Origin of the sequence: Pseudomonas sp. LLC-1, from assembly GCF_002992185.1 — a bacterium.
GTDB lineage: Bacteria > Pseudomonadota > Gammaproteobacteria > Pseudomonadales > Pseudomonadaceae > Aquipseudomonas > Aquipseudomonas monteilii.
Map to the genome: position 1 here is coordinate 57672 of NZ_LUVY01000012.1, position 55887 is coordinate 113558.

Annotated in this window: 51 protein-coding genes (2 of these 51 running past the window's edge); 30 read left to right on the plus strand and 21 right to left on the minus strand. The window is 63.4% G+C overall.

The window, feature by feature from the left end:
• Positions 1 to 271 carry the 3' portion of a DUF599 domain-containing protein gene (locus tag A0O30_RS11125; protein WP_016711644.1) on the plus strand. The gene continues 479 nt to the left of window position 1, outside the view, so only the last 271 of its 750 coding nucleotides appear in the window; its start codon lies off the left edge, out of view; its stop codon occupies positions 269 to 271.
• A 67-nt stretch (positions 272 to 338) separates the two neighbouring features.
• Here the strand turns inward: A0O30_RS11125 and A0O30_RS11130 are convergent, their stop codons facing one another.
• Positions 339 to 650 (minus strand): hypothetical protein, encoded by a 312-nt coding sequence (locus A0O30_RS11130; RefSeq protein WP_016711643.1) that lies wholly within the window; start codon positions 648 to 650, stop codon positions 339 to 341.
• A 154-nt stretch (positions 651 to 804) separates the two neighbouring features.
• Here A0O30_RS11130 and A0O30_RS11135 point away from each other — a divergent pair, with 154 nt between their 5' ends.
• The 4 genes from A0O30_RS11135 to A0O30_RS11150 all read left to right on the plus strand — a co-directional run bounded on the left by A0O30_RS11135 (position 805) and on the right by A0O30_RS11150 (position 4539).
• Positions 805 to 1281, plus strand: coding sequence for a PaaI family thioesterase (locus tag A0O30_RS11135; protein WP_105946500.1), 477 nt, complete (start codon positions 805 to 807; stop codon positions 1279 to 1281).
• On the plus strand, positions 1278 to 1760 hold the full coding sequence (locus A0O30_RS11140) for a PaaI family thioesterase (protein WP_016711641.1): 483 nt from the start codon (positions 1278 to 1280) through the stop codon (positions 1758 to 1760). Before A0O30_RS11135 ends, A0O30_RS11140 begins: the two co-directional genes overlap by 4 nt.
• A 70-nt stretch (positions 1761 to 1830) precedes the next feature.
• Positions 1831 to 3735: a molecular chaperone HtpG gene (gene htpG / locus A0O30_RS11145; RefSeq protein ID WP_105946501.1), complete on the plus strand. Its 1905-nt coding sequence runs from the start codon at positions 1831 to 1833 to the stop codon at positions 3733 to 3735.
• Positions 3736 to 3813: 78 nt separating this feature from the next.
• Complete coding sequence (locus A0O30_RS11150) at positions 3814 to 4539, plus strand: dienelactone hydrolase family protein (protein ID WP_105946502.1); 726 nt, start codon at positions 3814 to 3816, stop codon at positions 4537 to 4539.
• A gap of 30 nt (positions 4540 to 4569) precedes the next feature.
• Here the strand turns inward: A0O30_RS11150 and A0O30_RS11155 are convergent, their stop codons facing one another.
• Positions 4570 to 5433, minus strand: coding sequence for a pirin family protein (locus tag A0O30_RS11155; protein ID WP_105946503.1), 864 nt, complete (start codon positions 5431 to 5433; stop codon positions 4570 to 4572).
• Between the two features lie 117 nt (positions 5434 to 5550).
• Here A0O30_RS11155 and A0O30_RS11160 point away from each other — a divergent pair, with 117 nt between their 5' ends.
• A complete protein-coding gene (locus A0O30_RS11160) occupies positions 5551 to 6558 on the plus strand; it encodes an amidohydrolase family protein (protein WP_105946504.1) in 1008 nt (335 codons plus the stop codon).
• A 47-nt stretch (positions 6559 to 6605) separates the two neighbouring features.
• Here A0O30_RS11160 and fabB read toward each other — a convergent pair whose 3' ends face one another.
• The 5 genes from fabB to A0O30_RS11185 all read right to left on the minus strand — a co-directional run bounded on the left by fabB (position 6606) and on the right by A0O30_RS11185 (position 13526).
• Positions 6606 to 7826 (minus strand): beta-ketoacyl-ACP synthase I, encoded by a 1221-nt coding sequence (gene fabB, locus A0O30_RS11165; RefSeq protein WP_019099700.1) that lies wholly within the window; start codon positions 7824 to 7826, stop codon positions 6606 to 6608.
• Positions 7827 to 7837: 11 nt separating this feature from the next.
• Positions 7838 to 8353, minus strand: a complete 516-nt coding sequence (gene fabA / locus A0O30_RS11170; RefSeq protein WP_003251509.1) for a 3-hydroxyacyl-[acyl-carrier-protein] dehydratase FabA — start codon at positions 8351 to 8353, stop codon at positions 7838 to 7840.
• Between the two features lie 207 nt (positions 8354 to 8560).
• A complete protein-coding gene (locus A0O30_RS11175; protein WP_105946505.1) occupies positions 8561 to 10492 on the minus strand; it encodes an ATP-binding protein in 1932 nt (643 codons plus the stop codon).
• Complete coding sequence (locus tag A0O30_RS11180) at positions 10489 to 11379, minus strand: ABC transporter substrate-binding protein (RefSeq protein ID WP_105946506.1); 891 nt, start codon at positions 11377 to 11379, stop codon at positions 10489 to 10491. The genes A0O30_RS11175 and A0O30_RS11180 overlap by 4 nt, the downstream gene beginning before the upstream one ends.
• Positions 11379 to 13526 (minus strand): TonB-dependent siderophore receptor, encoded by a 2148-nt coding sequence (locus tag A0O30_RS11185; protein ID WP_177410271.1) that lies wholly within the window; start codon positions 13524 to 13526, stop codon positions 11379 to 11381. Before A0O30_RS11185 ends, A0O30_RS11180 begins: the two co-directional genes overlap by 1 nt.
• Positions 13527 to 13767: 241 nt before the next feature.
• Here A0O30_RS11185 and A0O30_RS11190 point away from each other — a divergent pair, with 241 nt between their 5' ends.
• From A0O30_RS11190 to A0O30_RS11255, 14 genes are all read left to right on the plus strand, one after another.
• Positions 13768 to 14793, plus strand: coding sequence for an NAD(P)H-dependent glycerol-3-phosphate dehydrogenase (locus A0O30_RS11190; protein ID WP_105946508.1), 1026 nt, complete (start codon positions 13768 to 13770; stop codon positions 14791 to 14793).
• A gap of 36 nt (positions 14794 to 14829) precedes the next feature.
• Entirely contained in the window at positions 14830 to 15177 is a 348-nt protein-coding gene (locus tag A0O30_RS11195; RefSeq protein WP_016711631.1) for a DUF4389 domain-containing protein, read from the plus strand.
• Positions 15174 to 15632 carry a phosphohistidine phosphatase SixA gene (sixA, locus tag A0O30_RS11200; protein WP_105946509.1) on the plus strand — a complete coding sequence of 153 codons (459 nt, stop codon included), beginning with the start codon at positions 15174 to 15176 and terminating at the stop codon, positions 15630 to 15632. The genes A0O30_RS11195 and sixA overlap by 4 nt, the downstream gene beginning before the upstream one ends.
• Before the next feature lie 99 nt (positions 15633 to 15731).
• Positions 15732 to 16118, plus strand: coding sequence for a hypothetical protein (locus A0O30_RS11205; RefSeq protein WP_105946510.1), 387 nt, complete (start codon positions 15732 to 15734; stop codon positions 16116 to 16118).
• A 93-nt stretch (positions 16119 to 16211) separates the two neighbouring features.
• Positions 16212 to 17000, plus strand: a complete 789-nt coding sequence (locus tag A0O30_RS11210) for an alpha/beta fold hydrolase (protein ID WP_105946511.1) — start codon at positions 16212 to 16214, stop codon at positions 16998 to 17000.
• Complete coding sequence (locus A0O30_RS11215) at positions 16997 to 17851, plus strand: alpha/beta hydrolase (protein ID WP_105946512.1); 855 nt, start codon at positions 16997 to 16999, stop codon at positions 17849 to 17851. Before A0O30_RS11210 ends, A0O30_RS11215 begins: the two co-directional genes overlap by 4 nt.
• Positions 17852 to 17960: 109 nt before the next feature.
• The gene (locus A0O30_RS11220; RefSeq protein WP_105946513.1) at positions 17961 to 18755 is read left to right on the plus strand and encodes a DUF4892 domain-containing protein; all 795 of its coding nucleotides are present in this window, start codon (positions 17961 to 17963) and stop codon (positions 18753 to 18755) included.
• 12 nt (positions 18756 to 18767) lie between these two features.
• Entirely contained in the window at positions 18768 to 19820 is a 1053-nt protein-coding gene (locus A0O30_RS11225; RefSeq protein WP_105946514.1) for an AI-2E family transporter, read from the plus strand.
• A 238-nt stretch (positions 19821 to 20058) separates the two neighbouring features.
• Positions 20059 to 20148, plus strand: a complete 90-nt coding sequence (gene kdpF, locus A0O30_RS11230) for a K(+)-transporting ATPase subunit F (RefSeq protein WP_003251485.1) — start codon at positions 20059 to 20061, stop codon at positions 20146 to 20148.
• A gap of 9 nt (positions 20149 to 20157) precedes the next feature.
• Positions 20158 to 21852 carry a potassium-transporting ATPase subunit KdpA gene (kdpA, locus tag A0O30_RS11235; RefSeq protein WP_105946515.1) on the plus strand — a complete coding sequence of 565 codons (1695 nt, stop codon included), beginning with the start codon at positions 20158 to 20160 and terminating at the stop codon, positions 21850 to 21852.
• 9 nt (positions 21853 to 21861) lie between these two features.
• Positions 21862 to 23916, plus strand: coding sequence for a potassium-transporting ATPase subunit KdpB (kdpB, locus tag A0O30_RS11240; protein ID WP_105946516.1), 2055 nt, complete (start codon positions 21862 to 21864; stop codon positions 23914 to 23916).
• Between the two features lie 10 nt (positions 23917 to 23926).
• Complete coding sequence (gene kdpC, locus A0O30_RS11245; protein ID WP_105946517.1) at positions 23927 to 24478, plus strand: potassium-transporting ATPase subunit KdpC; 552 nt, start codon at positions 23927 to 23929, stop codon at positions 24476 to 24478.
• A gap of 157 nt (positions 24479 to 24635) precedes the next feature.
• On the plus strand, positions 24636 to 27290 hold the full coding sequence (locus A0O30_RS11250; protein ID WP_105946518.1) for a sensor histidine kinase KdpD: 2655 nt from the start codon (positions 24636 to 24638) through the stop codon (positions 27288 to 27290).
• Complete coding sequence (locus A0O30_RS11255; protein ID WP_105946519.1) at positions 27287 to 27994, plus strand: response regulator; 708 nt, start codon at positions 27287 to 27289, stop codon at positions 27992 to 27994. The genes A0O30_RS11250 and A0O30_RS11255 overlap by 4 nt, the downstream gene beginning before the upstream one ends.
• Before the next feature lie 183 nt (positions 27995 to 28177).
• On the opposite strand, the gene A0O30_RS11260 is transcribed toward A0O30_RS11255, so the two are convergent.
• Both A0O30_RS11260 and A0O30_RS11265 read right to left on the minus strand, forming a co-directional pair.
• Complete coding sequence (locus A0O30_RS11260) at positions 28178 to 30040, minus strand: FAD/NAD(P)-binding protein (protein ID WP_105946520.1); 1863 nt, start codon at positions 30038 to 30040, stop codon at positions 28178 to 28180.
• Between the two features lie 55 nt (positions 30041 to 30095).
• Positions 30096 to 31001 (minus strand): LysR family transcriptional regulator, encoded by a 906-nt coding sequence (locus A0O30_RS11265; protein ID WP_105946521.1) that lies wholly within the window; start codon positions 30999 to 31001, stop codon positions 30096 to 30098.
• A 78-nt stretch (positions 31002 to 31079) separates the two neighbouring features.
• Between A0O30_RS11265 and A0O30_RS11270 the strand changes: the two genes are divergently transcribed.
• Positions 31080 to 32315 (plus strand): NAD(P)/FAD-dependent oxidoreductase, encoded by a 1236-nt coding sequence (locus A0O30_RS11270; RefSeq protein ID WP_105946522.1) that lies wholly within the window; start codon positions 31080 to 31082, stop codon positions 32313 to 32315.
• Between the two features lie 3 nt (positions 32316 to 32318).
• Here the strand turns inward: A0O30_RS11270 and A0O30_RS11275 are convergent, their stop codons facing one another.
• The 3 genes from A0O30_RS11275 to A0O30_RS11285 form a co-directional block, all read right to left on the minus strand.
• Complete coding sequence (locus A0O30_RS11275; RefSeq protein WP_105946523.1) at positions 32319 to 35249, minus strand: aminotransferase; 2931 nt, start codon at positions 35247 to 35249, stop codon at positions 32319 to 32321.
• Between the two features lie 330 nt (positions 35250 to 35579).
• Entirely contained in the window at positions 35580 to 36146 is a 567-nt protein-coding gene (locus A0O30_RS11280) for an HD domain-containing protein (protein ID WP_256589653.1), read from the minus strand.
• A 64-nt stretch (positions 36147 to 36210) separates the two neighbouring features.
• On the minus strand, positions 36211 to 36738 hold the full coding sequence (locus A0O30_RS11285; protein ID WP_105946525.1) for a helix-turn-helix transcriptional regulator: 528 nt from the start codon (positions 36736 to 36738) through the stop codon (positions 36211 to 36213).
• A gap of 129 nt (positions 36739 to 36867) precedes the next feature.
• Between A0O30_RS11285 and A0O30_RS11290 the strand changes: the two genes are divergently transcribed.
• A complete protein-coding gene (locus tag A0O30_RS11290) occupies positions 36868 to 37221 on the plus strand; it encodes a VOC family protein (protein ID WP_105946526.1) in 354 nt (117 codons plus the stop codon).
• A 142-nt stretch (positions 37222 to 37363) separates the two neighbouring features.
• Here the strand turns inward: A0O30_RS11290 and A0O30_RS11295 are convergent, their stop codons facing one another.
• The 7 genes from A0O30_RS11295 to gloB all read right to left on the minus strand — a co-directional run bounded on the left by A0O30_RS11295 (position 37364) and on the right by gloB (position 47263).
• Positions 37364 to 38974 carry an ABC transporter ATP-binding protein gene (locus A0O30_RS11295; RefSeq protein WP_105946527.1) on the minus strand — a complete coding sequence of 537 codons (1611 nt, stop codon included), beginning with the start codon at positions 38972 to 38974 and terminating at the stop codon, positions 37364 to 37366.
• A 1-nt stretch (position 38975) separates the two neighbouring features.
• Positions 38976 to 39995 carry an ABC transporter permease gene (locus A0O30_RS11300; protein ID WP_016711616.1) on the minus strand — a complete coding sequence of 340 codons (1020 nt, stop codon included), beginning with the start codon at positions 39993 to 39995 and terminating at the stop codon, positions 38976 to 38978.
• Position 39996: 1 nt separating this feature from the next.
• Positions 39997 to 41070 (minus strand): microcin C ABC transporter permease YejB, encoded by a 1074-nt coding sequence (locus A0O30_RS11305; RefSeq protein ID WP_105946528.1) that lies wholly within the window; start codon positions 41068 to 41070, stop codon positions 39997 to 39999.
• A 1-nt stretch (position 41071) separates the two neighbouring features.
• Positions 41072 to 42907, minus strand: a complete 1836-nt coding sequence (locus A0O30_RS11310; protein ID WP_105946529.1) for an extracellular solute-binding protein — start codon at positions 42905 to 42907, stop codon at positions 41072 to 41074.
• Positions 42904 to 44733, minus strand: a complete 1830-nt coding sequence (locus A0O30_RS11315; protein ID WP_218274917.1) for an extracellular solute-binding protein — start codon at positions 44731 to 44733, stop codon at positions 42904 to 42906. Before A0O30_RS11315 ends, A0O30_RS11310 begins: the two co-directional genes overlap by 4 nt.
• A 219-nt stretch (positions 44734 to 44952) precedes the next feature.
• Positions 44953 to 46383: a lytic transglycosylase domain-containing protein gene (locus A0O30_RS11320; RefSeq protein ID WP_105946531.1), complete on the minus strand. Its 1431-nt coding sequence runs from the start codon at positions 46381 to 46383 to the stop codon at positions 44953 to 44955.
• Positions 46384 to 46483: 100 nt separating this feature from the next.
• The gene (gloB, locus tag A0O30_RS11325) at positions 46484 to 47263 is read right to left on the minus strand and encodes a hydroxyacylglutathione hydrolase (protein WP_105946532.1); all 780 of its coding nucleotides are present in this window, start codon (positions 47261 to 47263) and stop codon (positions 46484 to 46486) included.
• An 85-nt stretch (positions 47264 to 47348) separates the two neighbouring features.
• Here gloB and A0O30_RS11330 point away from each other — a divergent pair, with 85 nt between their 5' ends.
• The 4 genes from A0O30_RS11330 to A0O30_RS11345 all read left to right on the plus strand — a co-directional run bounded on the left by A0O30_RS11330 (position 47349) and on the right by A0O30_RS11345 (position 51815).
• Complete coding sequence (locus A0O30_RS11330; RefSeq protein WP_105946533.1) at positions 47349 to 48122, plus strand: class I SAM-dependent methyltransferase; 774 nt, start codon at positions 47349 to 47351, stop codon at positions 48120 to 48122.
• A 13-nt stretch (positions 48123 to 48135) separates the two neighbouring features.
• Positions 48136 to 48582 (plus strand): ribonuclease HI, encoded by a 447-nt coding sequence (gene rnhA / locus A0O30_RS11335; protein WP_105946534.1) that lies wholly within the window; start codon positions 48136 to 48138, stop codon positions 48580 to 48582.
• A gap of 51 nt (positions 48583 to 48633) precedes the next feature.
• Positions 48634 to 49392, plus strand: a complete 759-nt coding sequence (gene dnaQ / locus A0O30_RS11340; protein ID WP_105946535.1) for a DNA polymerase III subunit epsilon — start codon at positions 48634 to 48636, stop codon at positions 49390 to 49392.
• A 173-nt stretch (positions 49393 to 49565) separates the two neighbouring features.
• Entirely contained in the window at positions 49566 to 51815 is a 2250-nt protein-coding gene (locus tag A0O30_RS11345; RefSeq protein WP_105946536.1) for an Orn/Lys/Arg decarboxylase N-terminal domain-containing protein, read from the plus strand.
• Here A0O30_RS11345 and A0O30_RS11350 read toward each other — a convergent pair.
• Positions 51799 to 52017 carry a hypothetical protein gene (locus tag A0O30_RS11350; protein WP_016488235.1) on the minus strand — a complete coding sequence of 73 codons (219 nt, stop codon included), beginning with the start codon at positions 52015 to 52017 and terminating at the stop codon, positions 51799 to 51801. The two genes, A0O30_RS11345 and A0O30_RS11350, sit on opposite strands and share 17 nt — an antisense overlap.
• 157 nt (positions 52018 to 52174) lie before the next feature.
• Here A0O30_RS11350 and chrR point away from each other — a divergent pair, with 157 nt between their 5' ends.
• The gene (gene chrR / locus A0O30_RS11355; protein WP_104834297.1) at positions 52175 to 52735 is read left to right on the plus strand and encodes a class I chromate reductase ChrR; all 561 of its coding nucleotides are present in this window, start codon (positions 52175 to 52177) and stop codon (positions 52733 to 52735) included.
• A gap of 152 nt (positions 52736 to 52887) precedes the next feature.
• On the opposite strand, the gene A0O30_RS11360 is transcribed toward chrR, so the two are convergent.
• The gene (locus A0O30_RS11360) at positions 52888 to 54960 is read right to left on the minus strand and encodes a TonB-dependent receptor domain-containing protein (RefSeq protein ID WP_105946537.1); all 2073 of its coding nucleotides are present in this window, start codon (positions 54958 to 54960) and stop codon (positions 52888 to 52890) included.
• Positions 54961 to 55180: 220 nt separating this feature from the next.
• Between A0O30_RS11360 and A0O30_RS11365 the strand changes: the two genes are divergently transcribed.
• The 3 genes in view from A0O30_RS11365 to A0O30_RS11375 are tightly spaced (at most 10 nt apart) and all read left to right on the plus strand, a layout consistent with a single transcriptional unit that may run on beyond the window.
• Positions 55181 to 55429: a helix-turn-helix domain-containing protein gene (locus tag A0O30_RS11365; protein ID WP_105946538.1), complete on the plus strand. Its 249-nt coding sequence runs from the start codon at positions 55181 to 55183 to the stop codon at positions 55427 to 55429.
• Between the two features lie 10 nt (positions 55430 to 55439).
• Positions 55440 to 55787, plus strand: a complete 348-nt coding sequence (locus A0O30_RS11370) for a head completion/stabilization protein (protein ID WP_105946539.1) — start codon at positions 55440 to 55442, stop codon at positions 55785 to 55787.
• On the plus strand, positions 55780 to 55887 hold the start of the coding sequence (locus A0O30_RS11375) for a hypothetical protein (protein WP_105946540.1). The gene runs 255 nt beyond the window's last position; 108 of the gene's 363 nt are visible here — the first part of the coding sequence; the start codon lies at positions 55780 to 55782; its stop codon lies off the right edge, out of view. The genes A0O30_RS11370 and A0O30_RS11375 overlap by 8 nt, the downstream gene beginning before the upstream one ends.

A 55887-nucleotide genomic window follows, 5' to 3' on the forward strand; every position in this document is an offset into this window, starting at 1 on the left:
ACTGGAGCGCAAGGCCTTCGCCTCGCGGGCGGCGCGTGTGCTGTCGCTGGCGGCCAACCAGTTCAACCTGGGGTTGCGCTCGTACTACTTCGGCATGGCCATGTTGAGCTGGTTCATCAGCCCGTGGTTGTTCATGGTCATGAGTGTCGGCGTAGTCTTTATTTTGTATCGCCGCGAGTTCCATTCGGATGTGCTGGATGTGATGGTGTTCACACCCACGGAAAGTGTGCCTAATGAACCGGGCAGGGAAAGTACCGTGGCGGGCAACTGAAACGTTTAATCTTTAAGTTGCAGGCACAAAAAAACCCGACAGCGTCGGGTTTTTTTGTTTTAGCCAATTACTGCTTGGCTGGTTCTGCCGGAGCAGCAGGGGCAGCTTCAGTCGCCGGAGCGGCTGGGGCGGCTTCTGGAGCCGGAGTAGCCGGAGCGGCTTCTTCAGCAGCCTTCTGCTCGGCTTCAGCCTGATCTTTGGCGGCTTCGGCGTTTTCCTTGGCGGCCTCGTTCATTTTATCCTGAGCTTCACCCATTTTTTCCTGGGCTTGCTCGGCGTGTTGCTGTGCGTCCTGGGCTTTGTCTTCGCTCGCTTTATCGCAAGCGGCCAGGCCCATGGCAGCGGCCAGCATCAGAGCAAAAGCAAAAGGTTTACGCATGGGGGTGTTTCTCCTTGGTGGAATAAGTGACTTGTTCCTTCGAGTGCAACTACGCGGAATAAGTTCCGCGAAGGTTACAGATATATAACGCCCCGTTCTATATAGACTTTTTAACGATTTTATGCCGCTGAGGCAGTACGGGTGGAAACAGCGAATGAGCGATTCAACCTTGATGGCCATGGCCGAGCGTTTTCTCTCGGCGCTTAAACATTGTCAGTTACTGCAGATGCGTGTGGCGAAAGCCGATGCCGATGGCATGACCTTGGTCATGCCCTGGTCGGCAGCTATTGTCGGCAACCCGCAGACCGGGGCTGTGCATGGCGGTGCCCTGACCACGCTGATGGACACCACCTGCGGCATGGCCACGCTGTGCGTGCTGCCGCGCTTCGAGGTGTGCCCGACACTGGACCTGCGCATCGACTACATGCACCCGGCCGAAGCCGGCAAGGACATCTACGGCCATGCCCAGTGCTACCGGGTGACCCGCGACGTGATCTTCACCCGGGGTACCGCCTACCAGGACGATCCCGAACAGCCGATTTGCCAGGTGGTGGGCACGTTCATGCGCCTGGGGCAGGAGATCAAGGGCGGTATCCGTTTCGGCAATAGCCTGAAGGAGGGCGGGGCATGATTCCACATGCGGTTCGTCAACAGCTCAACGCCGCCCACGCGGTGGGCGACTACGGCCCATTGCTGGCGCTGATCCCTTACGCCGGGCTGATTGGTATCGAATGCGAGCGTCAGGGCGACGACCTGCTGTTCCGCCTGCCGGCCAGCCCGGACAACATCGGCAACCCGTTGCTGCCCGCCATCCACGGTGGTGTGATTGCGGGGTTCATGGAGCTGTCTGCGGCCTTGTACCTGTTGATCTACAGCGAAAGTGCGAGCATCCCGAAAATCATCGATTTCTCCATCGACTACCTGCGAGCCGGGCATTTTCGCGATACCTACGCCCAGTGCCAGCTATGGCGCCAAGGGCGACGGGTGACGAATGTCGCCATTACCGCCTGGCAGGGCGACAGGCAATCGCCCATTGCCACGGCCCGCGCGCATTTCAAGATCGAACCGGAAAAGCCCTTGAAATCATCCGGGCAGCCCCCATCTGAATGACATCCGCCGCTAACGCAGGCCGAACCGGCCGCCAGGCGCCCACTGCCATCAGATCGGAGTTTCGAAGACCATGACTGTGGAAACACAAAAGGAAACGTTGGGCTTCCAGACCGAGGTAAAGCAACTGCTGCACCTCATGATTCACTCGCTGTACTCGAACAAGGAAATCTTCCTGCGGGAGCTGATTTCCAACGCCTCCGACGCGGCCGACAAGCTGCGCTTCGAAGCCCTGGCCAAGCCAGAACTGCTTGAGGGCGACGCCGACCTGAAGATTCGCCTGAGCTTCGACAAGGACGCCGGTACCGTCACCCTCGAAGACAACGGCATCGGCATGAGCCGTGAAGACGTCATCGCCCACCTGGGTACCATTGCCAAGTCCGGCACTGCCGACTTCATGAAGAACCTCACCGGTGACCAGAAGAAGGACTCGCACCTGATCGGTCAGTTCGGCGTGGGCTTCTACTCCGCGTTCATCGTGGCCGACAAGGTCGACGTGTACAGCCGCCGTGCCGGTCAGCCGGCCGCCGAAGGCGTGCACTGGTCGTCGAAAGGCGAGGGCGAGTTTGAAGTCGCCACCATCGACAAGCCACAGCGCGGCACCCGCATCGTCCTGCACCTGAAGCAGGAAGAAAAAGAGTTTGCCGATGGCTGGCGCCTGCGCAACGTGGTCAAGAAGTACTCCGACCACATCGCCCTGCCTATCCAGCTGCCGAAAGAACAAGCAGCCGCCGAAGGCGAAGAACAGCCGGCCGAAGAGTGGGAAACCGTCAACCGTGCCAGCGCCCTGTGGACCCGTTCGCGCACCGAGGTGAAGGACGAGGAGTACCAGGAGTTCTACAAGCACATCGGTCATGACTTCGAAAACCCGCTGGCCTGGAGCCACAACAAGGTCGAAGGCAAGCTCGAATACAATTCGCTGCTGTATGTGCCGGCCCGCGCGCCGTTCGACCTGTACCAGCGCGAAGCACCGCGCGGCCTGAAGCTGTACGTGCAGCGTGTGTTCATCATGGACCAGGCCGAGTCGTTCCTGCCGCTGTACCTGCGCTTCATCAAGGGCGTGGTCGACTCCAACGACCTGTCGCTGAACGTGTCGCGTGAAATCCTGCAGAAAGACCCGATCATCGACTCGATGAAGACCGCGCTGACCAAGCGCGTGCTCGACATGCTGGAAAAACTGGCGAAGAACGAGCCCGAGCAGTACAAAGGCTTCTGGAAAAACTTCGGCCAGGTGCTGAAGGAAGGCCCGGCCGAAGACTTCGCCAACAAGGAGAAAATCGCCAGCCTGCTGCGCTTTGCCTCCACCCAGGACGACAGTGGCGAGCAGAGCGTCGCCCTGGCCGATTACCTGGCCCGTGCCAAAGAAGGCCAGGACAAGATCTACTACCTCACCGGCGAGTCGTATGCGCAGGTCAAGAACAGCCCGCACCTGGAAGTCTTCCGCAAGAAAGGCATCGAAGTGCTGCTGCTGACCGACCGCATTGACGAGTGGCTGATGAGCTACCTCAACGAGTTCGACGGCAAGGCCTTTGTCGACGTCGCCCGTGGCGACCTGGACCTGGGCAAGCTGGATTCGGAAGAAGACAAGAAAGCCCAGGAAGAAGTGGCCAAGGACAAGGAAGGCCTGGTCGAGCGCCTGAAAGGCGCGCTGGGTGACAGCGTGGCTGAAGTGCGCGTGTCGCACCGCCTGACCGATTCTCCAGCGATTCTGGCCATTGGCGAGCAGGACCTGGGCCTGCAGATGCGTCAGATTCTGGAGGCCAGCGGGCAGAAGGTGCCGGAATCCAAGCCGATCTTCGAGTTCAACCCGACCCACCCGCTGATCGAAAAGCTGGACAACGAGCAGAGCGAAGACCGCTTCGCCGAGCTGTCGCACATCCTGTTCGATCAGGCTGCCCTGGCGGCCGGCGATAGCCTGAAGGACCCGGCGGCCTACGTTCGTCGCCTGAACAAGCTGCTGGTCGAGCTGTCTGCTTGAGTTGATGCTTGGGAAAGCCCGCTTCGGCGGGCTTTTTTCATGGCGGGCTTTTTAGAATAAGTGCCTAAGGAGTGCTTGATGAGCAAGGTAATCGTCGAATCGCTGGTTTATCACCTGTCCGGCAAAACCTACGAAAGCCGCCTGGTCTATGAGCCAGGGGCGCTGGGCCGTCCAGGTCTGGTGATGGCGCCGAACTGGATGGGCATTGGCGAAGGGGCTGAGCGCATTGCCAAGGAAGTGGCCGAGAAGGGCTATGTGGTGCTGATTGCCGACCTGTACGGGCAGTCGGTGCGCCCGTCTAACGCCGACGAGGCTGGCGCGGCGATGATGCCGCTGAAGAACGACCGGGGCGAACTGCGCAAGCGCATGCAGGAAGCCCTGGCGCAGCTGTTGGGGCAGTCCAAGGCGCTGCTGGAGCCAGGCAAGGTCGGCACGTTTGGCTTCTGCTTTGGTGGCTGCTGTGCTCTGGAGCTGGCCCGTACCGGTGCCGATCTGCGTGCCGCGGTGTCGTTCCATGGCACGCTGGATACGCCAAACCCGGAGGATGCCAAGCGCATCAAGGGCTCGGTGCTGGTGTTGCATGGGGCTTCCGACCCGCTGGTGCCGAAGGAGCAGTTGCCGGCGTTTGAAGACGAGATGAACGCGGCCAAGGTGGATTGGCAGTTGCTGAGCTATGGCGGGGCGGTGCACTCGTTTACCGACCCGAGTGCCAATGTGCCGGGCAAGATGCAGTATGACCGGCGCACCTCGGAGCGGGCGTTCCGTTCGATGCATAACCTGCTGACTGAAGTGTTCCAGCGCTGACTGTGATTTGGGGCCGCAAAGCGGCCCCAATTACCTCGGCAACTCGATCCTGGAGGTTTCCCCCGGCACCGTCGGCCAATCCCCCGCCGCCCACCTTGCCCTGGCCCGCTCGATCAGCTCCGGGTCACTGGCCACGAAATTCCAGTTCATTCGCCGCGGTCCATCCAAAGGCTCGCCGCCAATCAGCACCAGCTGGCACTCTTCCTCTGCATAGAGCAGCACCTCTTCACCTTCCGGCAGCACCACCAGGCTGCACGGCTCCACGTCTTCATCGTTCAACAGCAGCTCACCATCCAGCAGATACAGCGCTCGTTGCGCATGCTCGGTCGGTACCTGCAAGGTGGTTGCCGGCTGCATCCGCACATGCGCATAAAGGGTAGGGGACAGCACCGGCACCGGTGATTCCAGGCAGAACCCGCTACCGGCAATCATGCAAATGCGCACCCCCAGGTTTTCACTGACTGGCAGGCTTGCCGCCGGGTGATGGCTGTAGCTTGCCGCGCCTTGTTCATGTTCACGCGGCGAGGCCAGCCATACCTGCAAGCCATGCAGGCGCGAGCCATGAGCCAAGGCGTCGTCGGGCGTACGCTCCACATGGGCCACGCCGCTGCCAGCCGTCATCCAGCTGACATCGCCGGGCAATACCCGCTGTGCTGAGCCGAGGCTGTCCTTGTGCAGGATCGCGCCCTCGAACAGGTAGGTCAGGGTCGACAGGCCGATATGCGGGTGCTGGCGGATGTCCATGCCATGCCCTGGGGCATAGTCGGTTTCCAGCATGTGGTCAAAAAACACGAACGGTCCGACGCTGCGGCACTGGGCCGCTGGCAGCGGGCGCAGGATCGGCTGGCCCTCGACCGATTCGGCGCGCGGGCGGATGATCAGGGGGCTGCTCATGGGGTGGGCTCCAGGCGAAGTGGAAATGCCTCCAGCATAGCGGTTTGCCCGCTTCGGCTGAACCGTCTCGCTTAACGGCCGGTCTACTGTTTTCGCCCCCTTGGAAGGAAGCTGCCCATGATTGCCAAAGCGCTGGCCTGCGTGTTGTTGACTGGCTGGCTGTGCCAGGCGGCGCAGGCGCGCGACTACCGCTACAGCGATGCCCACTTGCACTACGTCGACTTCTTCCAGGAAAGCGAAGGCATGGCGGCATTGATCAAGGCCATGGATGCTGCCGGTATCGAGCAGTCGATGATTTCCGGCATACCGGTGGCCAAGAAGTGGCATGAGGACGAGCCCAAACGCCCACGCTATTACGCCGGTGACGATGCCGATGCCTATTGGTACAGCGCGACCGATACCTATGTGGCCGCAGCCCTGCAGCCATTGCCGGAAGAGCAGCGTAAGCGCTTTCATCCGTTTCTGACGGGCTTCAACCCGGTAGACAAGAACGCAGTCAGCCACATCGAGCGGATGCTCGACCTGTATCCGGGGTTGTGGCAGGGCATTGGCGAGGTGTTCACCCGGCACGACGACCTGACAGCGCTGACCAGTGGCGACACGCCGCGCGCTAACAACGAAGCCATGACGCGTATCTACCACCTGGCGGCCGAGCGTGACCTGCCGGTGTTGCTGCATTCCAACATCACCTCCAAGCGCGAGCGCAACCCGTTGTACCTGGCGGAAATCGAAGAGCCGCTGCGTAATCACCCGCACACGCGGTTTATCTGGGCGCACGCCGGCAGCAGCATGGAGATACACCGGCACCAGACGCAGATGGACTTTCTGCTGCCGGTGCTGACGCGGCTGCTGGAGGACTACCCGAACCTGTATGTGGACCTGTCGTGGAGTGTGCTGGAGCCGTATCTGCTGGACGACAAAGGCGTGCCGCGCAAGGAGTGGGTGGCGTTGGTCGAACAGTACCCGGAGCGTTTCATGCTGGGGTCGGACGTGGTGGGGCGATTTGGCAGCCTGGGGGAGCAGATGCACGGGTTCAGGCCGTTTCTGGATGCCTTGCCGGAAGAGGTGGCCAAAAAGGTGGCGCGGGATAATTTTCTGGCTGTTTTACCTAGGCAACACAAATAAAAACGCCCCGAACCAGTCGGGGCGTTTTCGATTACCGCAGCAGCGTCTTACTTGCCTTCCCAGCGCTTGAGCACCAGGGTGGCGTTGGTGCCGCCGAAGCCGAAGCTGTTGCTCATGACCGTGTCGATCTTGGCGTTTTCTTCGGTTTTGCGCAGGATCGGCAGGTCGGCGACCTCCGGGTCCAGTTCGTCGATGTTGGCGGAGCCGGCGATGAAGTTGTTTTCCATCATCAGCAGGCAGTAGATCGCCTCGTGCACGCCAGCAGCGCCCAGCGAGTGGCCCGACAGGCTCTTGGTCGAGCTGATCTTCGGTGCCTTGTCGCCGAACACGGCGCGAACGCCCTTGATTTCGGCAACGTCACCGACCGGGGTCGAGGTGCCGTGGGTGTTCAGGTAGTCGATCGGGGTGTCGACGGTGGACAGTGCCTGCTGCATGCAGCGGATGGCACCTTCGCCGCTCGGGGCAACCATGTCATAGCCGTCGGACGTGGCGCCGTAGCCAACGATTTCGGCGTAGATCTTGGCGCCACGGGCCAGGGCGTGTTCCAGCTCCTCGACCACCACCATGCCGCCACCGCCAGCGATGACGAAGCCATCACGGTCGGCGTCGTAGGCACGCGAGGCCAGTTCCGGGGTTTCGTTGCGCTTGGTCGACAGAGCGCCCATGGCATCGAACAGGAACGACTGGCTCCAGTGCTCTTCTTCACCGCCACCGGCGAAGACGATGTCTTGCTTGCCCCACTGGATCTGCTCCAGCGCGGTACCGATGCAGTGAGCCGAAGTGGCGCAGGCCGACGAGATCGAGTAGTTGATGCCCTTGATCTTGAACGGGGTGGCCAGGCACGCCGAAACGGTGCTGCCCATGGTGCGGGTAACGCGGTATGGGCCGACGCGCTTGACGCCTTTCTCGCGCAGGGTGTCCAGCGCTTCCATCTGGTTCAGGGTCGAGGCGCCGCCAGAGCCGGCTACCAGGCCGGTACGCGGGCTGGAAACCTGCTCTTCGGTCAGGCCGGCGTCCTTGATCGCGTCCTGCATGGCCAGGTAGGCGTAGGCAGCAGCGTGGCCGACGAAACGGTAGACCTTGCGGTCGATCAGTTCTTCGAGGTTGAGGTCGATGGACCCGGAAACCTGGCTACGCAGCCCCATTTCCTTGTATTCCGGGTTGTAACGGATACCCGGACGGCTGTTGCGCAGGTTTTCGGTGACGGTAGCTTTGTCATTGCCCAGGCACGACACGATGCCCAGACCAGTGATAACGACGCGGCGCATGCGAATAACCCTTAGAAATTGTCAGTGGAGGTGAACACGCCGACCCGCAGGCCTTCGGCAGTGTAAATCTCGCGGCCGTCGACGCTGACCGAGCCATCGGCGATGGCCATGTTCAGCTTGCCCTTCAGGACGCGCTTGATGTGAATGTTGTACGTGACTTTCTTGGCCTCAGGCAGTACCTGGCCAAAGAACTTCACCTCGCCCGAACCCAGGGCGCGGCCGCGGCCCGGCAGGCCCTGCCAGCCGAGGAAGAAGCCCACCAGCTGCCACATGGCGTCGAGGCCCAGGCAGCCCGGCATGACCGGGTCGCCTTCGAAGTGGCAGGCGAAGAACCACAGGTCCGGGTTGATATCCAGCTCGGCGACCAATTCACCTTTGCCGTACTTGCCGCCTTCTTCGCTGATATGGGTGATGCGATCGACCATCAGCATGTTCGGCGCGGGCAGTTGCGCATTACCTGGGCCGAACAGCTCACCGCGACTGCAGCGCAGCAGGTCTTCCCGAGTAAAGGCGTGTTGTTTGGTCATGCGAGCTCCTCAATAACCCCCTGTGGCAGGGGATGAACCTTCCCGGCCGGCCCGATACGCAACGCGTTCGGGGCGGCAGCCTACAGGTAGACTATTGCGTTGTGGTGAAAGTCACAGCGCACCTGGTGAAAGAAGTACAGGTGTGCACTGAAACGTCTATTTTCAGGTCCGATGAAGGTCCTGTCCAGTGTTTAAGACTGCCGCACTTTAGCATTTATCGCCAGTCGCGGTTGTCCGACCGGGTAACCAGCGCTGCAACACCCGTTGCAGTTCGGTGCGGCGCAAGGGTTTGCTCAGGTAGTCGTCCATGCCGGCGGCCATGCAACGCTCCCGGTCGCCCTGCAAGGCGTTGGCGGTCAAGGCGATGATCGGTAGCCCGGCGCCGTTGGGCAACTGCCGGATGCGCCGGGTGGCTTCATAGCCGTCCAGGTGCGGCAGGCGGCAATCCATCAGCACGGCGGCAAAGCGTTGCCGGCCGACCAGGTCGACCGCCTCCAGGCCATCCTCGGCGGTGCATACGGCCATCCCCAGGCTGCGCAACATGGCCTCGATGACACTCTGGTTGACCGGATTGTCCTCTACCAGCAGTACCTGGTCATTGTCGGTAACCGGCGCTGGTGCAGCCATTGGCGGCGCGAGCGGGACGGGGGCAGGGCTGGCAAGTGCCAGCGGCATCTCCAGGGTAAAGGTCGAACCCAGGCCTTCGCGGCTTTCACCGCGCAGCTTGCCGCCCATGCGCTCGGCCAGGGTACGGGCGATCGACAGCCCCAACCCGGTGCCGCCATAACGGCGGGAAATCGAGCTGTCGGCCTGCTGGAAGGCGACGAACATCATTTCCAGCCGGGCACTGTCAATGCCGATGCCCGTGTCGCGCACGCTACAGGTCAGCCAGATCAATTGCCGGTCAAGCACCTGCCAGCGTGCTTCGACCTGCACCTGGCCCCGCTCGGTGAACTTCAGGGCGTTGCCCACCAGGTTCAGCAGGATCTGGCGGATGCGTGTGGGGTCACCGTTCACCTGCAGTTGCTTGATACCGGCAGGCAGTTGCAGGTGCAGGCCCAGGCCGCGCTGTTGGGCGCTGTGCTGGAACGACTGGACACTGCTGGTGATCAGTTCACCCAGGTTGAAGTCGATGTGTTCCAGTTGCAGCGCGGCGCGTTCGATGCGCGAGAAATCGAGGATGTCGTTGATGACCTTCAACAAATGCCCGGTGGACTCGCTGGCGACCGCCGTGTAATCGGCCTGTTCGGTGCTTAGCGATGTGGTCTCCAGCAGCTGCAGCATGCCCAGCACGCCATTCATCGGCGTGCGCAGCTCGTGGCTCATCATCGCCAGGAAGTCGGATTTGGCGCGGTTGGCCTGCTCGGCCTCCTCACGGGCCTGAATCAGCTCGGCAATGGCCTGCTTCTGTTCATCGCTGGCCTGTTCCAGGGCGCTGGCCAGGTTGTTGATGTGGCGTGCCAGGTGGCCCAGTTCGCTGTCATCGACCACCGGCAAGGGGGTGTTGTACTCACCTTGCTGAATGGCCTTTACCGCATGGCCCATGTCGCTGATAGGCTTGGCCAGGCTCAGGGCCAGGCGGCGCGCCAGCAAAAAGGTGAACAGCAGCGCGAACAGCGCCAGGATGCCGGCTTTGATCACGATTTCCTGCTGGCGCTGGCTGAAGGCGTCATCGGACATGCCAACGATGACCCGCCCCAGGTAGTCGTCACCGATGGCGGGGGTGGTGGCTTTGCCCTGTTGCAGGAAGTCGGTGTCCAGGCGGATTTGCTGCAGGCGGATGGGGGCCTGGAACACTTCAACCTGTTGCGCGCGGTTGGCGCTTTCGTCGGACTGCTCGACGTACACCAGAATGTGGTTGCGGCTGTCCTGCACTTCCAGAAAGCGTACGTGCGGGATACTGAGGGTGGCACGCATCAGCCCTTCGAGCACTTCGTTGTTGCCCGAAATCACCCCGTACTCCGATGCCGGTGCCAACTGATTGGCGATCAGTTGCCCGGTGTGGTTGAGCTCCTGGCGCAAGTCCTGGATGCGCACGAAGGTAAAGAAGCTGATCAACAGCAAGGTCAGCAGCAGGGCAGGGCCCAGGCTGATGATCTGGGTGCGGGTGTGGATGTCCCAGCTCAGGCGCTTGCTCATGGGGTGGGCTCTCCTGCGGCCAGGGTTTTGGCAGCGGCGTTCGGATCGATCGGTTCAAGGCCCAGGGCGCGGGCCACCTGCTGGTTGCCACTGACGCCGTAGCGCGCCGGGTACAGGCTGCGTGGCCAGCGCGCTGGCGGCTGGTCGAGCAGCTGGTCGAGCTCCGCCAGCCAGTCGTCCTGGTCGCTGTAGGTGCTGGCCAGGGCGCCGGCCCGCACAAACCCGGCGTTCGGGCCGATCAGTGCCATTTGCCGGCCATAGCTGCTCAGCAGCAGGTTTTTCGCCGTCTTGGAGTTGTACAGGTTGGGGTCGTCCAGGCCCAGCAGCACATCGCTGTTGCCCAGCAGGTGCTGCAACGGCCGACTGTCCCGTGGGTCGGACCAGTCCTGGGCAATGATCTCCAGGCCCATCGGGCGGGCAGCATGGCGCAGCTCGTCGAGCAAGAAACTGCTGTGTTCACCGTACAGCACGCCAATGCGCTGGGCCTGCGGCAACAAGTAGCGCGTCAGGCGCAATTGCCGGCCCAGCGGCGCGTCGCTCCACAACAAGGTAAGGAACGCAGGGCGCGACTTTCCCAGGCGCTGTTCAGCCTGTACCCGGCTGACCCGCATGGCCAGGGCCGGTGGGCCGGCGTTTTCACCCAGGCGCCACTCCAGCGCGGCGCTGTCGAGCAGAATCAGGCGCTGGTCCGCTTTGAGCTTGCTCGGGCGCGGCAGCTCGGCAGTGGTCAGAAAATGCACATGGTCATGCGGTCGGCGGCTTTCCAGCGCCGCGACAAAACTGCGGATGCCGGGCTGGTCCTCAGCCCCTACCAGCAGGATCTCACTGGCCGACAATGGCCCGAGCGGCCACAGGCACAGCAGCAACAGGCGCAGCAACACGGCCATCAGAACTCCAGCTCCGCGCTGACGCTCAGGCGGTGGCGGCTGTCGTAGCGGTTCTGGATTGCCGTGGTGGGTTCATCGTCCAGCCGCTGCTGCCACAGCGCCGCCAACTCCAGGTTACTGCCATGCACCCGAAAACGCTTGGCCAGGCGTAGGTCCAGGCGCTCGTAGCGGTACTGGTTGAGTGCATCGTCACCGTAGTAGAACAGCGCGCTCGACCAGCCAGCCCCCCATTCGCGCATCCATCCGGCCGAGCCGCTGTTGTGGGCGCTGAGGCGGCGGTCGTCGGGGTTGCTGGCCCAGGCATCGACGTAGGCGTAGGTCAGGCGCAGGCGATCGCGCAGGGTGGGGCGCCAGTCCAGTTGTGCTTCGCTGCCACTGAAACGGGCCTTGTTGGCGTTGCTGGCGATGTACTGGTTGTTCTTCAAGGGCTCGCTGATCATTCCCGTGATCTCGTCGTAGAACAGCTTTACATCCATGCTCAGGTCGATGTCGCTGAAGGAGCCGTTGTAGCCCAGCTCGCGCGAGCGCATGCGCTCCTGTTCGAGGTCGCCGGGGCCACGGGTCTTGACGAAATACTCGCCGTTTTGCAGGCCAAATGCATTGGGGGTGAGGTTCTTGACCGTGTAGCTCCAGTTGACGTTGTTCTCGAACATGTCGGGCGAGCGTACGGCCTCGGAGTACACGGCGCGCAGGCCATGACGCGGGGTAATCAGGTAGTTGACCGCCACACGCGGGGTCAGCGAGCTGCCAGACAGGCGGGAGTCTTCGAACATGGCCCCGCCCTGCAGGATCCAGTGTTCGTCGGCGCGCCATTCCAGCTGGCCGAACAGGCGCCAGGTCTGGTCGTCGAGGCTGCCGTTGAAGTACGTCTGCGAGTCGGCCCGGTCATAACGGTAGTTCATGCCGCTGAGCAGGCGCAGGCTGTCTGTCAGGCTCAGGGTGTCCTGGATTTCCAGGTCGTAGCGGGTTTCGCGGGTGCTCTGGTCGACGTCGCCGCACACTTGCTGCATGCCACCGTTCTCCCACTGCTGCTGCACTTTCTGCAAAAGCCCTTTCAGGGTGGGGTCGTCGGTGGAAAGGGGGGCGCCAGTGGCGATGCCGCGTGCCACTTTTTCGGCGAAATCAGGGTTCATTTGCCAGAGCTGGGTCAGTTCGGGGCTGAACGACTGCAATGCATCACAGGCGCGCCACACCTGCTGGCGGTCAAAGTGTTGCGCCGAACCCTGGATATAGAGGCTGTGCTCGGCGCTGAAATCCTTGGTCCAGCGCAATGAGCCGGCATAGTCCTTGGCATTGACGTCTGCGTTGTCGCCGGCCTCGTACCTGGCGAATACTGGCTGATAGGTATAGGGCCGCTGGTTGCTGCCTTCCTTCGCCGCCAGTTGCCATTCCAGGGTCTGGTCCACTGCCAGGTTGTGGCTGGCGCTGAGGTTGAAGCGGGTGAGCCTGCGGCTGTCGCGGTAGTCCTGGCCAAACTGGTTTTTGTCGAAACCATCGTCCTGCTGGCCGGACAGCGACAGGCGCATGTCGCCGCCGTCCCAGCCAAAGCCGTGGCTGGCGTAGAAGTCGTTGATACCATCCTGGCCGCGGGTCACCTTCAGCCGCGTGCCATGGCTGTCGGCAGGGTTGCGGGTGAGGATGTTGACCACCGCCATCAGCGCGTTGGCGCCGTAGCTGACGGTGTTCGGGCCGCGGAACACTTCGATGCGCTCGATATCCTCCATGGCCAGAGGGATGTCGCTCCAGTCCACGGTGGCCAGGCCCGCGCGGTACACCGAGCGGCCATCGATCAGTACCTGCATGCGGCGTGCGTCGTTGACGTTGCTGCCGTGGTAGTTGACCGTGGGTTGGTTACCGGCACCGTAGCCAATCATCATGCCCGGTACCAGGCGCAGCAATTCGGGGATGTCGCGGGCGCCACTGGCACGGATCAGCTCGCTGTCGAGCACGGTCATGCTACCCGGGACTGCCGCCGGGGATTGTTTCAGGCGTGTGGCAGTCAGAACCTGGGGCAGGTCGGTGTTGTCGATGAACAGGTCGTCGGCCACAGCCGGGCTGCCGAGCAGAGCGGTCAGTATGAGCAGGCGCGGGTACGGGGGCGTGCCAGGGAACACGGGGCGGCCTTGTATCAGGATTGAAACAGGCATGGTAACTGACCGTGGCGCATTTGCCAGTGACCTGGAGTGGTTTTGCAATGTGTCTGACTTGACGCTTTCATGGGGGCGAAAATCGAGCGCCGCCCGCGCGGCGCATCGCGAGCAAGCTCGCTCCTACATTTGTTGCAACGTGGCCATGACAGTGTCATCTGCGTTGCAAGCCTTGGCGCATGGCAGGCGAGCCGTATAATGGCGGGGTCGCCACTTAATTTTTGGCTTTAACGGATTGGATATGACTGAACAGCAACCTGTTGCAGTTCTGGGAGGCGGCAGCTTTGGCACCGCCGTGGCGAACCTGCTGGCGGAAAACGGTGTGCCGGTGCGTCAATGGATGCGCGACCCGGCGCAAGCCGAGGCCATGCGCGTCAATCGAGAGAATCCGCGCTACCTCAAGGGCATCCGGCTGCACGATGGCGTCGAGCCGGTCAATGACCTGCTGGCGACCCTGCAGGCCAGCGAGCTGATTTTCGTTGCCCTGCCGTCGAGCGCCCTGCGCAGCGTGCTGGCGCCCCATGCCGAGCTGCTGCGCGGCAAGGGCCTGGTCAGCCTGACCAAGGGCATCGAAGCGCAAAGCTTCAAGCTGATGAGCCAGATCCTTGAAGAAATTGCCCCCGAAGCGCGTATTGGCGTGTTATCGGGCCCTAACCTTGCCCGCGAAATCGCCGAGCATGCGCTGACTGCAACGGTGGTTGCCAGCGAGGACGAAAAACTCTGCAAGCAGGTGCAGGCTGTGCTGCATGGGCGCACGTTCCGTGTCTATGCCAGCGCTGACCGCTTTGGTGTCGAGCTGGGTGGCGCGTTGAAAAACGTCTACGCCATCATCGCCGGCATGGCCGTTGCGCTGGGCATGGGCGAGAACACCAAGAGCATGCTGATTACCCGTGCCTTGGCCGAAATGACCCGCTTTGCCGTCAGCCAGGGGGCCAACCCCATGACCTTCCTCGGCCTGGCCGGTGTCGGTGACCTGATCGTCACCTGTTCCTCGCCCAAGAGCCGCAACTATCAGGTTGGCTACGCGCTGGGGCAGGGCCAAAGCCTGGAAGAGGCGGTCAACCGCCTGGGCGAGGTGGCCGAAGGCGTCAATACCATCAAGGTGCTCAAGGCCAAAGCCCAGGAAGTGCAGGTCTACATGCCGCTGGTGGCGGGCCTGCATGCCATCCTGTTCGAAGGCCGCACGCTGAACCAGGTGATCGAGCACCTGATGCGCGCCGAACCCAAGACCGATGTCGATTTCATTTCCATCAGCGGTTTCAACTGAGCCTTTGGCGGCTCTGACACGAGCAAGGAGCGACACATGAACGATACGCCCGAACGCGCCCAGCGCGAGTCGATCATCCTGCGGGTGCTGTGGATGCTGGTGTTCCTGGTGGTCTGGCAACTGGCCGAACTGTTGTTGGGCGGGCTGGTGCTGGTGCAGCTGATCTACCGTCTGGTGTACGGCGCACCCAGCGCCAGCCTGATGAACTTCGGCGACAGCCTGAGCCAGTTCCTGGCGCAGATCGGCCGCTTTGGCAGCTTCCACAGCGACCAGAAGCCATGGCCGTTCTCTGACTGGCCTGCGCCGCGCGCGCCGGAAGGTGAAGCCGCGCATGCCGTGGCGCCGGCCCCGCATCCGGTACGTGACGAGGAGCCCAAGCTGTGAAGCTGTGGGTACTGCGCCACGGCGAGGCGGAGCCACGGGCCAACACAGATGCCGAACGCCGTTTGACTGCCCATGGCCGCGAGCAGGTGCTGCACAGCGCTGCTCGCCTGCTCGGGCAGCCGTTGCAGGCAATTATTGCCAGCCCCTACGTACGCGCCCAGCAAACGGCGGCGCTGGTGCATGACACGCTGGGCTTCGGCGAGCCGGTGCGTACCGTGCCCTGGCTGACCCCGGAAAGTGACGTGCAGCAGGTGATCGGTGAAATCGAGCGGCTGGGCCTGGAGCATGTACTGCTGGTCAGCCACCAGCCGCTGGTGGGGACCTTGGTCGGGGCGCTGGAGCATGGCCATCAGCAACATCCTGCAGCCATGAGCACCGCCAGCCTGGCGGAACTGGAAGGGGATTGGCCGCTGGCTGGGCTGATGACCCTCAAAGGGATCAGTTATCCGGCTTGAAACCCTGAAACCGGTAAGGCAACTGGCATTTTTGTCAGTTGCCGCGGTGAGTGGCCCCTTGCTAGCGTTGCCTGAAAGCAAACAGGCAGGGAGCAGCGAATGAAGGGTGAGAGGGGGGCGTTGTTGAGCTCCGTGGATTTGCAACCTACCCTGGACATGGTTGAGCAAGGTGTCGCTCTGGACTTCGCCCGATACAGCCTGCTACGCGATTCGGCCGATGCCAAGCTCTATGGCCTGATGAAAACGGTCAACGCCAGCAGCGTGCTGAATGCTGCTGATAGAGAGAACAGTCTGCAGGACTTTCTTATCCTTCAAGATACCTGCCAGCGGGTGTCTCATTTGCTGCAAACCAGTTGCCTGGCTCTGCGTCGCCTTCAGCTTGACTATAAGGACCAGCGCCTGGCCCGCGAAGCGCTGGAAAGCCAGCTGGCCTACATGCAAGCCTGCCTGCGCCGTTCACTGGCCAGTTTCGACCGGTCGGCGTGACCTGATAGCCCTCGCCGATGACCTTTCCGGACGTTGCCGAACGGCGCGCCGATGCCGACAATGAGCCATCATCCTCCGTCCGGACCAGGCGCCATGCCGCAGCAGATCTTCTTCGCCCATGCCAACGGTTTCCCCTCGGCTACCTATGGCAAGCTGTTCGCTGCCCTGGCGCCGGACTACCAGGTGCAGCACCTGGCCCAGCATGGGCACGATCCACGCTTTCCGGTGAATGACAACTGGCAGAGCCTGGTCGATGAACTGTTGCACCACCTGGCGCAACAGGACCAGCCGGTCTGGGGTGTCGGCCACTCGCTGGGTGGCGTATTGCACCTGCATGCTGCCTTGCGCTGCCCCGAGTACTACCGTGGCGTGGTGATGCTCGACTCGCCGGTACTCACCCGCGCCGATCAATGGCTGCTGCGCACCGCCAAGCGCTTTGGCTTCATCGACCGTATCACCCCGGCCGGGCGCACGTTGGGGCGCCGCGAAACGTTCAATGACCGCGACAGCGCCCGGGACTATTTCGCCGGCAAGTCACTGTTCCGCCATTTCGATCCCGACTGCCTCGACGCTTATGTCGAACACGGCTTGCAGGCGGCAGAGCAGGGCCTGCAGCTACGCTTCGACCCGGCTACCGAAATCAGCATCTACCGCAGCATCCCGCATACCAGCCCGGCGCCCGCGCGGCAGTTGCAGGTGCCGCTGGCCATGGTGTGCGGCGACCGTAGCAATGTCATTCGCCGTCACCACACCCTGGCCGTACGGGGCATGCCCCAGGGTGAATACCACAGCGTGCAGGGCGGGCACATGTTCCCGCTGGAGCGCCCTGCAGACACCGCCAGCCTGATCAAGGGCCTGTTCGACCGCTGGAGTCAGGCATGAGCGCACACGTCGAAGAAATCCGCCTGAGCCTGGGCCATATCGAGCTGGCCGCGCACCTGTTTGGCCCCGAGGACGGGCTGCCAGTGATTGCTCTGCATGGCTGGCTGGACAACGCCAACAGCTTCGCCCGCCTGGCGCCGCAACTCAAAGGCCTGCGCATCGTCGCCCTGGACCTGGCCGGGCACGGTTACTCCGAACACCGCCCGCCTGGCGCCGGTTATGCCTTGGCCGACTATGCCCATGATGTGCTGCGGGTGGCCGAGCAGCTCGGTTGGCAGCGTTTTGCACTGTTGGGGCATTCGCTTGGGGCAATCATTTCGGTGCAGCTGGCTGGCGCCTTGCCCGACCGGGTCAGCCGTCTGGCGTTGATCGACGGCGTCATCCCGCCGACCGGTGCCGAGCAGGATGCAGGCGAACGTTTGGGGATGGCACTGCAGGCCCAGCTGCGGCTGGACGGCAAGCGCAAGTCGGTGTACGCCACGCTGGAAGACGGTGTGCATGCCCGGATGAAAGGCATGGTCGCGGTCAGCCGCGAGGCTGCCGAACTGCTGGCCCAGCGTGGCCTCATGCCGGTGCCGGGCGGTTACAGCTGGCGCAGTGACAGCCGCCTGACCTTGCCATCGCCAGTCCGCCTGAGCGAAGCGCAGGCCATGGCCTATGTGCGCAGGGTGAATTGCCCGGCGCAGCTAGTGGTCGCCGCCGACGGCATGCTGGTGCGCCACACCGCGTTGCTGGAGCAGCTACCCTTTGAGCAGGTGACGCTGCCCGGTGGCCATCACCTGCACCTGAACGATGAGCAGGGCGCGGCCCTTGTCGCAGACTGTTTCAATCGCTTCTTTGGCTTTGCTTGACTTGCACCGGACAACTGTCGAGGCTTGGCGGGTTGAACAGGGAGACAACCATGCAACTGCCAGACATCCTGGAGCTTCATTTCGGCGCACGGCGCCGCCTGGGTCGCCAATGAGCGCGCCCGTTTCCATTCGTACTGCCCTGGCCGCTTGCCTGATGCTCGCCAGCCCCGTGATGTGGGCCGGCAGTTTACCGGTGCCGGTGGACGCCAAGGTCGTCGACCAGCGTCCGGCCGTGGAGCAGGAACGCGTCTACCCGATGGGCCCGCTGCGCAAGATCAGCGGCCGCCTGCGGGTCGAAGACAAGGTCGAAAGCCGTGGCCAGGTCAGCTCGGTCACTTACGAACTGCCGGTCGAACGCACCGCCCGCGAAGCCTTCACCACTGCCCGTGAAGAACTGCAGCGCGACGGTGGTTACCCGTTGTTCTGGTGCCAGGGCCGCGATTGCGGCGAGGCCAGCCTGTGGGCCAATGATGTGTTTGCCAATGCCCGCCTGAACGGTGGTGACGAGCAGCAGGCCTTCATCTTGCTGCGTCGCTCGGCGGAAGAGGCCGACACCCTGGTCGCGCTGTACAGCGTTACCCGGGGCAACCGCCGCGCCTACCTGCATGTGGAAGAGTTCGTCGCCGGCAACCCGTTGGGCGAACTGCTGCCGACCGCTGCCACGGTGCTGCGCGAAATGCGCGACACCGGCAAGCTCGACTACCCTGACCTGGCTGCGCCGCAAGACACCTGGGTGAATTTGCTGGCCCGCAGCCTGAACCTGGACAGCACCCTGCGTGCCAGCCTCAGTGGCGCTCAGGCCGAAGCCTGGCGTGAGGCGCTGGTCAAGGCAGGGGTGCGCAATGGCCGCCTTGAAGTCGGTAGCGCGCCCACCGACGGCCTGCACCTTGAACTGATCCGTTGAACGAGCGCCGCCATGGTTAACAATGATCGCCTGCTGGTCCAGATTCTGCTGTTGGCGTTGCTGGGGGCCGGCCTGTGGGTGATGGCACCGTTCATCTCGGCGTTGCTGTGGGGGGCCATCCTGGCGTTTGCCAGCTGGCCGTTGATGCGCTTGCTCACGCGTGTGCTGGGCGGGCGCGAAACCTTGGCGGCCAGCCTGTTGACCACCGCCTGGATCCTGATTGTGGCATTGCCGCTGGTGTGGCTGGGGTTCAACCTGGCCGATCATATTCGCGATGCCACGGCGTTCGTGCGCGACGTGCAGGTGGACGGTTTGCCCGATGCACCGGCCTGGTTGGGGGGCATACCGTTCGTTGGCGAGCGCCTGGTCAACTGGTGGCAATCGCTGGACCAGCAGGGCGCGGCCTTGCTGGCATCGGCCAAGCCTTACTTCGGGCAGGTGGGCAACTGGTTGCTGGCGCGCAGTGCGCAGATCGGCAGCGGTGTGCTGGAACTGACCCTTAGCCTGGTGTTCGTGTTCTTCTTCTACCGCGACGGCCCGCGCCTGTCGGCGTTCGTACTGCGCTTGCTGCACCGCCTGATGGGTGACCGCGCCGAGTACTACCTGGAGTTGGTGGCGGGCACCGTTCAGCGGGTGGTGAACGGGGTGATTGGCACAGCGGCTGCGCAGGGTTTGCTGGCACTGATCGGCTTCCTGATTGCCGGTGTGCCGGGTGCCATCGTGCTGGGCCTGGTGACCTTCATGCTCAGCCTGATCCCCATGGGCCCACCACTGGCCTGGATCCCGGCCACGGCCTGGCTGGTGTGGAAGGGCGAGTACGGCATGGCGGTGTTCCTGGGCATCTGGGGCACCTTTGTCATCAGCGGCGTGGACAACGTGCTCAAGCCGTACCTGATCAGCCGTGGCGGTAACCTGCCACTGGTGATCGTGCTGTTGGGTGTGTTCGGTGGATTGCTTGCCTTTGGCTTCATTGGCCTGTTCATCGGGCCGACCTTGCTGGCGGTCGGGTACAGCCTGCTGCTGGACTGGAGCCGTAACGCTGCGCAGCAACCGCCCCAACAGTAAGCCTGTAAGGGCCTCTTCGCGGGCACGCCCGCTCCCACAGGTAATGCACATTCTTCCAGGCCTGTGTTGTTCCTGTGGGAGCGGGCGTGCCCGCGAAGAGGCCGGTACAGGCAACGCTTAACCCTGATTTTTACGCTTTCTTTATACCCACCCCCATCCCCCGATCTCGCCCCTTTACGCCCCTCCCTCAGACAATTTCCCCATAGCGGCACACGCCGCACCACGGGGAGAACCACTCATGAACATGCTCGACGGGCTGTCACTGCTGCTGGCAGTGGCCTTGGCGTTTTATCTGCTGGTGGCGCTGCTGCGCGCCGATCGCAGTTAAGGAGCGGCCATGCACAGTTACGATTTCGCCTTGCTGCTGGCGTTCTTCGCCATCGTGCTGTTACCGGCACCCTGGCTCGGGCGGTTCTACTACAGGGTCATGGAAGGCCAGCGCACCTGGCTGTCGCCGCTGCTGAGCCCGGTCGAGCAGGCCTGCTACCGGCTAGCGGGCGTGAACGCCAGCCAGGAGCAGAGCTGGCGGCAATACACCCTGGCGCTACTGGCCTTCAACCTGGCCGGATTCCTGCTGCTGTTCGCCGTGTTGCTGTTGCAGGGTTACCTGCCGCTCAACCCGCAGCACCTGCCCGGCCAGGAGTGGTCGCTGGCGTTCAACACCGCCGTCAGCTTCGTCACCAACACCAACTGGCAGGCCTACAGTGGTGAGGCATCGGTCAGCTACCTCAGCCAGATGCTTGGCCTGACCGTACAGAACTTTGTCAGTGCCGCCACCGGCCTGGCCGTGCTGGTCGCGTTGTGTCGCGGCATTGCCCGGCGCAGTGCAACGACGCTGGGCAATTTCTGGGTCGACATGACCCGCGCCACCCTCTATGGCTTGCTGCCGCTGTGCCTGCTGCTGGCGCTGCTGCTGGTGTGGCAGGGCGTGCCGCAGACCTTTGCCGACTACGCTCATGCGCTGACCCTGCAAGGAACTGACCAGACCATTCCGCTGGGGCCGGCCGCCAGCCAGATCGCCATCAAGCAACTGGGTACCAATGGCGGTGGCTTCTTCGGCGTCAACTCGGCGCACCCGTTCGAAAACCCCACGGCCTGGAGCAACCTGTTCGAGGTGGCGTCGATCATCCTCATTCCGGTGGCGTTGGTGTTCACGTTCGGCCACTACGTGAAGGACCTGCGTCAGAGCCGTGCGATCCTCGCCTGCATGCTTGCCCTGTTCCTGATTGGCGGCAGCACCGCGCTGTGGTCCGAGTACCAGCCCAACCCGGCGCTGGAAAGCACCCAGGTGCAACAGGCGGCCCCCTTGGAAGGCAAGGAAAGCCGGTTTGGCACCACCGGTTCGGTGTTGTGGACGGTCACCACCACTGCAGCCTCCAACGGCTCGGTCAATGCCATGCACGATAGCCTCAACCCGCTGACTGGCATGGTGGCGATGGTCAACATGATGGTGGGCGAGGTGATTTTCGGCGGCGTCGGCGCCGGGCTGTACGGGATGCTGCTGTTCGTGCTGATCGCGGTGTTCCTGGCCGGGCTGATGATTGGCCGCACCCCGGAATACCTGGGCAAGAAGCTGCAAGCCCGTGAGGTGCAGTTGCTGGTGGCAACCCTGCTGGTGATGCCGGTCGGCGTGCTGGTGCTGGGCGCTATCGCCGCCAGCCTGCCTGGCCCGGCGGGTGCGGTCAGCAACCCGGGGGCGCATGGTTTCAGCCAGCTGCTGTACGCCTACACCTCGGGTACGGCCAACAATGGCTCGGCCTTCGCCGGCTTCGGTGCCAACACGGTGTACCACAACCTGATGATCGGCCTGGCCATGCTCATCGGCCGCTTCGGCTACATCCTGCCGATCCTGGCCTTGGCTGGCAGCCTGGCAGCGAAGAAAAGCGCACCGCAGGGGCAGAACAGCTTCCCCACCCACGGCCCGTTGTTCACCGGCCTGCTGCTGGTGACCATCCTGCTGGTGGGTGGCCTTACCTTCCTGCCGACCCTGGCCCTGGGGCCAATCGCCGAACACCTGAGCCTGGGTTTCTGAGGACTGACCATGAACATGCCCATTCCTGAAGTTAAAGCGCGGCACACCGCCAAGGACCAGACTCGCTTCGCCGCGCTGTGGCGTCCGGCGCTGGTGCAGGCGTTCGTCAAGCTCGACCCGCGCCAGCTCAAACGTTCGCCGGTGATGCTGGTGGTGGCCCTGACCGCGGTGCTGACCACTGTGCTGTGCTTCGCCCCCGGCAGTGGCGTGAGTACCGGCGTTGCCGTGCAAATCGCCCTGTGGCTGTGGTTTACCGTGCTGTTCGCCAACTTTGCCGAGGCGCTGGCCGAAGGCCGTGGCAAGGCCCGCGCCGACAGCCTCAAGGCGGGGAGCCAAGGCTTGACCGCCCAGCGTCGCAAGCGTGATGGCAGCTACGAAACCATTGCAGCCAGCGCGTTGCGCAAAGATGACGTAGTGCGCGTAGTCGCTGGCGAAATGATCCCCGGCGACGGCGAGGTGCTGGAAGGTATCGCGGCGGTCAACGAGGCCGCCATTACCGGTGAGTCTGCCCCCGTGATCCGCGAATCCGGCGGCGACCGCTCGGCCGTGACTGGCAATACCCGGCTGGTCTCCGACTGGCTGTTGATCCGTATCACCAGCAACCCGGGCGAATCGACCCTCGACCGCATGATTGCCTTGGTCGAAGGCGCCAAGCGCCAGAAAACGCCGAACGAGATTGCCCTCGACATCCTGTTGATCGGCCTGACGCTGATCTTCCTGATCGTGGTGGTGACCCTGCAGCCGTTCGCCCATTTCGCGGGTGGCAGCCTGCCGCTGATCTTCCTGGCCGCGCTGCTGGTGACGCTGATCCCTACCACCATCGGCGGCCTGCTGTCGGCCATCGGCATCGCTGGCATGGACCGCCTGGTGCGCTTGAACGTTATCGCCCGTTCCGGCCGGGCGGTGGAAGCAGCCGGTGATGTGCATACGCTGATGCTCGACAAGACCGGCACCATCACCTTTGGCAACCGCCGCTGCAGCGCGCTGCATGCTGCACCAGGCATCACCGCCAAGGAATTGGGCGAGGGCGCACTGCTGGCCTCGTTGGCCGATGACACCGCCGAAGGCAAGTCGATTGTCGAGTACCTGCGCCAACTGCATGACTTTATCGAACCGGCTGCCGGGCAGTTCGAGGCCGTGGCCTTCAGTGCCGAGACACGTCTGTCGGGTATCGACTTCCAGCAGCACCGCTACCGCAAGGGCGCCGTCGATGCGGTACTGGCGTTCGTCGGCATGCAACGGCTGGAAGTGCCCCCGGCGCTGGCCCGCGAAGTGGAGCGCATCGCCCAGAGCGGCGGCACACCGCTGCTGGTGTGCATCGACAAGCGCCTGCTTGGCGTAATCCACCTCAAGGACGTGGTCAAGCCGGGTATCCGCGAGCGCTTCGCCGAGTTGCGCAAACTGGGTATTCGCACGGTGATGGTGACCGGCGACAACCCGCTTACCGCCGCCGCCATCGCAGCCGAAGCGGGGGTGGATGACGTACTGGCCGAGGCCACCCCTGAGAAGAAACTGGCGCGTATTCGCCAGGAGCAGAACGACGGCCGCCTGGTGGCCATGTGCGGCGACGGTGCCAACGACGCCCCGGCACTGGCGCAGGCCGATGTGGGCATGGCCATGAACGACGGCACCCAGGCCGCGCGTGAGGCGGCCAACATGGTCGATCTGGACAGCGACCCGACCAAGCTGCTGGACGTGGTGCAGGTAGGTAAAGAGCTGCTGGTCACCCGTGGCGCACTGACCACCTTCTCCATCGCCAACGACGTGGCCAAGTACTTCGCCATCCTGCCGGCGCTGTTCGCCGCCATCTACCCACAGCTGGGCGTGCTCAACCTGATGCACCTGGCCAGCCCGCAGAGCGCGATCCTGTCGGCCATCGTGTTCAACGCGCTGATCATCATCGCGCTGATCCCGCTGGCGCTGCGTGGTGTGCGGGTGCAGGCGGCCAGTGCGGCGCATCTGTTGCGGCGCAACCTGCTGATCTACGGGCTGGGCGGCATTGTGGTGCCGTTTGCCGGGATCAAGCTGATCGACCTGCTGCTCAATGCCCTGAACCTGGTCTGAGGAGGCCGCCATGAATGCTTATGTACGCCCGGCGTTGAGCCTGGCTTTGTTGATGACGCTGGTGACGGGGGCGCTGTATCCGCTGGCGGTGACGGGCATTGCCCAGGTCGCTTTCCCGGAACAGGCCAATGGCAGCCTGGTGCGCGATGACCAGGGCCAGGTGCGTGGTTCGGCGCTGATCGCCCAGGAATTCAAGGGTGACGGCTGGTTCCATGCGCGGCCTTCGGCGGGCGCTTACGCCACGGTGGCCAGCGGTGCCAGCAACCTGTCGCCGAGTAACCCGGCGCTGGCCGAGCGGGTCAAGGGGGACGCCGCAACGCTCTACCGGGCGCAGCAGGGGCCGGTGCCGCAGGCGTTGCTGACCACCTCGGGTAGCGGCCTCGACCCACACCTGCCGCCAGAGGCCGTGGCTTATCAGGTTCCACGCGTGGCAGCAGTGCGGCAAATGCCGGTGGAGCGCTTGCAAGCCTTGGTGGAAGAGGCCACCCTCCACCCATTGATCGGCCCGCCGGTGGTCAATGTGCTGGCGCTGAACCAGGCACTGGAGCAATTGAGCCACTGATGTTGGGGCCGCTCTGCGGCCCATCGCCGGCAAGCCAGCTCCCACAGGTACTGCACATGACTTTAGGTTGCTGCGGTCGAGGTGGGAGCTGGCTTGCCGGCGATGGCCTGCGAAGCAGGCCCTTTGGTCGACCGTCGCAGATTCTGAAGGATGAGACATGAGTGATTCCGCCCGCGCCGATGCGCTGCTGGCTAACCTCCCTCGTACAGGCCGGGGCCGGCTCAAGGTCTTCCTCGGCGCCGCCCCCGGCGTCGGCAAAACCTTTGCCATGCTCCAGGCCGCCCACGCCCAGCAACGCCAGGGTGTTCAGGTGCTGGCGGGGGTTGTCGAAACCCACGGCCGCGCCGAAACCGAGGCGTTGCTCGCCGGCCTTCAGCAGCAACCCCTGCTGCGCAGCCAGTACCGTGGGGTCACGCTTGAAGAAATGGACCTCGACGGCCTGCTCAAGGTCGCGCCAACACTGGCCCTGGTCGACGAACTGGCCCACACCAATGCCCCCGGCAGCCGGCACGCCAAGCGCTGGCAGGACGTGCAGGAATTGCTGGCCGCCGGCATCGACGTGTACACCACGGTCAACGTCCAGCACCTGGAAAGCCTCAACGACAAGGTGCGCGACATTACCGGCGTGCTCGTACGCGAAACCCTGCCGGACTGGGTGTTGCAGGAAGCCTTCGAACTGGTGCTGATCGACCTGCCACCGCGTGAGCTGCTCGAACGCCTGCGCGAAGGCAAGGTGTACGTACCGGAGCAGGCGCGGGCCGCGATCGACGCGTACTTCTCGCAAACCAACCTGACCGCGCTGCGCGAACTGGCCATGCAGACTGCCGCCGCGCAGGTCGATGCCGACCTGGCCCATGGCTATCGCCAGCGCGGCCAGGAGGCCCCGGCGTTGCGTGGTCGGCTGCTGGTGGGCGTGGATGGCGACGACCAGGCCGAGCGCCTGGTGCGTCATGCCAGCCGCGTGGCCCAGCGCCGCCACCTGCCCTGGAGCATGGTGCATGTGGACAACGGCCGCCTGCGTGACGAAACCGCCCGCCATCGCCTGCAGGCCGCGCAGCAACTGGCCGAGCGCCTGGGCGGGGAGGTGGTGCTGCTGCGTGCCGGCGAAGTGGCGCGCACGTTGATCCAGCATGCCGCCGAACGACGGGCCAGCCTGGTGCTGGTCGGGCAGTCCCGCGACCGACTGCGCCGGCGCCTGTTCGGTGCCGGGGTGGCTGCGCGGCTGTTGCGTGAGAGCCATGGCCTGGAAATCAACGTGCTGGACCGCGATGTGCAGCCGCAAGCGCCGCGTTCGGCGGTGCGGCGGGTGTGGGTGTGGCGGCATTACCTGCTGGCGCTACTGGCCACCGTCATGGCAGCAGGCCTGTCCTGGGCGGTGTCGAGTGTGCTGGCGTTGCCAAACATTTCGCTGGTGTTCCTGGCGGCGGTGTTGCTGGTGGCGGTACGCAGCAGCCTGGGGCCTGCGCTGGCCTGTGCTGCGTTGTCGTTCCTGACTTACGATTTCCTGTTCATTCCGCCCAATTTCTCGTTCAGCATCCAGCGTGAAGAAGATGTGCTGACCCTGGTGTTCTTCCTGCTGATGGCCGCGCTAACCGGCAACCTGGCCGCCCGCCAGCGTCGCCAGCTGCAGGCGCTGCGCGAGACCCAGGCGCAGACCAGCCAGTTGCTCGACCTGTCGCGCCGGCTGACGGTGGCCACAGACCGCCAGGCCGTCTTCAATGCCGCCGGCCAGCATCTGGATGGCTGGCAAGATATGCAGGTGTGCCTGCTGGAGCGCAACGCCGAAGGCCAGCTGCAAGTGGCCAGTGGTGAAGCCAACGCCTTTAGCGACAACGAACGCGCCGCCGCGCAATGGGCCTGGCAGCATGGCCAGGCCGCCGGCCATGGCAGTGACACCCTGCCCAATGGCCGCTGGTGGTGGTGGCCGCTGGCGGTAGACGAACAACCCCTGGCGCTGCTCGGTGTACGCCCGCGTTCCGGCCAGCCGCTCAGCGACCCGCGCCGGCGCCTGCTCACCGCCCTTGGCCAGCCGCTGGCACAGGCATTGGCCCGCGCCCGCCTGGCCGAGCAACTGGAGGCCGCACGCCTGCATGGCGAAACCGAGCAGTTGCGCAGTGCCTTGCTGGCGTCCGTTTCCCACGACTTGCGCACGCCGTTGACCGCCATGCGTGGCAGCATCGACAGCCTGCTGGCGTTGGGCGAGGCCATCCCGCCTGAAGACCGCCGTGAGCTGTTGGAAGGCACCCGCAACGAGGCCGAGCGCCTCGACCGCTACATCCAGAACCTGTTGGACATGACCCGCCTGGGCCACGGCGGCCTCAAGCTGGCACGCGACTGGGTGGCTCCGGGCGACATCGCTGGCAGTGCGCTCAACCGCCTGCGTGTAGTGCTTGCCCCGTTGCGTGTGCACACTGACGTGCCGGCCGAGCTGCCGCTGCTGTTCGTGCATGCAGCGCTGATCGAGCAGGCGCTGGTCAATGTGCTGGAAAACGCGGCACGGTTCTCGCCGGCCAATGGTCGGCTTGAACTCCACGTATCGGTGCAGGACATGCAGTTGCGTTTTGCCGTCCTTGACCAAGGCCCCGGCATTCCGGTGGCCGACCGCGAGAAGATCTTCGACATGTTCTACACCGCCGCCCGTGGTGACCGTGGCGGGCAGGGTACCGGCCTGGGCCTGGCCATCTGCCAGGGCATGATCGGCGCCCATGGCGGGCAGATTCTGGTAGGCGAAGGCATCGATGGCCAGGGCACCGGCATCACTCTATGCTTGCCACTGCCCCCTCAACCTGAAGCCGAAAGCGAAACCCCATGAGCCAGTCCGCCACCCTGTTGGTCATCGACGATGAACCGCAGATTCGCAAGTTCCTGCGCATCAGCCTGGCCTCCCAGGGCTACAAGGTGATCGAAGCCGCAACCGGTGAGGAAGGGCTCGCTCAGGCCGCATTGGGCAAGCCGGACCTGGTGGTGCTCGACCTGGGCCTGCCGGACATGGACGGCCAGCAGGTGCTGCGTGAGCTGCGCGAGTGGAGTGCGGTGCCGGTGATGGTGTTGTCGGTGCGCGCCAGTGAGGTCCAGAAGGTGGATGCGCTGGATGGCGGGGCGAACGACTATGTGACCAAGCCGTTCGGCATCCAGGAGTTCTTGGCGCGGGTGCGTGCCCTGCTGCGCCAGGTGCCGCAGACCGGGGGTTCGGAGGTGGCGGCCAGCTTCGGGCCGTTGACCGTGGATTTTGCCTTCCGCCGGGTGATGCTGGAGGGCGTCGAGGTGGCGCTGACGCGCAAGGAGTATGCCTTGCTGGCGCTGTTGGCCGGGCATCCGGGGCGGGTGATTACCCAGCAGCAGTTGCTCAAGGACATCTGGGGGCCTACCCATGTGGAAGACACCCATTACTTGCGGATCGTGGTCGGGCATCTGCGCCAGAAGCTGGGGGACGACCCCACGGCACCTCGCTTTATCATTACCGAGGCGGGCGTGGGGTACAGGTTGGTGGCGCCGGTGTTTGGGGGTAAACCTTGATGCCAGCCAGTTAAGCAATTTGGGCCGCTTTGCGGCCCATCGCCGGCAAGCCAGCTCCCACAAGTACTGTGCAGACCTTAAGCATGGCGCGGTCCTTGTGGGAGCTGGCTTGCCGGCGATGGGCTGCGCAGCAGCCCCAAAGCTTGTAACTGGCTCGATAGGGGCCGATAGCTGGCAGGGGACTCAACCCAGCTCATTCACTGCACGCCAAGCCTCATCAATGGCCGCATGCGCATAGGCCTCCCAGGCTGCATCGGAGTTGGCGATGGCAACATTGCCGACCTTCTGGCGGGCCAGGTTCATCAGTTTCTCACTCGCTTCCTGGTCATCGAACAGGCTGTTGGCAAAGTACGAGTAACCGTGCGGCCAACGGTTGATGGTGATGGCCTGCACATCCTTGTTGTAGTCGAAGCCGGCCGGGCCCAGCATGGCCTGCAGCTGATCACGCACCATGCCCTCCATGTCTTCGAAACTCATGGCGTAAAGCTTGCTGCGGCCAACGCTGGCCTGGCTGCGGGCATCCAGGCCCGCGTTGGGGGTAGTGGGTACATGGACCATGTGCAGGCCAATGGGTTGGGCTGGATCACGCGGATGGCGGTAGCCGCCGATGTCCACCGGGTAGTCCAGTTTCACGCGGCTGTACGGTTGGTTCGGCGCATAGATTTCATGCACGCCCAGCTTCATGAAGCTCTGCCAGTTGCGAATGAGCACTTTGGTGTACACCAGCGGAAACTTCACGTTCTGCGCCAGCGCGTGGGCCTGTTCCTTGGAGAGGTCGCGTAGCAGGTAGGGGATCATCATGTTGTAGCAGGCCAGCACGCAGTGCTTGCTACGTACGCGGTGCAACTGGCCGGCCCGGCTGTAGCCTGTATCGACGCCGCCGTCACGGTTCTTCACGCTGACCACTGTGCTGTTCAGGCGCAGGCGGACCGGGTTTTGCGCAAGGTCCAGCCTGGCATAGTCGAAGGGAGCCAGGACAATGTCATTCATGTCGGTGCCGGGTGCCACACCTGGTATCAGGCTGCGCACCAGCAGCCGCGCCAGCGAGGCATTGCCGTCGGGGAAATGGTAGATGTAGGGTTCTTCCATCTCCGCTTTCAGTTCTTCGCTGACGGGCGGCAGGCCCATGGCGGCAAAACCGGGGAAGCCCACGCCGTATGCGTCGGCGGCGGCCACGGCGTCGATGCTCAGGGCTGAAAAGTCATTGGTGCGGCTGAGGAAGTAGCGAGTGGCGGCTTCACTCAGGCCCACATCCTTGCGCAGGAAATCCTGATAGCTGGTCTTGGCCAGGTAGGCCTCTTTCTCTTCGATGCCCTTACCCTTCAGGTAGTCCCTCGGTGCTTCGTGCAGGTCGATCAATGCCTGGCGGTCGGCCTCGGGCAATGGGAAGTCGCCAATGAAGGCGCGCCAGCTGCGGGCATTGAGTTTGTCCGGGGCAATGTCGTCGGCGACCATCGGCGTGGGGTCACCGCTGACCATCCTGGCTTCGCCGAAGCCGGCTTTGTCGAAGAACACGCCACGGGACAGGCCGAGGTTGGGGTAGAAGTCCCGGTCGAAGGCGGTCTGGAAACGGTCCACATCGACGTTCAGTTGTTTGAGCAAGCCGTTCACTGTGGCGCTGTAGAGGTGCTTGGGTGACTGGAAGGCTTCGCTGCCGCCGTAACCGAGGATCATCTGGCCGCCCGCTTGGAACTCGTTGCGCTTGGCATGGCCGCCGAAGTCGTCGTGGTTCTCGATGATCAGCACGCGCGCCTTCGGGTGCTGCTGGCGGTAGAACCAGGCAGCGGACAGGCCGCTGATGCCGCCGCCCACCACGACCAGATCGTATTGCTCCTCCACCGCCAGGTTGTCGGTGTCGAATACCTTCTTCTCCCAGCCCATCTGGTGCCCGACCTCGAAGGCACCCGGGTGGCTGCCGCGCAGGCCGGTGAGGGCAGGGGGGTAGTAGCGGCCGGAGGGCGCGGCCTGGAGCAGTTGCAGCGGGGTGAGGCCTGCACCGATAGTGAGGGCTACGCCATTGAGAAAGTCGCGTCGGGTGATGGTCATGTCAGTGTCCTTACTGGTTAACCATGGTGGTGTTCGAAGCGTAGCTGCGCCTGCGTCAGGACCTCGGGGATTCTGTTTCAAAGCATTGGCGCATGGCGTCCAGATAGCGCCTTGCGCCCAGCCCGAGTGGCCGTGACTTGATCCAGATGATGTCTACCCACAAGCGCAAGCGGCTGGCCATGTTGTCGAAGCGCACCTCGGCCAGCGCACCTGAAGCAATCAGCGGCTCAACCAGCGGCTGCGGCAGGTAGGCCCAGCCCAGGCCGGACTGCACCAGGTCCAGCGTGGCCAGGTAGCTGTCGGTCAGCCAGATGCGCCGCGACAGCACCATGCGCGGGTCTGACCCGGTGGCCTTGCCCGAGGCCACGATGATCTGCCGTTGTTCGGCAAAGGCCTCTTCGGGCAACGGTGTGCCGCTGTTCTGCCCGGCGGGGTGGCGGGGGGATGCAACGGCCACCAGCAACTGGCTGCCGGCTTCCAGGAATGACTCACGCTCGTCGATACCGGGCCGCTCGAACACCAGCGCCAGTTGCACGCTGCCTTCATGCAGCAAGCGAACGGCTTCGGTCTGCGTCGCCGAGCGCACCTCGATTTCCAGGCTGGGGAACTCCTGGGCCAAAATTTCCAGTGGCTGGCTCCAGCGGCCGGTTTGCAGTTCGGGGGCCATGGCGATGGTCAGGCGCTTTTCCAGGCCCTTGTGCAGTTGCAGGGCCTGGGCGTCGAGCAGGTTGAGCTGGCAGATCACCTGCCTGGCTTGCGGCTCCAGCGCCAGGGCGGCGCTGGTGGGCAAGGCCTTGCGTGTGGCCCGGTCGAACAGCACCAGGTCCAGTTCTGCTTCCAGCTGGGCGACTGCCATACTCACTGCCGAGGGTACACGGCCCAGCTTGCGCGCAGCGGCGGAGAACGAGCCGGCATCGAGCACGGCGAGGAAGATTGCCAGGGAATCGCTGGAAAAGGCCATTGTCAGTAAACCTGATGATGATCATCTTTTATTGATAGAAACTATGAACATTAATGCACGTACAGGACAGTTCCCTCAATGGAGAAGAGCGTGCATAGACCAACCGCGTGGCATGTCACTCACTGGAGTGCAGACCCGTTCAGCCTCGGAGCCTACAGTGCGTTGTTGCCGGGCGGGACGCGGCAGCATCGAAGTGACCTGGGCCAAGTGCTGCATGAGCGCTTGGTCATCGCCGGAGAAGCTTGTGACACCCGCGCCCCGGCAATGACTCATGGTGCATGGAATGATGGGCAGCGCGCCGCAAAGGCTGCAATGGCGGCCGGGGCCCGCAAGGTGATCGTGATCGGTGCCGGTTGTGCGGGCCTGGCTGCGGCACAGCGTTTGCGGGGCCAGGGTATCGATTGCATTGTGCTGGAAGCACGAGGGCGTACAGGCGGGCGCACGCATACAGTCGAGCTGGGGAGTGTGAAGGCCGATGAAGGTGCGGCATGGCTTCAACATTTTGCTGAAAACCCATTGGCCGCCATTGCGCAGCGCCAGGGTTTGCCTTGCATCGAGACCGATTTCAGCCGCCCGCTAGCAGCTGCAAGTGACGGAGTGTTGCCAGATGTCGAAGGCGCCTGGGCTGCCTTCATCGAGCGCGTTGACCGGCAGTTGCCTTTGTCTGAGGCGATCAGCGGCTATATGGCCACACTGGACCCTGCTGGCGTACGGGCCACGCAGTTCGCCATTGATGCCAACCTTGTGCTGGAAGCGTGTTTGCCGGTGACGCAGCTGTCGGTCAGCGCGTTGGACGAAGAGGGCGTCGGGCATGGCGATCGCATGCTGCCTGGCGGCTACAGCGAGCTGGTCGATGTGTTGGCGCAAAACCTGGACATTCGATTGAACACACCGGTAACCCATATCGACTGGTCACGCGCAGGCGTCAGGGTGAATGATGAAACCTGCGACTTCTGCATTTGCACAGTCCCCGTAGGTGTGTTGAAAACGTTGCACTTCACCCCTGAGTTACCTGAAACCCAGCAACGCGCGCTGGCGCATTTGGGCATGGGCAAGCTGGAAAAGGTGATTTTGCAGTTCGATGAGCGCTGGTGGCCAAGTTCATCCTCCGGCTACCTGCGCTGGTATGACGTGCCTGCCAGTTGGGGTGAGTGGCTGGACCTGACCGATGCCGTGGGCAAGCCCACCGTCGCCGGGCTGATTGCCGCCGATGCAATTGCGCGTCAGTTCAGCGGGCGCACAGATGAGCAGATCGCGATGGCCGCGTGTGAGGCACTGGAGGCGTGGGCCGCCGCCATCGGGCCCACGCCTTGAAACTTACAAGCCTTCGGCCAGCACCCGGTCAATGCTGTCTACAAAGTAGTCCACGCTCGCCCGGGTGGTACACATTGGCGGCTTGATCTTGAGAATGTTCAGGTAGTCGCCGGTGGGTTGCATGAAGATGCCCAGCTCACGAAGGCGGTCGCACAGGGCCATGGTTTCTTCGGTGGCCGGCTCCAGCGTTTCGCGGTTGCGCACCAGCTCCAGCCCCAGGTAAAAGCCCGAGCCATGCGCCGCACCCGCCAGCGGGTGCTTGTCGACCAGCGCCTGCAGGCGGGCCTTGAAGTAGCGCCCGGTGTCGCGGGCGTTGTCCCACAGGCCTTCTTCCTGCATCACGTCCAGCACTGCCATGCCGATGCGGCAACTGACCGGGCTGCCGCCTGCCGAAGAGAAGAAGTAGCCCTCGGCTTCCAGCGCTTCGGCAATCTCGCGTCGGGTGATGACCACGCCCAGTGGCTGGCCGTTGCCCATGCCTTTGGCCATGGTGATGATGTCGGGTACTACGCCCTGCTCCTCGAAGCCCCAGAAGTATTCACCCAGGCGGCCATAACCGACCTGTACTTCATCGGCGATGCACACGCCGCCTCGGGCGCGGACCTTGGCATAGGCTTCGCGCAGGTAGCCCGCTGGCAACGAGATACCACCGGCATTGCCGTACACCGGTTCGCAGATGATGCCCGCCAGTTGGCGGCCACGGGCATCGAGGTCGGCCAGCTTGGCGTCGACGTCGCGCAGGTAGTCGGCGGCGCTGTCGGCACCGCGGAAGCGACCGCGGAAGGTGTTCGGCGCTTCGACCGGGTGTACCCAGTCCGGGCGGGTTTCCAGGGCCTGCGGGTTGTCGGCAATGGACGTGGAGATGGCGTCGGTGGCCACCGACCAGCCGTGGTAGGCCTCCAGCACGCTCAGCAAGTCACGCCCGCCGCTGTAGGCCCAGGCCAGGCGAATGGCCAGGTCGTTGGCCTCGGTGCCGCTGTTGACCATGAACACCCGGTCGAAGCCCTCGGGTGCCAGGTCGAGCAGGCGTTCGGAGAACTCGGTGATGGCCGCGTAGTGGAAGCGCGAGTTGGTGTTTAGCAGCGACCACTGCCGCGCCGACTCGGCGACCATGCGCGGGTGGCCGTGGCCCAGTACCGCGACGTTGTTGAGCATGTCCAGGTACGAGCGGCCCTGCATGTCGATCAGGTAGTTGCGCCAGCCGCGTTCGATGTGTGGCGGTTGCGCGTAGTAGTGCTTCTGCGAGCGGGCAAAGCTGGCGTCGCGGCGGGCCAGCAGGGCCTGTGGGTCGGGCAGCGGCTCGGCATCGCAGTCCAGGTCCAGCAGTGCGGCTGGCGACGGGCACAGGGCCAGCCAGGCGTCGGCTTGGGACGGGGTGGCGAAGAAGGGTGGCTGGATGTTGGGGGGCAGGCACAGCTGTACGCTGAGGAAACCGCAGCTATGGCCCAGCGACTGGCCTTTTTCCAGCGCCTGCCCATCGGCGGGTGCATCTTCCAGGCCCTGCAACCACAGGCTCCAGTGCGCGGTTCGCAGGCAGCCGCGCCCGTCGCCATGGCGTTGCCAAGTGCCGGCTTCGGGTGCTTGCACCTGGCTGCCGTTGGGCACATGCAGCTCAACGCCGAGGGCGCAGGTGGCGGGCTCTTCGGGCCGGTCGATATGGGTTTGCGACAGGCGATACTGCCCGTGCAGGGTGCAGGCCGGGGCCGTTTGCGCGCTCAGCAGGTGCTGGTCGAAACCGGGTTGCTCCCAGTTACCCGCTTCACAATGGCGGCTGAGCACACCCAGGTCGACCCGCGTGACTTCCTGCCCGGCCAGTTCGGGGAGCAGGGGGGCACAACGGTTCAAGTCTGGAACGTCGATCTGCACGCCAGCCGCCTGCAGGATGGCGGCCTCCATCAGCGCGAAAGGCACGGCAGTGGCGGTGTCGAAGATTTCCCACTCATGGGCCACGTTGTTGCGGGTGTACTGGTTGCCGGGGTCCACGGCCAGTTGCTGCGCACTGCTCAATACCAGTACAGCTGCCCGGTTGATCACCAGTGGCCACAGGGCTCGCAGTTCGGCCTCGGTCAGCGGGTTGAGCACCTGATAGGCGCTGATCGCCGGCAGGATGCGCAGCGGGTCGCCCTCGGCGTGGTGCAGCAATGCTGCGCAGGTCACTGACAGGTCGGCAATGCGCCAGGTGCGCATCAGGTCACCGAAGTCGATCACCCCTTGCAGTTGCCACTGGCGCTCACTGTCGCGCGCCCACACGGTGTTGTCGTCGGTGAGGTCCAGGTGCACGGCCTGGCTCGGCAGTCGATCAACCAGCGGCAGCAGGCGCTCGCTGGCCTGGCGGGTAGCCTGCTCGATGCGGGCGCGCTGGGCACTGTCTTGCAGCACTGGCAGCAGGTGATCGATCAGCGCTTCGGCATGTTGCGGGTCCCATTGCAGGGTGCGTACAAGGCCTGGGTGATCGAAGTCGGCCAGGGCCTTGTTCAGCTTTGCACAAAGCCTGCCCAGTTCAGCCATCAGGCGTGGCGGCATGTGCTTGAGGCGGGTCAACGGTTGGCCTTCGATGTAGTCGAGCAGGCGCAGGCGCAGGGGTTGCCCGTCGATGTCCAGCGCCAGCAAGCCTTCGCCATTGCGGGCTGGGCGCACTGCCGGTACCGGCAAGCCCTGTTCGTGCAGGTAGGCCAGTGCGGCGTGCTGTGCTTCCAGTTCAAGCTGGGCATAGCTGCCGTGGCAGGCCTTCAGCACATAGCGGCCTTGTGGTGACTCCACACGGAAGTTGAGGTCCTGCTGGCTACCCAGCGCCGTCAGGTCACCGTCGAGGCCATAGTGCGTCTGCAATACGGCGCGTGCCTGCGTTTCGCTGAGTGAGGGGCTGGGCAGGCCGGAACGGCTGATCAGCGTGGTCAGGGCAGGGGAGGCGGACGGGTGCTGTGGGCTGGACATGAGGCTCTACCGTTGCTGCTGGGAGTTGACGGTGGAGAATTTATGCCGCTTCTGGCTGATGATGAAAGACGATTGTTGTCAGTAATTCTGATAATGGCGCCAAATTATGGAAATTATTGGCAGCCAATAATTATTGGCCATTCATAAAACTGGATAAAACCGCTGCAAGCTTTCATTCCAGACCTGGGCGTAGTGAGTAAGCCAGCGTTAATCGCTGCAGTGTCGCGAGAGGGCCGCGTAGCGGCCCCCGGGTTTCAACTTCATTGCATGAATTGCTGGGGCCGCTTTGCGGCCCTTTCGCGACACAAGGCCGCTCCCACAGCGACCGCGTTAGCCTGTCATGCGTTGACGTGTTTCGTCATCGAGTGTGCGCCTTAGGGAAGCCAGGAATGGAATGGCATCCGTATAACGGCGGCCGTATTCCAGGTTGAACGCGTAGTCGAAGCCAGGCGGGTTATCGCCCTGGGTGTGCTGCAAGATGGTTTCGATCTTGTCGAGCGCCTTGACCACTTTGGCTTCGGGTGAGGTGGCCGCTTCGTACTCGTCGAACAAGGCAACGATGTTGTCCTGCAGCGATGGTTCCAGCGTTGATGTGATGGCTAGCAGGTCCTGCCGTTCACCCATTCCCTTGTCGGGCATGGCCTGAGCCTCGGGGGCGGGGACATCGCCATTCAAGGCCTCCCCAAGGTCATGGACAAGGCAAAGCTTCAGCACCTTGCAGATATCGACATCACCCAGGTCCTCTTCAAACACCAGTGCCAGCAATGCCAGCCGCCAACTGTGCTCTGCGGTACTTTCACGCCGGCCCGTGGAGGTGTGGGCACTGCGGGTCACGCTCTTGAGCTTTTCGGCCTGGCGCAGGAACTCGAGTTTTCCATGTAGGTTGTGATTGTGCACGGCAGGTGACCTCTTGCTATCGCAGAGGTAGATAGTCGGCTCGCTGCCTGCCTGCGTCCACGCATTAAATATGCGCGAGGGTTTCGACCAGTCGGGCGGTGGAGCCATCGGACAGGGTAAGCCGCGTCCAACGGCACAGGCTGTGCTGGATGGGCACCACCGCAGAACCGTTCGTGCCAGTGGCGAACTCCAGTGCCGGAGAGGCCAGGTTATCTCGCCAGCCCAGCTCGGCCAGGCGCTGTTCCTGATTGGCGATTTCCGCTGTTGCGAACGGCCACAGCGAAACGCCAAGCAGCTCGCTGACCGGGACGTGGAACTCGGCTTCTCGGGGAGCTGAGCAGGCCAACAGGCGGTGGGTGAGATCGCATACCAGGTGCACTGGTTGCGAGCTTCCTGATACAAGCCGCGCCAGTGCATGGTCGGCAGCGCTGCTGAGGCGGGCCTTGAGCAAGGCTTCGATACGGGCGCGCTGTTCGGGCTCGGCGTCCTGAATGCCAGATTCCCAGCGGGAAATGGTGGACTGGCACACCCCGAACATCTGCGCGGCGTGCAGCTGCTTGACCCGGTTCAGCATGCGCCAATGCCTGAGCATCGGGCCGATGGGGGACGGTGAGATAGTCACAAGAAAGCCTCCAATGCTGTGCGGTCCTGAAGGGCCAATGTCGACGAGCAGCTGTAAGCGGACCATGATAGGTCCAAACAGCCCAATGCCGGAGGCCGCATGTCGCTCACAGCCTTGCTTCGTTGCAATGACTTGAATGTTACTCAGGAATACTATCGGGAAATCCTGGGTTTCCACGTGGCTGAGACCGCCGCGGGGAGTATCAGAGTGAGCTACGAAGACAGCTATCTGGTCTTTACCGAACAAGACTTGTGGGCGGTATCAACCGGGTCTTCGGCCACGTTCTACTTTCACGTTGCTGATGTATCGCAGTATTTCGAGCAGGTGAAAGGGCTGGCTGAGATCGCCTGGCCGCTACAGGACATGCCGTACGGGATGCGGGAGTTTGGAGTGCGTGACTGTAATGGTTACTACCTGGCTTTTGCGCAGTCAGAACGTGCGCGTCCAAGATAATTGTGAGGGGCGAGAGCTTTATTCGTACCCCATCCTTAGCTCCTGTGCTTGGGCTCCCACAGGGATAGCGCACGTCTTGAAGACTGCGCGGTCGAGGTGGGAGCTGGCTTGCCGGCGATGGGCTGCGCAGCAGCCCCAAAAGCTAGCTAACGGTATCCACCTCTAAAAACGCCGCCTCCAGCAACTGCCGCGTATACGGATGCTGCGGCGCATGGAAGATCGCCTGCGCGTCCCCTTGCTCCACCACATGCCCATGCTTGATCACCATCAACTGGTGACTCAACGCCTTCACCACCGCCAGGTCATGGCTGATGAACAGGTAGGTGAGGTTGTACTTCTGCTGCAAATTGCGCAGCAACTCCACCACCTGCCGTTGCACGGTGCGGTCCAGCGCGGAGGTGGGCTCATCCAGCAGTATCAGCGCGGGCTTCAACACCAACGCACGGGCAATGGCTATGCGCTGGCGCTGCCCACCGGAAAACTCGTGCGGATAGCGATGCCGCGTACGCGGGTCCAGCCCCACTTCCTCCAGCGCTGCAATGATCGCCGTCTCCTGCTCTTGCGCCGTACCAATGCCGTGAATGCGCAACCCTTCACCCACAATGTCCGCCACGCACATGCGCGGGCTCAGGCTGCCGAATGGGTCCTGAAACACCACCTGCATTTCCCGGCGTAGCGGCCGCACGGCCTTCTGGTTCAGCCCTTGCAAATTCTGCCCATGGAAGTGAATGCCGCCCTGGCTGGAAATCAACCGCAGGATCGCCAAGCCGAGCGTCGACTTGCCCGACCCGGACTCGCCAACAATGCCTAGCGTCTGCCCTTGCGGCAGGCTGAAGTTGACGCCGTCCACGGCCTTCACATGGTCAACCGTGCGCCGCAGCAACCCCTTCTTGATCGGGAACCACACCTTCAGGTCATCCACCTCAAGCAACGGCGCGCCCACCGGGTTATGCGCCGGCAACCCGCTGGGCTCGGCGTTGATCAGCATCTGCGTGTAGTGGTGCTGCGGGGCACTGAACAGCGTGGCGCATTCGGCCTGCTCGACAATCTGCCCGCGCTGCATCACGCAGACGCGGTGGGCGATGCGGCGCACCAGGTTCAGGTCGTGGCTGATCAGCAGCAGTGCCATGCCCAGGCGCGCCTGCAGTTCCTTGAGCAGGTCGAGGATCTTCAACTGCACGGTCACGTCCAGCGCCGTGGTGGGTTCGTCGGCAATCAGCAACTCCGGCTCGTTGGCCAGCGCCATGGCAATCATCACCCGCTGGCGTTGCCCGCCCGACAGCTCGTGGGGCAGGGCCTTCAAGCGCTTTTGCGGTTCGGGTATGCCGACCAGTTCCAGCAACTCCAACGTGCGTGCGGTCGCTTCCTTGCCGGTCAGGCCCTTGTGTAGCAGAAGGATTTCGTTGATCTGTTTTTCGATACAGTGCAGCGGGTTGAGCGAGGTCATCGGCTCCTGGAAGATCATCGCAATGCGGTTGCCGCGAATGCGTTGCAGGGTCTTCTCGTTCTGCTGCAGCAGGTCTTTGCCTTCGTAGCGGATGCTGCCGCTGGGGTGGCGGGCCAGGGGGTAGGGCAGCAGGCGCAGGATCGAGTGCGCGGTGACGGACTTGCCCGAGCCACTTTCGCCCACCAGGGCCAAGGTCTCGCCCTTGCGGATGTCGAAGCTGATGCCGTCGACCACGCGGTTGACCTGGTCCCCGGTCACAAACTCAACGGCCAGGTCGCGCACTTCGATCAGGTTCTGTTCACTCATGTCACTTCCTCGGGTCGAAGGCATCGCGGGCGGATTCGCCGATGAACACCAGCAGGCTCAGCATCAGCGCCAGCACGGCAAAGGCGCTGATGCCCAGCCACGGCGCCTGCAGGTTGGACTTGCCCTGGGCCACCAGTTCGCCCAGTGATGGCGAACCGGCGGGCAGGCCGAAGCCGAGGAAGTCCAGGGCGGTGAGGGTGCCGATGGCGCCGGTGAGGATGAACGGCATGAAGGTCATGGTCGAGATCATGGCGTTGGGCAGGATGTGCCGGTACATGATCGCGCCGTTGCGCATGCCTAAGGCGCGGGCGGCGCGCACGTATTCCAGGTTGCGCCCGCGCAGGAACTCGGCGCGTACCACGTCCACCAGGCTCATCCACGAGAACAGCAGCATGATGCCCAGCAGCCACCAGAAGTTGGGCTGCACGAAGCTCGCCAGGATGATTAGCAGGTACAGCACCGGCAGGCCGGACCAGATCTCCAGAAAACGTTGCCCGGCCAGGTCGACCCAGCCGCCATAAAAGCCCTGCAAGGCGCCGGCAATGACGCCGACGATAGAACTGGCCACGGTCAGGGTGAGGGCAAACAGCACCGAAATGCGGAAGCCGTAGATCACCCGCGCCAGTACGTCGCGGCCCTGGTCGTCGGTGCCCAGCCAGTTGTCCGCCGAGGGCGGTGCCGGGGCGGGCACGCGCAGGTCGTAGTTGATGCTCTGGTAGCTGAACGGGATAGGCGCCCACAGCACGAAGCTGTCTTTCTTTTCCAGCAGTTCGCGGATGTAGGGGCTCTTGTAGTTGGCTTCCAGCGGGAACTCGCCGCCGAAGGTGGTCTCCGGGTAGCGCTTGAACGCCGGGAAGTACCACTCGCCGTCGTAGCGCACGGCAATTGGCTTGTCGTTGGCGATCAGCTCGGCGCCCAGGCTCAGGCCGAACAGGATCAGGAACAGCCACAGCGACCACCAGCCACGGCGGTTGGCCTTGAAGCGCTCGAAGCGCCGGCGGTTGAGGGGGGACAAGGCCATGTCAGTGCTCCCGGCTGGCGAAGTCGATGCGTGGATCGACCAGGGTGTAGGTCAGGTCGCCGATCAGTTTCACCACCAGCCCCAGCAGGGTGAAGATGAACAGGGTGCCGAAGACCACCGGGTAGTCGCGGTTGATGGCCGCCTCGAAACTCATAAGCCCCAGGCCGTCGAGGCTGAAGATCACCTCGATCAGCAAGGAGCCGGTGAAGAAGATGCCGATGAACGCCGAAGGGAAGCCGGCGATCACCAACAGCATGGCATTGCGGAACACGTGGCCATACAGCACCCGTGGCCGGCTCAGGCCTTTGGCCTTGGCGGTGACCACGTATTGTTTGTTGATCTCGTCGAGGAAGCTGTTCTTGGTCAGCAGGGTCATGGTGGCGAAGTTGCCGATGACCAGTGCGGTGATCGGCAGCACCAGGTGCCAGAAGTAGTCCAGCACCTTGCCGGTGGTGCTCAGCTCGTCGAAATTGTTGGAGGTGAGGCCGCGCAGCGGGAACCAGTCAAAATAGCTGCCGCCCGCGAACAGCACGATCAGCAGGATGGCGAACAGGAACGCGGGGATTGCGTAGCCGACGATGATCGCCGAACTGGTCCACACGTCGAAGTGGCTGCCGTGGCGCACCGCCTTGGCGATGCCCAGCGGGATCGAGATCAGGTACATGATCAGCGTGCTCCACAGCCCCAGCGAGATCGACACGGGCATTTTCTCGATAATCAGGTCGACGACCTTGGCATCGCGGAAGAAGCTGTTGCCGAAGTCCAGCCGGGCGTAGTTCTTGATCATGATCCACAAGCGTTCGGGCGGCGACTTGTCGAAGCCGTACATGCGCTCGATTTCGGCGATCAGCGCCGGGTCCAGGCCTTGGGCACCACGGTAGTTGGAGCCGGCCACGGAGACCTCGGCGCCGCCACCGGCAATGCGGCTGGTGGCGCCTTCGAAACCTTCGAGCTTGGCGATCATCTGCTCGACCGGGCCGCCGGGGGCGGCCTGGACGATGATGAAGTTGATGATCAGGATGCCGAACAGGGTCGGGATGATCAGCAGCAGGCGGCGCAGGATGTAGGCCAGCATCTTAGTTGGCCTCGTCCGCAGGGGCTTCGCTGACCGCCGGGGTTACCCCGGGCTTGATCCACCAGGTATCGATGCCGATGTCGTACTTGGGCGAAACATCCGGGTGGCCGATGTTGTTCCAGTAGGCCACGCGCCAGGTCTTGATGTGCCAGTTGGGGATCACGTAGTAGCCCCACAGCAGCACCCGGTCGAGGGCGCGGCAGTGGTCGACCAGGCTCTGGCGCGAATCGGCGTTGATCAGCTCTTCCACCAGTTGGTCGATGGCCGGGTCGCGCAGGCCGATGAAGTTGCGGCTGCCGGGGTTGTCGGCGGCGGCGCTGGACCAGAACTCGCGCTGCTCGTTGCCCGGCGAGTTGGACTGCGGGTAGCCGCCAACGATCATGTCGTAGTCACGCGAGCGCAGGCGGGTGATGTACTGGGAAACGTCGACCCGACGGATGTTCAGGTCGATGCCGAGGTCGGCAAGGTTACGCTTGAACGGCAGCAGGATGCGTTCGAACTCGGTTTGTGCCAGCAGGAACTCGATGCTGACCGGTTTACCCTGCGCGTCGACCATCTTGTCGTCGACGATTTTCCAACCGGCTTCCTGAAGCAGCTTGTAGGCCTGGCGCTGTTGCTCGCGGATCATGCCGCTGCCATCGCTGACCGGGTTCTTGAAGGCCTCGGTGAAGACCTGTTCGGGGACTTTGCCACGCAGCGGTTCGAGGATTTTCAGCTCGCTGGCGCTGGGCAGGCCGTGGGCGGCCATCTCCGAGTTGTCGAAGTAGCTGCCGGTGCGGGTGTAGGCGCCGTTGAACAGCTGTTTGTTGGTCCACTCGTAGTCCAGCAGCAGGCTCAGGGCCTGGCGCACGCGTATGTCCTGGAACACCGGGCGGCGGATGTTGAAAATGAAACCCTGCATGCCGGTGGGGTTGCCGTTGGGCAGCTCTTCCTTGATCAGGCGGCCGTCGCGCACGGCGGGCACGTTGTAGGCGGTGGCCCAGTTCTTTGCGCTGACCTCCAGCGCATAGTCGAACGCGCCGGCCTTGAGTGCTTCCAGCGCGACGGTGGTGTCGCGGTAGGAGTCGAACGTCATGGCATCGAAGTTATAGAACCCGCGGTTGATCGGCAGGTCCTTGCCCCAGTAATCCTTGACCCGCTCGTAACGCACCGAGCGTCCGGCCTTCACCTCGGCGACCTTGTACGGGCCGCTGCCCAGCGGGATTTCCAGGTTGCCGCGGTTGAAGTCGCGGTTTGCGTACCAGTGCTTGGGCAGCACTGGCAGTTGGCCGAGAATCAGCGGCAGCTCACGGTTACCCTTGTGCTTGAACGTGAACAGCACCTTGAGCGGGTCTTCGGCGACCACCTCGGCGACGTCGGCGTAGTACTGGCGGTACAGCGGCGCACCGTCCTTGATCAGAGCATTGAAGGTGAATACCACGTCTTCGGCACGCATCGGGTGGCCGTCGTGGAAGCGCGCCTCGGGGCGCAGGTAGAAGCGCACCCAGCTGTTGTCAGGTGCCTTCTCGATCCTGGCGGCCACCAGGCCGTACTCGGTGAACGGCTCGTCCTGGCTCTGGCGCATCAGGGTGTCGTAGATGATGCTGATGTTCTCGGCCGACACGCCTTTGTTGATGAACGGGTTGAGGCTGTCGAAGCCGCCGAAGCTGGACTGGCGGAAGGTACCGCCCTTGGGCGCATCCGGGTTGACGTAGTCGAAGTGCTTGAAGTTGGCGGGGTACTTGGGGGGCTCGTCGTACAGGGTGAGTGCGTGTTGCGGTGCGGCCAGGGCGGGAAGGCTCAGGCAGGCGAGCAACAGGCTGCCTGCCAGCCGGCGCAGTGGGTGCGTTGGCGTCATTGGGCTTTCTCCGAAGTCTTGATCCACCAGCTGTTCAGCCCCAGGGTGTAGGGCGGCGTGGTGACGAAGGCGAACCGGTTGCGGTAGGCCAGGCGATGATTGTCGAGGTACCAGTTGGGGATCATGTAGTACTGCCATGAAAGCACACGGTCCAGGGCGCGGGCGGCGGCGATCTGGTCGTCGCGGGTACGCGCAGCCAGCAGGGTGTCGAGCAGGTGGTCGACCACCGGGTCCCTGACCCCAGCATAGTTCTTGCTGCCCTTGGTGGCGGCCTGGCTGGAATGGAAGTACAGCCACTGTTCGAGGCCGGGGCTAAGGGTCTGGTTCAGGGTCATCAGAATCATGTCGAAATCGAACTGGTCCAGCCGTTGTTTGTACTGGGCGCGGTCCACGGTGCGCAAGCGCGCATCGATGCCGATGCTGGACAGATTTTCGACATAAGGTTGCAGGATGCGTTCAAGGTTGGGGTTTACCAGCAGCAGTTCCATACGCAGCTGCTGGCCCTTGCTGTCGACCAGGCGCTGGCCGTTCAGCTTCCAGCCGGCCTCGGCAAGCAGGCCCAGGGCCTGGCGCAGGGTCTGGCGGCTGATGCCGCGGCCATCGGTCTGGCTGACCTTGTAGGGTTCGCTGAACAGCTTGGCCGGCAGCTGGTCGCGGAACGGCGCCAGCAGCAGCCATTCCTTGCCGGTGGGCAGGCCGCTGGCGGCGAACTCGCTGTTGGGGTAATAGCTGGTCGAGCGGCGGTAGGCGCTGCTGAACAGGGCGCGGTTGGTCCACTCGAAGTCGAGCATCAGCCCCAGCGCCTGGCGTACCCGCGGGTCGCTGAAGGTGGTGCGGCGGCTGTTCATGAACAGGCCCTGGGTTTGCGTCGGGATCTGGTGCGGGATCTGGGCCTTGATGACCTCGCCACGGCGCACGGCCGGGAAGTTGTAGCCGTTGGCCCAGTTCTTGGCCTGGTGCTCGATATAGATGTCGAATTCGCCGGCCTTGAAGGCTTCGAAGGCCACGGTGGCGTCGCGGTAGAACTCGTACTCCACGCGCTTGAAGTTGTACTTGCCACGGTTGACTGCCAGGTCCTTGCCCCAGTAGTTCTTCACCCGCTCGAACACCAGCCGGCGGCCGGGCTGAACTTCGGTGATGCGGTAGGGGCCGCTGCCCAGCGGTGGCTCGAAGGTGGTGGCCTTGAAATCGCGCTTTTGCCAGTAGTGCTTGGGCAGCACCGGCATCTCGCCCAGGCGCAGGATCAGCAGCGGGTTGCCGGCGCGCTTGAACACGAAGCGGATACGCAGCGGGCCGAGGATGTCCACCCGTTGCACTTCCTGCAGGTTGGTGCGGTAGATCGGGTGGCCGTCCTTGAGCAGGGTGCGGTAGGAAAAGGCCACGTCGGCCGAGGTGATCGGCTGGCCGTCATGCCAGCGGGCTTCCGGGCGCAGGTTGAACACCACCCAGCTGCGGTCTTCGCTGTACTCCACCGAGCGGGCGATCAGGCCGTAGCTGGAGGTCGGTTCGTCGCCGGACGGGTCGTACTGGCCGGTGCCGATCATCAGTGGCTCGTTCAGCTCGCTGATGCCGTATTGCTGGAAATTGGGCGTGGTAATCGGGCTCGACCCCTTGAAGGTGTAGGGGTTGAGGGTATCGAACGTACCAAAAGCCATGGCCCGCAAGGTGCCGCCCTTGGGCGCTTGCGGGTTGACCCAGTCGAAATGGGTGAAGGTGGCTGGGTACTTGAGCGTGCCGAACTGCGCGTATCCGTGGCTTTCGCTCACCATCGCGGCTGCGGGAAAGCTCAAGGCCAGGCTGAGTGACAGCAGGAGGGGACGTATCAAGTCGGCATCCGATCCAGAGGCGTTGGGCTTTGATCGGGTACAGTAACAGCTTGGTGGGGTTGGAAAAAGAGTACAGCCCAGAGGATTGCAAGGGGCCGCTTCGCGCCCCATCGCCGGCAAGCCAGCTCCCACAGGTACGGCGCATGGCTTGAGTTGATGCGATCGGTGTGGGAGCTGGCTTGCCGGCGATGGGGCGCGAAGCGGCCCCAGGGTATTAGATCAATGCGAGAGGTAGACGGTCAGGGTCTGGCCTGGCTTGAGGGCATGGCCGCTGCGCGGGTTCCAGCGCTTGAGGTGCTGCATTTCCACGTTGAAGCGCTTGGCCACCAGGTACAGCGAGTCGCCCTTGCGTACCTTGTATTGCGTGGAGCGCTTGCCGGATGCCGCCACCCGGTTGCCGGCGGCGCTCGGTGCACTGCCACCGCGCAGGGCCAGTACCTGGCCGGCGCGCACGCTGTTGCCGGACAGGCGGTTCCAGCGTTTGATGTCCTTGACCGACACGCGGTTGGCCTTGGCGATGGCACCCAGGTTGTCGCCGCGCTTCACCCGGTAGCTACGCGCTGCAACCGGCGCCTTGGCCTCGGCCACGGCGCGGGCAAACACCGCCTTGTTCGGCTGCAGGCTCACCAGTTGCTCGGGCTTGAGGTTGGACAGGCTGTCGCTCAGCAGTTGTGCCTTGGCGGTCGGTACCAGCAGCTGCTGCGGGCCGTCCACGGTCATGCGCTTCTTGAAGGCCGGGTTGAGCTGGATCAGCTCGTCTTCGTCGATGTTGGCAAAGGCTGCCACCCGCGACAGGTCGAGGCGGTCGTTGATCGCTACCGCCTCGAAGTAGGGTTCGTTGGCGATCGGGTTCAGGTTCACGCCGTAGGCTTCAGGGGTGAGCACCACCTGCGACAGGGCCAGCAGCTTGGGCACGTAGTCGCGGGTTTCCTGTGGCAGCGGCAGGTTCCAGTAGTCGGTTGGCAGGCCGAGTTTTTCGTTGCGCTCCATGGCGCGGCTGACCGTGCCTTCACCGGCATTGTAGGCGGCCAGGGCCAGCAGCCAGTCGCCGTTGAACATGTCGTGCAGGCGGGACAGGTAGTCCAGTGCAGCGTTGGTCGAGGCGGTGACGTCGCGACGACCGTCGTAGAAGTTGGTCTGGCGCAGGTTGAAGTGGCGGCCGGTGGACGGGATGAACTGCCACATGCCCGCCGCGTGGGCGCGCGAGTAGGCCATCGGGTTGTAGGCGCTTTCGATGGCTGGCAGCAGCGCCAGTTCCAGCGGCATGTCGCGCTCTTCAAGGCGTTCGACAATGTAATGCAGGTAGAGGCTGCCACGCTCGCCGGCGCTTTCGATGAAGCTCGGGTTGCTGGCGAACCACAGGCGTTGCTGCTCGATACGCGGGTTGACGTCGATGCCATCCTGCAGGGCGAAGCCCTGGCGCATGCGCTCCCAGACATCCTGCGGTGCCTGCTCGGCTGGCTTGACCAGCAGCGGTGAAGGTTTGTGCTTGATCCGCGCCTGGTAGTTGTGCGCGCGAACGCTTTCGGATTCGTCGAGCTGACGGGTGCTCTGGCAGCCCACCAAGGTGGCGGCCAGGGCCAGCGCACTGATTTGGGCCAGGCGCGTCAGGGCGACGGAATGAGAGGTTCTGCGGCTACGGGAAGACATCGGCTGACACAGGTATCCGGGCGAAAAATTTCGGCGATTCTAGAAACCGCTCCGGGCCTGGTCAACCTTTGACCATCACTTGCGATATATCTTGCGGTTATCAGAAGGTGTCCTTCCAAGACCTCAAGGCAGCAAAAACAGTGACCTGCGAGTCGTTTGGATGTCCCTTCCATTCGTCTGCTTTTTGTTTAACTAATGTTTCAGAGGTACGCAGGAAGGGGTTGGTCAGGCGTTCCAGGCCAATGGTTGATGGCAAGGTGATGCGATTGTCGGCGCGCAAACGGGTAACGTCCTCGAACCGCTGTAGAACGTGTTGGTTGGTAGGTTCCACCGCCTTGGCAAAACGCAGGTTGCTGAGGGTGTATTCGTGGGCGCAGTACACTTCTGTTTGTGCCGGCAGCGCCGCCAGGCGGGCGAGGGCGGGTTGCATCTGTTCGGGTGTACCCTCGAACATGCGACCGCATCCGGCGGCGAACAGGGTGTCGCCGCTGAACAGTACGGGTGTTGCCGGCTGGTCGCTGAAGAACGCGATATGCCCCAGGGTGTGGCCAGGCACTGCCAGCACCCGGAAGGTTACGCCCAGCACGGTCACCTGGTCGCCTTCGTCCAGCGCGTGGTCGCGGCAGGGAATACGCTCGTGGGTTGGGCCATAAACCTGTGCGTTGGTTAGTTGCTTGAGCCGTTCCACGCCACCGACATGGTCGTTGTGGTGGTGGGTAATCAGGATATCGCTGAGCACCCACTCCGGGTTGGCCGCCAGCCAGCGCTCCACCGGGCCGGCGTCACCTGGGTCGACCACCGCGCAGCGGCGTTTGGCAGTATCCTGTAACAACCAGATGTAGTTGTCGGAGAAAGCGGGGAGAGCATCGATCTGTATCATGGTGCGGATCCGATTCGCCTAGCGTGGCACATGAGGGCATCTTAGCCGCGATGGCGCGGTGCGAGAACCTTCGAGGGAGAGCGCAATGACCGACCAAGCCTTTGCCCAGGCCGACCCGGACTGGGTCAAGCTGATCAGCCTGGCCCGTGAGTGGTTCAACGGCCCACTCGGCCAGCTGATGCTCAAGGAGGAGGAAAAACTGCTGGAAGAAGAGCTGGGGCGCTTCTTCGGCGGGTACCTTGTGCATTACGGGCCTTGTGCCGAGCCGCCACCGAGCGCGCCCCAGGTGCAGCGCAACGTGCGCCTCGGCGCGCCGCTGCCAGGGGTCGAGATTGTGTGCGAGGAACAGGCCTGGCCGCTGAGCGAGCATGCTGCCGACGTGGTGGTGCTGCAACATGGCCTGGATTTCTGCCTGTCGCCCCATGGCCTGCTGCGCGAGGCCGCCAGCGCCGTGCGCCCGGGCGGGCATCTGCTGATTGTCGGGATCAACCCGTGGAGCAGCTGGGGCATGCGCCATTTCTTCAGCCACGGGGCGTTGCGCAAGGCCCGCTGCATCTCGCCGTCGCGGGTGGGGGACTGGCTCAACCTGCTGGGCTTCGCGCTGGAGAAACGCCGCTTCGGGTGCTATCGTCCGCCGCTTGCCTCACCGGCCTGGCAGCAACGCCTGGAGGGCTGGGAACGGCTGGCAGGTGGCTGGCAAAGCTCGGGTGGCGGCGTGTACCTGTTGGTGGCGCGCAAGATGGTGGTCGGCCTGCGGCCGCTGCGCCCGGAGCGCCGCGAACCGATGGGCAAGTTGCTGCCGCTGCCGCTGGCCAAGGTCAACCGCACGGCGGTGAACCCTGATACTGAAAAGAACTGAACATGAGTGGTACATGAGCGAAAGCGTCGAGATGTTTACCGATGGTGCCTGCAAGGGCAACCCCGGCCCGGGTGGTTGGGGCGTCCTGATGATCTACAAGGGTGTCGAGAAGGAACTGTGGGGCGGCGAACGCGAAACCACCAACAATCGCATGGAGCTGATGGCCGCGATCCAGGGGTTGATGGCGCTGAAGCGTGAATGCGAAGTGGTGTTGACCACCGACTCGCAGTACGTGATGAAGGGCATCAACGAGTGGATGGTCAACTGGAAGAAGCGCGGCTGGAAGACGGCGGCCAAGGAGCCGGTGAAGAATGCCGACCTGTGGCAGCAACTGGATGAGCAGGTCAACCGCCACAAAGTGACCTGGAGGTGGGTGCGCGGCCATATCGGCCACCCCGGCAACGAACGCGCCGACCAGCTGGCCAACCGTGGCGTGGACGAAGTGCGCGCCCAGCGTTGAGCTGGGGTACAATTGCCGCCTTTGTAACTGATGCAAGTTGGAGCGCCCCGCGTGGAGCAGCAGCAAGATAAGCGGTTCGTCATTCTCGATACCGAAACCACGGGCATGCCGGTCAGCGAAGGCCACCGGATCATCGAGATCGGCTGTGTCGAAGTCATCGGCCGGCGCCTGACCGGGCGGCACTTCCACGTTTACCTGCAGCCGGACCGCGAGAGTGACGAGGGCGCGATCAACGTCCACGGCATCACCGATGCCTTCCTGGTCGGCAAACCGCGCTTTGGTGATGTGGCCGAAGAGTTCTTCGAGTTCATCCAGGGCGCCACGCTGGTTATCCATAACGCGGCGTTCGACGTTGGCTTCATCAACAACGAATTCGCCTTGCTTGGCCAGCACGACCGTGCGGACGCTTCGCAGTATTGCACCATCCTCGATACCCTGCTGTTGGCACGTTCGCGTCACCCGGGGCAGCGCAACAGCCTCGATGCGTTGTGCAAACGCTACGACATCGACAACTCGGGCCGTGAACTGCACGGCGCATTGCTCGACTCGGAACTGCTGGCAGACGTCTACCTGGCGATGACCGGGGGCCAGACCAGCCTTTCGCTGGCTGGGCATGGGGCGGATGCTGAAGGTGACGGGCAGGGGGCTGGAGGTAGCGAAATCCGCCGGATTACCGGGCGTGCGCCTGGGCGGGTGATCATGGCCAGTGCCGAGGAGTTGGAAGCGCATGCCGAGCGGTTGGCGGCTGTTGCCAAGTCGGCGGGTGGGCCGTCCATGTGGCAAGCCTTGACCGAGACACCTGCTGGTTGATTCTTAGCCTGTACCGGCCTCTTCGCGGGCACGCCCGCTCCCACAGGGATCTCACAAAGCCTGAGCAAGTGGGGTTCCTGTGGGAGCGGGCGTGCCCGCGAAGAGGCCGGCCCTGAAAACACAGGTTCAACTACCCTGAAATGGACGCCATGTCCTTCGGAGGTAGCCACCTGATGTACAAGGACCTCAAGTTCCCCATCCTCATCGTCCACCGCGCCATCAAGGCTGACAGTGTCGCCGGCGAGCGCGTGAGGGGCATTGCCGAGGAACTGCGCCAGGACGGCTTCGCCATCCTCGCCGCCGCCGACCACGCCGAAGCGCGGCTGGTCGCCGCCACCCACCACGGCCTGGCCTGCATGCTGATTGCCGCTGAAGGCGCCGGCGAAAATACCCACCTGTTGCAGAACATGGCCGAGCTGATCCGCCTGGCTCGCCTGCGTGCACCCAACCTGCCGATCTTCGCCCTGGGTGAGCAGGTCACCCTGGAAAACGCCCCTGCCGAGGCCATGAGCGAGCTCAACCAGCTACGCGGCATCCTGTATCTGTTCGAAGACACCGTACCGTTTCTTGCCCGCCAGGTGGCGCGTGCCGCACACACCTACCTCGATGGCCTGTTGCCGCCTTTCTTCAAGGCGCTGGTGCAGCACACCGCGCAATCCAACTATTCCTGGCACACCCCGGGCCATGGTGGTGGCGTGGCCTACCATAAAAGCCCGGTAGGCCAGGCCTTTCACCAGTTTTTCGGCGAAAACACCCTGCGCTCCGATCTGTCCGTTTCCGTGCCGGAACTGGGTTCGCTGCTCGACCACACCGGCCCCTTGGCTGAAGCCGAGGCCAGGGCTGCCCGCAACTTTGGCGCCGACCATACCTTCTTCGTCATCAATGGCACCTCTACGGCCAACAAGATCGTCTGGCACGCCATGGTCGGCCGTGACGATCTGGTGCTGGTGGACCGCAACTGCCACAAGTCGGTGGTCCACGCGATCATCATGACCGGCGCCATTCCGTTGTACCTGTGCCCGGAGCGTAACGAACTGGGCATCATCGGCCCGATCCCGCTCAGCGAGTTCAGCCCTGAGGCGATCCAGGCGAAGATCCAGGCCAACCCGCTCGCCCGTGGCCGGGTGCCGCGCATCAAGCTGGCGGTGGTGACCAACTCCACGTATGACGGCTTGTGTTACCACGCAGGGCTGATCAAGCAGACCTTGGGCAGCAGTGTCGAGGTGCTGCACTTCGACGAGGCCTGGTTTGCCTATGCGGCGTTTCATGACTTCTTCACCGGGCGTTATGCCATGGGCACTGCCTGCGCGGACGATAGCCCGCTGGTGTTCAGTACCCATTCCACCCACAAGCTGCTGGCGGCGTTCAGCCAGGCTTCCATGATTCATGTGCAAGACGGGGCCAGGCGCCAACTGGACCGCGATCGCTTCAACGAAGCGTTCATGATGCACATATCGACCTCGCCGCAGTACAGCATCCTCGCTTCGCTGGACGTGGCCTCGACCATGATGGAGGGGCCGTCCGGGCGCTCGCTGCTGCAAGAAATGTTCGACGAGGCACTGAGCTTTCGCCGTGCCCTGGCCAACTTGCGCGAACACATTGCCGCGGATGATTGGTGGTTCAGTATCTGGCAGCCGCCGAGCGCTGAAGGTATTCACCATCTGCAAGCGCAGGATTGGTTGTTGCAACCGGGCGCAGAGTGGCATGGCTTTGGCGAGGTGGTGGACGACTACGTGCTGCTCGACCCGCTGAAGGTAACCCTGGTGATGCCGGGCCTTAGTGCGGGTGGTGTACTGGACGAGCACGGTATCCCGGCGGCGGTGGTCAGCAAGTTTCTCTGGGAGCGGGGACTGGTGGTGGAAAAAACCGGCCTGTACAGCTTTCTGGTGCTGTTCTCCATGGGCATCACCAAGGGCAAGTGGAGCACGTTGCTGACCGAGTTGCTGGAGTTCAAGCGCCACTACGATGGCAATACTGCCCTGAGCAGCTGTTTGCCGAGTGTGGTGGCCGCCGATGCCGCACGCTACCGGGGGATGGGCCTGCGCGACCTGTGCGACCAGTTGCATGGCTGCTACCGCAGCAACGCCACGGCCAAGCAACTCAAGCGTCTGTTCACGCGCTTGCCGGAGGTGGCCGTGAGCCCGGCCCAAGCCTATGATCAGATGGTGCGTGGCGAGGTGGAGGCGGTGCCAATCGAGGCACTGCTGGGGCGTGTGGCGGCAGTGATGCTGGTGCCGTACCCGCCCGGCATTCCGTTGATCATGCCGGGGGAGCGGTTCACCGAGGCGACCCGCTCGATACTCGACTACCTGGCCTTTGCCCGGGCGTTCAACCAAGGGTTTCCCGGTTTTGTCGCCGACGTGCATGGCCTGCAGAACGAGAGTGGTGGCTACACCGTGGACTGCATCAAGGAATGCGAATGATCTCGACGCCGGAACGTGCCAGTTCGAAACGGTTTTCACCCAGGTGGTTGACCTTGTCGCCGATGGCAAGGCGGTAAGTGGTGATGGGGGCGCCCAGCGTGCTGCCGTCCAGTTGCAGGGTGGACTCCTGGAACTCGTGCACGGGGTAGATACGGCCTTCGGCGTCACGGGCGTGGAATTGGCCGACCATTACTGCTGCCATTTGGGTGGAAACCTCTGAATTACGTAGAAAATGTCTGAAGGCATAGACCGTACAACAGCCTCGGAAGTTTTCGCCATGAGGAAAAAAAACCAAAGTACCGAGGAACGGTCATCTATAACTAGAACTTCCCTTTACCCAGCACAGGATGGAAATTGCCATGAGCCAGGTGTATTCGGTAGCGGTTGTCGTCGGCAGCTTGCGCAAGGAGTCCTACAACCGCAAGGTCGCCCGCGCACTTTCGGAGCTGGCGCCGTCCAGCCTAGCCCTGAAGATTGTCGAGATTGGCGATTTGCCGTTGTACAACGAGGACGTCGAGGCCGAAGCGGTGCCCAAGGCGTGGGAGCGTTTTCGCAAAGAGATCCGCGACAGTGATGCCGTGCTGTTCGTCACGCCGGAATACAACCGCTCGGTGCCGGGTTGCCTGAAAAATGCCATTGATGTGGGCTCGCGGCCCTACGGGCAAAGTGCCTGGAGCGGCAAGCCGACGGCGGTGGTGAGTGTGTCGCCGGGGGCCATTGGCGGCTTTGGTGCCAACCATGCCGTGCGTCAGTCGTTGGTGTTTCTGGACATGCCGTGCATGCAGATGCCTGAGGCCTATATCGGCGGCGCAGCAAGCCTGTTCGAGGACTCGGGCAAGCTCAACGACAAGACCCGGCCGTTCTTGCAGGCGTTTGTCGACAAGTTTGCTTCGTGGGTGAAGTTGAACAGGGCGGTTTGATACCTGCTCATCCGGGGCTAATTTCATTGGGGCTGCTGCGCAGCCCATCGCCGGCAAGCCAGCTCCCACAGGTACTGCACAGGGCCTGAAGTTGTTGCGGTCGGTGTGGGAGCTGGCTTGCCGGCGATGGGCCGCGCAGCGGCCCCAGCTGTTTAGCGGAAGCTGTAGGAAACGCCCGCATACACGCCAAATCCTTCACCCGGCGTCGAGCGGGCATTGTCCTTGCCGGCATCGTTGTAGGTCGGTGTCACCGTGGCGGCATAGCGTTTGTTGGTGAGGTTGCGCAGGTCCAGCCAGGTCTGCCAGTCCTGTTTCGGTGAGTCCCAGCCCACCCGTGCACCCAGCAAGGCATATTCATCGGCGTGGTAGCTGTTGGCGTAGTCCACCTGCACCTTGGACGCCATCTGAGTATTCACCCCTGCATAGAACCCGCTCGGCCAGTCATAGCGCAACTCGGCCTGGTAGTAGTGCATGGGGATGCCCGGCAGGCGGTTGTCACCGAACGTGTCGTCATCGCGGTAGTGGAAGTCACTGAAGGTGTAGGCCTGGCGCAGGCTCAGCCTGCCGGTGCCGCTGCGTTCCCACAGGGTGCTGTCCAGGCCCGCTTCCACGCCTTGGTGCACGGTGGCGCTGGCATTGAACTCCGAGGTGAAGTTTGGCACCACTTCCACGGCCAGCAGTTCGTGACGCACCTGCGAGTAGTACCAGGCGAGGTCCCAGCGGCCTAGCGCCGAATCGCCACGCGCGCCCAGCTCCAGAGTGGTTGCCGTCTGGTTCTGCATCTCGATCGGCTGGATCTGCTTGCCACCCGTGCTGGGTGCGCTCCAGATCAGCGACCACGGATGCGGCGGTTCGACCGAGCGGCTGAGGTTGCCGTACACCTGCAGGTCCGGGCGGATGTCGTAGCGCAGGCCCAGGCGAGGGGCATAATCCCAGTCATGCACGCTCACCTTGCCGCCTTCGGCAGGGTAGGTCACGTCACTCTCGCGACGGGTGTAGATCATCGCCAGGCCAGTGGTCAGCCACAGGTTGGGGACTAGTTCCAGGTCGTTGCCGGCATGCAGCACGGTGTCCGAGCCCTGATAGGTGAAGTCGCGGGTGCGTGGACCGAACACGTCACCACTGCGCGCGAACTGTGACGCGCCACTGTTGGGCAGGTGCTTGGTAGTACGCCAGCCGACGGTGGTCTTGCTCTCGTGGCCGAACAGGGTGTCGCGGCGCGAGTAGTTCAGCGTACCGCTGACATCGGTGTAGGCCACCTTCAGGCGCATCGGGCCTTCACGCAGGTCCATCGGGTAGTCGTGGTAGACCAGCCCGGCTTCCAGGCGCGCATCGTCGTCGAGGTAGAAGGTGGTCTTGTTGCCGACCCAGGTGCTGCCCGGTTGCGGGCGGCTGTCGTCACGGGCCAGGTAGGCCGGGTTGGCCGCGCGTGGGTGGTGCTTGATCTGGTCCTTGGTCAGGCGCCCGGCCAGTTCGTTTTCGGTTTCCCGGTAGCGCAGGTAAAAGCGGGTTTCCAGGTTGGGGTTGAAGCGATAGCCGATGTTGGCGGCAATGCCTTTGGCGCTGCCGCTGCTGTGTGCCTGGTAGCCGTCATATTCGGAATTGGTCAGGGCCACGTAGTAGTCGAGGTTGCCCAGCACCTGGCCGGAGCTGATATGCCGGTGCTGGTAGCCACGGCTGCCGACCTCATAGCGCACTTGCAACGGCGCGGCGTCGTAGCCGGTGTGGGTGACGTAGTTGATGGCGCCGCCGAGCGCCAGGGCGCCCTGGTCGAAGCCATTGGCGCCGCGCAGCACTTCGGCGCGGCTGAGCCATAGCGGCTCGAACAGCTCATAGGGCGTGCCGCCCGGGCCGGTCAAGGGCAGGCCGTCGAACATCGTATACACCCCGGAGCCGTGCGCACCTGGCGCGCGGTTGATGCCCGAGCCGCGGATCGACAGCTTGATGCCGTCGTTGCCCGCAGATTGGGCGAACACCCCTGGCTGGTAGGCGAGCACGTCCTGGTTGCTGGCGACACGGCCTTGTCCCACGCGCTGCATGTCCACCAGGTTGCTGGCGCCTGGTACTTCGCGCAGGCGTTCGCTGGCTGCCGTCAAGTCGTTCTGCTCCTCATCGGTGATCAGCACCTGGCCCAGTTCGACCGAGGATGCCCCCAAGGCGGGCTGGCTGGCAGCCAAGGCAGCCAGCAGACCGAGGCAGGACGAGAGGGGTAAATCGGAACGCATTGTACGACTCCAGGCGAAAGGCGAATGGACAACGGCGTTGAGACGAGCGAAATGCTGCCCGGAGCACGAAGAAAGTCAGCAAATCTTGCGTAACCTTCGTCAGACGGTTTTGTACGAAAGTTCTTTACAAGCCACAGCGGTGGAGGGAGGCAGCATGCGCTTCGTAAGGTGACTGCAGATCGGCAGCGATGCCTCGCTCAATCACCCGTGGAGTACAAGCATGACTGACAACGCACGACACCTGCAGCAACCCCCGGCGGACGCCCCGGTTCGCCTGACGCCTCGTGAACGGCAAGTGCTGTTGTGGTGCGCCTACGGCAAAAGCTCGTGGGAGATTGGCCGGATCCTTGACTGCAAGGAGTCGACGGTGAACTTCCATGTGTCCAACATCCTGCGCAAATTCGACGTGCCTACCCGGGTGGCTGCGGTAATCAAGGCCATTCGTTACGGCATGCTGGCCGAACAGTGAGGGGTAGGGCATGAGCAACGAACCTGTACTGCCACGCTATGCCGATAGCCATGACCCGTTCTGGCCCCGGGTAGACCTGGGCAGGCTACGCGAACGCCTGAACTTGCAGCGGCCCGTCAGTGAGGCCGTGCTGGAGGTGGCTGCACGTTGCGCCGCCATTGATGCTGCACGGGAGTTCGCGCGTTGGCGCGCAGTGCTGCGGGAGCGCGGTTACAAGCGCCTTGAGGATGTGGCCGGGCACGACCAGGGGCGCGCTTTGCGGGTGTGCTACATCCGTTTTGTCGAAGCTGCGGTCATGTACAGCCTTGGCTCGAGCGCGTACCTGCCGACTTCCCGCCGGAGTGCTGCCCATGCCTGAGGAGTCCTTTATCGACCGCTTTGCCTCGTCGCTGATCGAACTGTTGGGCGTTGATGGCAGTGTGTTGTTCGCTGCTTTGCTAGGGGCCTTGTTGGTGAGT

Excerpts from the sequence above, each read along its gene's own strand:
- A0O30_RS11130 (WP_016711643.1), bottom strand. The coding sequence starts at position 650 with ATGCGTAAACCTTTTGCTTTTGCTCTGATGCTGGCCGCTGCCATGGGC.
- A0O30_RS11135 (WP_105946500.1), top strand. The coding sequence starts at position 805 with ATGAGCGATTCAACCTTGATGGCCATGGCCGAGCGTTTTCTCTCGGCG.
- A0O30_RS11140 (WP_016711641.1), top strand. The coding sequence starts at position 1,278 with ATGATTCCACATGCGGTTCGTCAACAGCTCAACGCCGCCCACGCGGTG.
- htpG (WP_105946501.1), top strand. The coding sequence starts at position 1,831 with ATGACTGTGGAAACACAAAAGGAAACGTTGGGCTTCCAGACCGAGGTA.
- A0O30_RS11150 (WP_105946502.1), top strand. The coding sequence starts at position 3,814 with ATGAGCAAGGTAATCGTCGAATCGCTGGTTTATCACCTGTCCGGCAAA.
- A0O30_RS11155 (WP_105946503.1), bottom strand. The coding sequence starts at position 5,433 with ATGAGCAGCCCCCTGATCATCCGCCCGCGCGCCGAATCGGTCGAGGGC.
- A0O30_RS11160 (WP_105946504.1), top strand. The coding sequence starts at position 5,551 with ATGATTGCCAAAGCGCTGGCCTGCGTGTTGTTGACTGGCTGGCTGTGC.
- fabB (WP_019099700.1), bottom strand. The coding sequence starts at position 7,826 with ATGCGCCGCGTCGTTATCACTGGTCTGGGCATCGTGTCGTGCCTGGGC.
- fabA (WP_003251509.1), bottom strand. The coding sequence starts at position 8,353 with ATGACCAAACAACACGCCTTTACTCGGGAAGACCTGCTGCGCTGCAGT.
- A0O30_RS11175 (WP_105946505.1), bottom strand. The coding sequence starts at position 10,492 with ATGAGCAAGCGCCTGAGCTGGGACATCCACACCCGCACCCAGATCATC.
- A0O30_RS11180 (WP_105946506.1), bottom strand. The coding sequence starts at position 11,379 with ATGGCCGTGTTGCTGCGCCTGTTGCTGCTGTGCCTGTGGCCGCTCGGG.
- A0O30_RS11185 (WP_177410271.1), bottom strand. The coding sequence starts at position 13,526 with ATGCCTGTTTCAATCCTGATACAAGGCCGCCCCGTGTTCCCTGGCACG.
- A0O30_RS11190 (WP_105946508.1), top strand. The coding sequence starts at position 13,768 with ATGACTGAACAGCAACCTGTTGCAGTTCTGGGAGGCGGCAGCTTTGGC.
- A0O30_RS11195 (WP_016711631.1), top strand. The coding sequence starts at position 14,830 with ATGAACGATACGCCCGAACGCGCCCAGCGCGAGTCGATCATCCTGCGG.
- A0O30_RS11205 (WP_105946510.1), top strand. The coding sequence starts at position 15,732 with ATGAAGGGTGAGAGGGGGGCGTTGTTGAGCTCCGTGGATTTGCAACCT.
- A0O30_RS11210 (WP_105946511.1), top strand. The coding sequence starts at position 16,212 with ATGCCGCAGCAGATCTTCTTCGCCCATGCCAACGGTTTCCCCTCGGCT.
- A0O30_RS11215 (WP_105946512.1), top strand. The coding sequence starts at position 16,997 with ATGAGCGCACACGTCGAAGAAATCCGCCTGAGCCTGGGCCATATCGAG.
- A0O30_RS11220 (WP_105946513.1), top strand. The coding sequence starts at position 17,961 with ATGAGCGCGCCCGTTTCCATTCGTACTGCCCTGGCCGCTTGCCTGATG.
- A0O30_RS11225 (WP_105946514.1), top strand. The coding sequence starts at position 18,768 with ATGGTTAACAATGATCGCCTGCTGGTCCAGATTCTGCTGTTGGCGTTG.
- kdpF (WP_003251485.1), top strand. The coding sequence starts at position 20,059 with ATGAACATGCTCGACGGGCTGTCACTGCTGCTGGCAGTGGCCTTGGCG.
- kdpA (WP_105946515.1), top strand. The coding sequence starts at position 20,158 with ATGCACAGTTACGATTTCGCCTTGCTGCTGGCGTTCTTCGCCATCGTG.
- kdpB (WP_105946516.1), top strand. The coding sequence starts at position 21,862 with ATGAACATGCCCATTCCTGAAGTTAAAGCGCGGCACACCGCCAAGGAC.
- kdpC (WP_105946517.1), top strand. The coding sequence starts at position 23,927 with ATGAATGCTTATGTACGCCCGGCGTTGAGCCTGGCTTTGTTGATGACG.
- A0O30_RS11250 (WP_105946518.1), top strand. The coding sequence starts at position 24,636 with ATGAGTGATTCCGCCCGCGCCGATGCGCTGCTGGCTAACCTCCCTCGT.
- A0O30_RS11255 (WP_105946519.1), top strand. The coding sequence starts at position 27,287 with ATGAGCCAGTCCGCCACCCTGTTGGTCATCGACGATGAACCGCAGATT.
- A0O30_RS11260 (WP_105946520.1), bottom strand. The coding sequence starts at position 30,040 with ATGACCATCACCCGACGCGACTTTCTCAATGGCGTAGCCCTCACTATC.
- A0O30_RS11265 (WP_105946521.1), bottom strand. The coding sequence starts at position 31,001 with ATGGCCTTTTCCAGCGATTCCCTGGCAATCTTCCTCGCCGTGCTCGAT.
- A0O30_RS11270 (WP_105946522.1), top strand. The coding sequence starts at position 31,080 with ATGGAGAAGAGCGTGCATAGACCAACCGCGTGGCATGTCACTCACTGG.
- A0O30_RS11275 (WP_105946523.1), bottom strand. The coding sequence starts at position 35,249 with ATGTCCAGCCCACAGCACCCGTCCGCCTCCCCTGCCCTGACCACGCTG.
- A0O30_RS11285 (WP_105946525.1), bottom strand. The coding sequence starts at position 36,738 with ATGCTCAGGCATTGGCGCATGCTGAACCGGGTCAAGCAGCTGCACGCC.
- A0O30_RS11290 (WP_105946526.1), top strand. The coding sequence starts at position 36,868 with ATGTCGCTCACAGCCTTGCTTCGTTGCAATGACTTGAATGTTACTCAG.
- A0O30_RS11295 (WP_105946527.1), bottom strand. The coding sequence starts at position 38,974 with ATGAGTGAACAGAACCTGATCGAAGTGCGCGACCTGGCCGTTGAGTTT.
- A0O30_RS11300 (WP_016711616.1), bottom strand. The coding sequence starts at position 39,995 with ATGGCCTTGTCCCCCCTCAACCGCCGGCGCTTCGAGCGCTTCAAGGCC.
- A0O30_RS11305 (WP_105946528.1), bottom strand. The coding sequence starts at position 41,070 with ATGCTGGCCTACATCCTGCGCCGCCTGCTGCTGATCATCCCGACCCTG.
- A0O30_RS11310 (WP_105946529.1), bottom strand. The coding sequence starts at position 42,907 with ATGACGCCAACGCACCCACTGCGCCGGCTGGCAGGCAGCCTGTTGCTC.
- A0O30_RS11320 (WP_105946531.1), bottom strand. The coding sequence starts at position 46,383 with ATGTCTTCCCGTAGCCGCAGAACCTCTCATTCCGTCGCCCTGACGCGC.
- gloB (WP_105946532.1), bottom strand. The coding sequence starts at position 47,263 with ATGATACAGATCGATGCTCTCCCCGCTTTCTCCGACAACTACATCTGG.
- A0O30_RS11330 (WP_105946533.1), top strand. The coding sequence starts at position 47,349 with ATGACCGACCAAGCCTTTGCCCAGGCCGACCCGGACTGGGTCAAGCTG.
- rnhA (WP_105946534.1), top strand. The coding sequence starts at position 48,136 with ATGAGCGAAAGCGTCGAGATGTTTACCGATGGTGCCTGCAAGGGCAAC.
- A0O30_RS11345 (WP_105946536.1), top strand. The coding sequence starts at position 49,566 with ATGTACAAGGACCTCAAGTTCCCCATCCTCATCGTCCACCGCGCCATC.
- A0O30_RS11350 (WP_016488235.1), bottom strand. The coding sequence starts at position 52,017 with ATGGCAGCAGTAATGGTCGGCCAATTCCACGCCCGTGACGCCGAAGGC.
- chrR (WP_104834297.1), top strand. The coding sequence starts at position 52,175 with ATGAGCCAGGTGTATTCGGTAGCGGTTGTCGTCGGCAGCTTGCGCAAG.
- A0O30_RS11360 (WP_105946537.1), bottom strand. The coding sequence starts at position 54,960 with ATGCGTTCCGATTTACCCCTCTCGTCCTGCCTCGGTCTGCTGGCTGCC.
- A0O30_RS11365 (WP_105946538.1), top strand. The coding sequence starts at position 55,181 with ATGACTGACAACGCACGACACCTGCAGCAACCCCCGGCGGACGCCCCG.
- A0O30_RS11370 (WP_105946539.1), top strand. The coding sequence starts at position 55,440 with ATGAGCAACGAACCTGTACTGCCACGCTATGCCGATAGCCATGACCCG.